The sequence below is a fragment of the Lentzea sp. NBRC 105346 genome, assembly GCF_030269605.1.
Lineage (GTDB): Bacteria > Actinomycetota > Actinomycetes > Mycobacteriales > Pseudonocardiaceae > Lentzea.
In genome coordinates, this window is record NZ_BSTQ01000029.1 from 1 (window position 1) to 57,671 (window position 57,671).

The following is a 57,671-nucleotide window of genomic DNA, read 5'->3' on the forward strand; positions in this document are numbered from 1 at the left end:
TCCCGTCGCATCGCACCTGAGGCAGCCACATCCGAGACCCCAGGTCAAGCGAAAAGCGTGCTTGACCTGGGGTCTCGGATGCGGCAGGGCTTCGCCTGCGATGCGACGGGAGGGGCCCACCACCGGGTGGTTGCGCGCTGCGCGCGCCTTTGGCTGCCGGTCCCGTACGTGGTCGCTTCCTTGGCTGCCGGTTCCGTCGTGGTCCTGGTCCCGTGGCTCGCGCTTCGCGCATCGCGTGAGGCGCGAGTCCCACCTTCCCGGCCGCGAGTCCCACCTTCCCGCACCCCGAGTCCCACCTCGGTGTGCGCGAGTCCTCAGTCCAGCCCCGGCGAGTCCTCAGTCCAGCCCCGGCGAGCCCTCACTTCGCGCCGCGTGTCGCCCACTCCGCCCCGCGTGTTCCCCGTTCGGCACCCCCGAGTTGGCCGTTCAGCCCAGGTCTTCGGGGGTCCGGCGCCCTGCGCGCGGCTACGCCGGGCTGCCGTCCGAGCCGATGCCCAGGTAGTACGCGATCAGCTGGATCAGGTGGTCGGTGTCCACCGGCTTCGTCACGTAGTCGGTGGCACCCGACGCCAGTGATTTCTCCCGGTCGCCCTTCATGGCCTTGGCGGTCACGGCGATCACCGGCAGGTCCGCGTAGTGCTCCATGGCGCGGATCGCCGAGATGGTCGCGTTGCCGTCCAACTCCGGCATCATGATGTCCATCAGCACCAGGCTGACGTCGTCGTACTGCTCCAGCGCGCGGACACCCGTGATGCCGTTGTCTGCGTAGATGGCCGTGAGGCCGTGCAGCTCCAGGATGCTGGTCAGGGCGAACACGTTGCGCAGGTCGTCGTCTACTACCAGGACTTTCTCGCCGTGGAAGCGGATGCCCGTGGTGGTCGGCAGGATCGGCGCGGGGATCACGATGGGTGCGGGTTCCGGCTGTAGCGGGGTGGCTTCGGCTGCTGCGGTGCCCAGGGGCAGGCACAGGGTGAACGTGCTGCCGATGCCCGGTTCGCTGCGGACTCGTAGGGAGCCGTTGAGCAGTTGGGCCAGGTCGCGGCTGATGGACAGGCCGAGACCGGTGCCGCCGTACTTGCGCGACGTGGTGCCGTCGGCCTGCTGGAAGGCCTCGAAGATGACCGCGAGCTTGTCCGCTGGGATGCCGATGCCGGTGTCGTGTACGTCGAAGGCGACGATGGTGGGTTCGTCCATCCTCACGTGCAGGCGGATGCCTCCGTCGTGGGTGAACTTGACCGCGTTGGACAGCAGGTTGCGCAGGATTTGCTGCAGGCGGTGTTCGTCGGTGTGCAGGGTCGCGGGGACGTCGGGCTCGACCCGTACCGAGAACTCCAGGTTCTTCTCGGCCGTCAGGGGGAGGCAGAGGGACTCGACGTAGCGGACCAGTTCTTCGAGGCGTACTGGGTCCTCGTGGACCTGCATCTGGCCCGCTTCGACCTTCGAGAGGTCGAGGATGTCGTTGATCAGCTGGAGCAGGTCGCTGCCCGACGAGTGGATGGTGCGGGCGAACTCGATCTGCTTCGCGTTCAGGTTGCCGTCGAGGTTGTCGGCTAGGAGCTTGGCGAGGATCAGGAGCGAGTTGAGCGGGGTGCGGAGTTCGTGGGACATGTTCGCCATGAACTCGGACTTGTACTTCGACGCCGTCTGCAGCTGGCGCGCTCGGTCCTCCAGCTCCTCCGAGCCGGCTCGCAGTTCCGCCGTCAGGCGCTGCGACTCGACCAGCAGGGAGTCGGTTCGCGAGTTGGCGAGCATGGTGTTGACGTTGACGCCGATGTTCTCCTTCAGCTGGTCCAGCAGGTCCAGGTGGACGTCGGAGAACTCGTTCAACGAGGCCAGTTCGATCACGCCCAGGGTTTCGCCCTGGAACAGGACCGGCAGGATCACCAGGTTGACCGGGGCGAGTTCGCCCAGCGCCGAGGACACGGTCAGGTAGCCCGGCGGGACGTTCGTGACCAGGATGGTCTTCTTTTCCAGGGCCGCCTGGCCCACCAGGGACTCGCCGAGGGCGAACGCCGTCGCTCGGCCGTTGTCCGGGCGGTAGCCATAGGTGGCGGTCAGTTCCAGCGACTCGGTGCCCTCGTCGTCTTCCTGGATCTGGAAGAACGCGCCGTGGTGCGCGCTGACCAGGGGCGTCAGCTCGCTCATGATCAACGAGGCGAGCGCGCGCAGGTCGCGGTGGCCCTGCATCAGGCCCGAGAGGCGCGCGAGGTTGGTCTTCAGCCAGTACTGCTCGCGGTTGGCCTTCGTCGTCTCCTTGAGGTTCGCGATCATCTGGTTGATGTTGTCTTTGAGCTCGGCGACCTCACCCGAGGCGTCGACCGTGATCTGCCTCGTCAGGTCACCGGCGGTCACCGCCGTGGCGACGGCGGCGATGGCGCGAACCTGGGTGGTCAGGTTGCCCGCCAGCTCGTTGACGTTCTCGGTCAGGCGCTTCCACGTGCCGGACACGCCCTCGACCTCGGCCTGACCGCCGAGCTTGCCCTCGGTGCCGACCTCGCGGGCGACGCGGGTGACCTCGTCGGCGAACGACGACAGCTGGTCGACCATCGTGTTGATGGTCGTCTTCATCTCCAGGATCTCGCCGCGCGCGTCGACGTCGATCTTCTTCGACAGGTCGCCCTTCGCGACGGCCGTGGTGACGAGGGCGATGTTGCGGACCTGGTTGGTCAGATTGCCCGCCATGAAGTTGACGTTGTCCGTCAGGTCCTTCCAGGTACCCGCCACGTTCGGCACGCGCGCCTGGCCGCCGAGGATGCCCTCGGTGCCGACCTCGCGCGCGACGCGGGTGACCTCGTCGCCGAACGCGCGGAGCGTGTCGACCATGCCGTTGAGGGTCTCGGCGAGTGCCGCGACCTCGCCCTTCGCCTCGACGGTGATCTTCTTGGACAGGTCGCCGTTCGCGACCGCCGTCGCGACCGCCGCGATGCCGCGGACCTGGGTCGACAGGTTGTCGGCCATCAGGTTCACGTTGTCCGTGAGGTCCTTCCACGTACCCGCGACGCCGGGGACGCGGGCCTGGCCGCCCAGGCGGCCGTCGGTGCCGACCTCGCGGGCGACACGGGTGACCTCGTCGGCGAACGACGACAGCTGGTCGACCATCGCGTTCAGGGTCGACTTCAGCTCCAGGATCTCGCCGCGCGCGTCGACCGTGATCTTCTGCGTCAGGTCGCCCTTCGCCACCGCGGTCGCGACCTGGGCGATGTTGCGCACCTGGGTGGTCAGGTTGTTCGCCATGAAGTTGACGTTGTCCGTGAGGTCGCGCCACGTGCCCGCCACGCCCGGCACCTGCGCCTGGCCGCCCAGGCGGCCGTCGGTGCCGACCTCGCGGGCGACGCGGGTGACCTCGTCCGCGAACGCCGAGAGCTGGTCGACCATCGTGTTCAGGGTCGTCTTCATCTCGAGGATCTCGCCGCGTGCGTCGACGGTGATCTTCTGGGTCAGGTCGCCCTGGGCGACCGCCGTCGTCACCTGCGCGATGTTGCGGACCTGGCTGGTCAGGTTGCCGGCCATGAAGTTGACGTTGTCCGTCAGGTCGCGCCACGTGCCGGCGACGCCGGGAACCTGGGCCTGACCTCCCAGTTTGCCCTCGGTGCCGACCTCGCGGGCGACGCGGGTGACCTCAGAGGCGAAGGCGGAGAGCTGGTCGACCATCGTGTTGAGGGTCGACTTCATCTCGAGGATCTCGCCGCGTGCGTCGACGGTGATCTTCTGGGTCAGGTCGCCGTTCGCGACGGCGGTGGTGACCTGTGCGATGTTGCGGACCTGGGTGGTGAGGTTGTCCGCCATGAAGTTGACGTTGTCCGTCAGGTCGCGCCAGGTGCCCGCGACGCCCGGCACGGACGCCTGACCACCCAGTTTGCCGTCCGTGCCGACCTCGCGGGCGACGCGGGTGACCTCGGAGGCGAACGCCGAGAGCTGGTCGACCATCGTGTTCAGCGTGTCCTTCAGCTCCAACATCTCGCCGGACACCGTCACGGTGATCTTCTGCGAGAGGTCGCCGTTGGCCACCGCGGTCGCGACGGTCGCGATGTTGCGGACCTGGGTGGTCAGGTTGTTCGCCATCGAGTTCACCGAGTCGGTGAGGTCGCGCCACGTGCCCGACACGCCGGGGACCTGGGCCTGACCTCCCAGTTTGCCCTCGGTGCCGACCTCGCGGGCGACGCGGGTGACCTCGGAGGCGAACGCCGAGAGCTGGTCGACCAGGCCGTTCACCGTGGCGCCGAGGTCCGCGAACTCACCGCGCAACGTCGGCGCGGTCATCCGCTGGGACAGGTCGCCCTCGGCGACCGCGGCGAGCACGCGGCTCAGCTCGGTCGTCGGGCGAACGAGGTCCTCGACGAGCCCGTTGACGGAGTCCGCCACGAGCTCCCAGCCGCCGGCACCGCCCGCGGGCACCACCCGCTCGGTGAGCCGGCCCTCCTGCCCGATGGCCTGCCGCACGCGGACCAGTTCGCCCGCGAGCCATTGGTTGCGATCGGCGATCTCGTTGAACACGTCCGCCAGCGCCGCGGGCAGGCCCGCGCCGGGCACCACGAGACGTCGCCGGAAGTTGCCGTCCCGCAGGTCTCTCATCGCGGAAAGGACCCGCTCCAGTGTCGCGTCCGTGTCGTCGTGGCCCGTCGTCACTCCAGCCTCCGGTCCTCGGTGGTCCTCGACAAGCCTGCCACGTTAGGTTGAGATGCGGCACGCACCATCCACTTGACCCGCGGGAGGCCGGCGCATGAGTCACGCGCTCGGCATCGACCTGGACGGCTGGCAGCGCCTCGTAGACGGCCTGCGCGAAGCCGTTCTCGTCGTCGATCCTGTTGGGACGATCCGCGTCCGCAACTCCGCGGCGGCCAAGAAGTTCCCCCGGCTGGGTCCCGGCGAACACTTCGAGGGCTCCGAAACCGCGCGCCACCACGACATCGGCGAGGGCTGGAGCGCCTGGTACTTCACCGACACGTCACTCGAACAGGCGCATCTGCGGCTCGCGTCGTCCACCGACCGCAAGGCGACGCTGCGCACGATCGTTGAGCTCGCAAACGAGTTGCTGGGCGAGCACTGCGTCGCGATCGTGCCGTGTTCGCGCGACCGCCTGGAGTGGTGGCGCGGCGGTCCGAAGGAAGTGACCGTCACCCGGACGCCACGCCGCGCGGCGTCGATCTCGGGCGTGCTCGTCGGCTCCGCGTCGCACACGCGGATCACTGAGTTGGGTGAAGGTGGCTGGGGCATGCCGGACGGCTGGAAGCCCGGCGCCGCACTCGCCGTGCCCCTCGGCGTCGGCGGCGCGTTGGTCGTCGTGCGGCGCGGTGACTTCACGCCCGCGGACACCGAGCGTGTCCGCCTGTTCGGCAGGCACGCGGCGGTCGCCCTGGAGTCCGCCTCGCGGCTGAGCGAGCAGAGCCGCATGATCGACGTGCTGCGCTCGGCTCTGCTGCCCACCCCGCTGCCCGAACTGCGCGGCGTGGGGCTCGGCAGCGTGTACCTGCCCGCGCACCTCAAGGCGGAGGTCGGCGGCGACTTCTACGACGTGCACCCGCGCACCGACGGCTCCGCCACCTTCGCGCTGGGCGACGTCTGCGGCCACGGCCTCGAAGCGGCGGTCCACAGTGGACGTGTGCGGCAGTCCCTGCAGGCGCTGTCACTCGTCGAGACGAACCCGGTGCGGCTGCTGCATCTGTTGAACACCTCGTTGCGCGCCACCGGTTCCAAGCTCTTCACCACACTTGTGGTGGGCGAGCTCGTACCGCTCGGCGCGGGCGGGCTGCGGCTGACCCTGGCCTCCGGCGGGCACCCGGTGCCGCTGGTGCTGCGCACCGACGGCACGGTCGACGAGGTGCCGACGTCCGGCGCGATCGTCGGCATCCTGCCCGACGTGCGGTTCCACCCGGAGAGCGTCACCCTGGTGCCGGGGGAGACCCTGATCCTCTACAGCGACGGGTTCACCGAGGCTCGGGCGCACCACGACCGGCGGGAGCTCTTCGGTGAGGAGCGGCTGCGCCGGGTGCTGCGTGACTGCGGGCCGGGTCTGCAGGCCGACGTGATGGCGCGGCGGTTCCGGGAGGCCGTGCTGGAGTGGCTCGGCGCGGGGGACCACGACGACCTGGCGTTGCTGGTGGTGCAGGCGACCTAGCCGGCTTTCCGGGCGCGCCATTCCGGTGCGAGCACCGACCACACTTCGAGTACAGCGACGGGTTCACCGAGGCGCGGGCGCACCACGACCGGCGCGAGCCGCGGTTCCGGGAGGCCGTGCTGGAGTGGCTGGGCGCGGGGGACCACGACGACCTGGCGTTGCTGGTGGTGCAGGCGACCTAGCCGGCCTGCCGGGCACGCCATTCCGGTGCGAGCACCGACCACACTTCGAGGTCCCAGCGCTTGCCCCGGTGGAGCATGGCTTCGCGGAGCACACCTTCCCTGGTCATGCCCAACCGGCGGGCCACCTCGATGCTCGCCTGGTTGGCCGTCTTGGCCTGCCACTCCACCCGGTGCACGCCCCGGATCTCCACGGCCCAGTCGATGATCGTGCGGGCGGCCGTGGTGGCCAGGCCCTTCCCGGTGCCCGCCGGCTCCAGCCAGCAACCCACCTCTACGACACCGTGCTTGAGGTCCATGCGGCGAAACAACACGCCACCCACGAGGGTGTCACCGATCCAGATGCCGTAGATCGCGCCGGTGTCGGTCGCCGCCTTGTCCGCGTAGGCGCGGAGCAGTGCCCGGCTGGAGTCCAGATCGGTCGCTTGGTCGGGCAGGCTGATGTACTGCCCGATGAACTCGCGGCCGCGATCGAGGTGGGCCAGGAACTCCTCGGCGTGCCACGGTTCCAGCGGGCACAAGCGCGCGCCATCGGGGCCGAGCGGGATCGAGAACATCACGGGTCTCCAAGATCGACGGCATGCCTACCGGCACGTTAGTCGGCCTGCTGCTGACGTTCCGCACGCTGCTGGACGAGTTCCTCGACGGCACTGGGCAGAGTCGTCTCGAAGTCGATCAGCTTCGCCCACGTCGGCGTCATCACGATGCGGACCATGCCGTCGTAGAGCGAGCGGACCTCGGCCTCCCACTCGACCCGTTGCTCAGCCGTCATCTCGTAGGAGCCGTTCATCTCGAGGTACTCCTCGGGAATGCCGTCGACCTCGTCGAGTTCGACGGTGCCCCGGACGAGCAGGATCTTGGGCGGGTGCACCTCGGTGTCGATCGTGATGGCGACGGCCGGGTTCCGGCGCAGCGACGCCAGCTTCGGGGCGTTCTTCGACGTGCACATCACCGCCTCCTTGCCGTTCCAGGAGAAGGCGATCGGGATGTTGCGCGGCGTGCCGTCCTTGGCCACGTAGGCCAGGCGGCACAGGTCACGGGCCAGCATCTCCTGGCTCAGCGGGCGGTTGAGGATCTCGGTGACCTGCTCGTTCGTCATGATGGCCTCCTCAGGGCGATGGTCGCTGCTGCCCCTGGGACGGAGTCGTCAGGCCGTTCTCGACATCCTTGCCGGACCGATTTCAGAACCAGTGCAAACAGTGCGGGGTGCGTTCGGCACGGAAGAGGGCGTCCGCGAGGGTGGCCGCGCCCGGACGGTGAGCCCGGACGTGCCCGGCCCGCACGAGCGTGCTCGGGGCGGTGCCGCCGAGGTAGACCGAGCCCAGGTCGCGGATGTCCAGGGACAGGTCGGGCTCGCGGTCCGTGGGAACGCAGTCGGCCTTACCGTCCCGGACGGACAGCAGATACCGGCCGTGCTCGCCGAGGAACGGGTCGTCGACGTCGAGGACGAGCTCGCCGTCGCTGAACCAGCCGCGCGGTCAGCGCTCGCGGGACGTCCAGCAGCCGCACCCACAGCCAGTCGGTGTCGTCCTCCACCTGGGCGGCGCGGAAGTCCGCGAACTGCCAGCGCAACGGGTGGCCGGGCGGAACGTGCTTGAAGACCACCTGACCGACCAGGTCGTGTTCGAGCACGAACCGGGCCAGGGCGGTGAAGACGGCGTCGTCGGTGGCGATGGTCTCGTCGACCGTCAGGGTGCCGTCGGCGAGTGAGTAACTGGCGTACCCGTCCGGGACGCCGTCGCCGTCGCGGTGGAGGGCGACGTAGCGCGGCGCCGGAGCGACCGGGGGACGCCCCGCGCCCGACTTCCACCAGCGGTGCGGCCGGGACAGCGCACCGGGCTGCGCGCGGCGGTACCGGTCGTAGACCTCTTCCAGGATCCCGCCGCACTCGGCGCGCCACAGGACCTCGATGGTGGCCGTCCCTTGTGGACGACTGAAGGCGGCCCGGTGGCGTGGCACCCGCAACCGCTGGGTGTAGGTCGCCGGCCCGTAGCCGAACCGGCCGTAGATCGGCGCCTCGCTGGCCAGCAGCACGGCGAGGAACTCGCCACGGGCCCGCATCTCGGCGAGCTGATGCCGCATCATCGCGGTGAGCACGCCCTGACGCCGATGCGAGGGCAGGACGCCGACGACGCTCACCCCGGCGGCGGGGACGATGACGTCACCGGGCAAGGTCAGCTCGAAGGAGTACGCGCCGGTCGTGCCGACCGGCCGTCCGTCCACTTCGGCGAGCAGGCCGCGGTCCAGTTCGAGCGCCGACCACCAGACGCCTTCGCTGTCCGCGGGGGCTTCCGGGAAGAGTCCGAACGCGACGTGGAGGGTGTCGACGAAGACGCCGAGGTCCGCGCTGGCCGTGGGACGGATGTTCATTTGCCCAGTTCAGCACGCTGATCAAGCGAATTAACGGACGTTGTGCGGCCGGAACTGGATGCTGATCCGCGGCCCCACCGGCTTGGCTGTCTTCGGGATCGCGTGCTCCCACGTCCGCTGGCACGACCCGCCCATGACGATCAGGTCGCCGTGCCCCACCGCGTACTTGATCGACTCGCCGCCGCCGTTGGGGCGCAACAACAACGGCCGCGCCGCGCCGACGCTGAGGATGGCGACCATGGTGTCCTCATGGGCGCCCCGGCCGATGCGGTCACCGTGCCAGGCGACGCTGTCGCGGCCGTCGCGGTAGTAGCAGAGGCCCGCCGTGACGAACGGGTCCGCCCGGTAGTGGGCGTTCAACGCATCGCGCGCCTCGGCGAGCACGGGATCCGGCAATGCCGCGTCCGAGCCGTAGAAGCACAGCAGCCGGGGCACGTCGACGACCTTGTCGTACATGGTGCGCCGGTCGGCTCGCCACGGAACGCCCGAGACGAGCCGGTCGAACAGGGCGTCGGCGCCCTGCAGCCAGCCGGGCAGCACGTCGACCCACGCTCCGTGCGTCAGTTCGGTGCGCCTGAGCCCGTCGAGCGAGCCCAGGCGCGGTGCCGACGCCGTGTCGAACAGGGAAGCCTGCATGTCCGGCAGTCTACTCGAACATCTGTTCTATGCGGGGTTGGCGGCGTGGGTGAGCGTCTCCCAGGCGACGAACAGGCCGTCCGTGCCCTGCGGCCGGTGCGACTCGGTGTACTGCTGGGTGTTCGCCATGGTGATCCCGAGCCGCGTGTTCAGCGCGTTGTAGCCGACCTCGGTCGTCGGCCCGAGCGAGCGGGACTTCACCCCGCCGCAGAGCCACGACGGCATCGGCGTGCCGTTCTCGTACTTGGTGTGGAGACCGAGCGCGAAGCGCATGCGGTCCTTGATCTCGCCCCAGATGTCCTGGCCCTGGTGCCGTGCGGTCTCGGCGAAGTGGGCGGCCGCGTCGATTCCGTAACCGGTGTGCGCGAAGTCGCGGCACGTCTCCTGCGCCAGACCGTCCACAAAGGTCGACTGACCGTGCCAGTACTTGATGATCTCCTCACGGGTGTCGTAGCCGCTGCCGGGCGGCGCCTTGGGCAGCGAGCCGTCGCTGGTGAGGTAGATGTAGGCCTGGATGCGGGTGCGGAACTTCGCGACCGCCTTGTCGTACAGGGTCCGGTCCTCCAGGAACACCGAGATGCCCAGCAGCGCCTCCATCATGCTGAGCTCCCAGTTGCCGTTGGCACGGGTGTTGCCGTTCTGGATCTCCGGCACGTAGACGTTGCGCAGCATGGTGGCGAAGCGGGATGCGTTGGGCCAGCTCGAGTACGTGTACTTGATGATCTCGGCGGCCCGCGGCCAGCTGGAGCCCGCCCACGCCGTCTGGAGTGGAGCGTTGGAGTTCGTGTGGTCCTGGATGGTCGCGGACCAGGCGTCCATGATCTGGATGGCCTTCTGCGCGTACCGAGAATCCCTTGTCACATACCAGATCAACGAGAGGGTGTACGCCGCGAGCGCGTCCTGGCGTTCGTCGGTGCACCCGTAGTTCGGGTCGGAGTAGGGACCGCACTCGACGATCGCGCGCGGCTTCGGGGTGCGGGACAGCGACGCGTACGCGGAAGCGCGCATGGCGTCGTAGGCGGACTTCCAGGGCTGCGCGCCGGCGTTCACCTTGGTGCGGATGAAGTCCAGCTGGGGACGGGAGACGAGTACTCCGGGATGGACGAACGTCGTGGGGGCGGCTGTGGCGGTGGGAACGGCGGTGGGAACGACGAGTGTCGCGAGCAGGGAGATCGCGACCATCAACACCTTCATGCTTCATCTCCTGTGCAGGGCGGAGGTAACAGGAGTGTGAGAGGTCCAGACCATCACGTCAACGATTCCGGCACAGCATTCACGAGCGTGAACTTCAAGCGGGACAGCGAGTTCCCGCTTTGGGAGCGTTTCCGCTGATCAGATAGGTCTCCACGAGCTTGTCCACGCACGGCGACCTGAGATACGCGGTGTGCCCCTCGCCCTCCGACGTGAGCAGTACACCGCTGCCCAACGTGGCCGCGAGCTCGACCGCACCCTGGTACGGCGTCGCCGGGTCGTGGACGGTGCCGATGACGAGGATCGGTGGGGCCGCCGGAGCCGTCGGGGTCGCCGGCGGGTGCTTCGGGGCATCCCAGTACCTGCAGCCGTACAGGGCGCCGGCCTGGTAGACGCCGAACAACGGGTAGTCCTTCGCCCACCGGGCGGCGGTCGAGGTGATCTGCTCCTCGGTGGGCACGGTCGCGCCGTCGGTGCAGTTGATGACGAAACCGGCGTCGATCATGTTGGGGTAGGTGCCGTCGCGCCGCCGGCCGGTTCCCGCGTCGGAGAGATCGAAGAACGTGGTGCCGTCGCCCTTGAGACCCAGCCGCAGCGCGTCCTCCAGCGGTTGCCAGCGGGCGTTGTCGTAGAGGGCCGACAGGACGCCGTGCAGCACGGTTCCGCCCGAAGTGCGGCGCCGGTCGGCCGGATTCTCGTGCGTGAGCGGCGTGGCCTGCGCCTGCGTCACGAGCTTGGCGACCAACGCGCGCAGATCGCCCAGCTCTCGGCACGACGGCCGGGTCGCGCAGTCCCGCGCGAACTCGTCGAAGGCGTCCTCGAACCCGCGCAGCTGCCGCTCGGCGGTGCCGAGGTCGTCGACGAGCGGGAAGGACGGCCCGTCCAGCACGAGCGCGCGCACCGAAGCCGGGAACAGGTGTGCGTAGGTCGCGCCGAGCTTGGCGCCATAGGAGAAACCGGCGTACGTGAGCCGTGCGTCGCCGGTCGCGCGGCGGATCAGGTCCAGGTCGCGAGCCGTGGCCTCGGTGTTGAAGAACTGCGCGGAGGCGCCCAGCTTCGCCGCGCAGGAGGTCGCCATCCGGCGGGCCTCGTCCGGTACCGGGGCGATCGTGTCGATCATGCGGTCGAGGTCGGCGCCCTCGTTGCACTTGATCGGCGCGGACTCGCCGACGCCACGGGGATCGAACCCGATGACGTCGAACCGCTTCAGCAGGCTCTCGGTGGCCATCGACACGAACCGCGCGGCGAAGTCCACTCCGGAGGCCCCTGGTCCGCCGGGGTTGAGCACCAGCGACCCGATCCGGTCGGTCTGTTCCCGGTGGTGCAGGCGGATGAGCTTGAGGGAGATCTTCTGCCCGTCGGCGTGCTCGTGGTCGAGCGGCACCTCGAGCGTGCCGCATCCGACGTCCAGTCTCCGGGCGATCTCGGGCCGGGTGCCGTCCGGTCCGAACGGGATCAGGTCGGCGCAGTCCGTCCAGGCGACCGCCTGCGGCTCCGCGGCGTTCGGCGCACACCCGAGGAGCACGAACACCGCGAGTCCGAGCGCGACGGCGCGCATCGGGAAAGCATGACAGGAATGCCTCGAGGCCGCCCCGGCGGACAGGTGCCGGAACGGCCTCGAGTAGGGGAAGACGGTGCCCTAGGAGCCGATCACTCCTTGCAGGTCTTGCCGGTGTTGATGCAGTTGACCACTCGGTTCATGATCGACTGCGACATGACGTTCGCGAAGTCGTCGTGGTCGGAGAAGGGGTTGTGCTCCTCCTCCGGGAACGAGTCCACCGCGTACAGGCCGGCCTTCTGCACATCCTGCGGGATGTTGTAGGTCAGGGTGATCCGCAGCTGAGGTACCGCCTTGAAGCCCTTCTTGCACTTGCCGTTGGCATCCGGGTAGATGATGTGCTCCCGGTGCTTCGCGGAGTCGATGTTCTTGCCGTCCCAGCAGCTCGGGAAGTCGTGGATGCGCTTGACCTTCGAGCCCTTGGGGCAGATCGGGTACTTGTTGATCAGGACCTTGTCCTCGAACCCGCTGCAGGTCCACGAGTCCTTGGCGTTCTTCGGGCCGTTCTGGCCGACCTTCGCGTCGCCGTAGAGGATGCGGAGGAACTTCGGCATCGCGACGACCTTGCCGACGGGCGAACCGCGGAAGGTGAGCTCGGCCTTCTCCGGACGCTGGATCTCGCCCTCGTTGCCCTCGAGCTCGTTGTCCGCGCCCTGCTCGGCCTTGTTGTCCTTGTTCGCCTTGTCCTCGGTGCCCTCGGCCTGCGCCTTGTCGCTGTTCTCGTCGCCGTTGTCGACGCCCGCGTCCTGGCCCTTCTTCAGCTTGCACTGGGCCAGCGGGTTGAGGTCCGGCGGCTGCACGTTCTGGCGGTTGATCGCGACCATCATCCGGTTGAGGGCGGCGGCGCGCTTGTCACGCAGCGGTCCGAGCACCTCGTCCGGGTTGTTCTTGCCCTTGCCCTGGTCCAGAGCCTGGTTCGCCTCGTCGATCTGCTTGTCGAGGTTCTCCAGCTCCTTGTCGATCTCCGCCTTCGCCTTGTCCGGCACCTCGTCGGCCTCGAGCTTGCCGTTGACGTCCGGACAGTCGACGCGTGCAGCCGCCTTGTCGGCCTGGTCCTTCTGCTGCTGCTGTTCGCGCTGCTGCTTCTTCTTGTCGTTCTGCTGCTTTTCCTGCTGCTTGTCGGCGTCCTTCTGGTCGCGCTCGGCCGCTTCCTTCGGGTCCTCGATGCGGACGACCGGCCAGAAGTAGGCCGACTTGTCGCCGTTCTTGCAGGTGGTGCCCGCCTTCTGCAGCGACTTGTTGTTCGAGTCGGCGTTCGTGGAGAGGTTGCCGACGTAGTCGTGCAGGTGCTGCGCGCCGTTCTTCACACCGGGCTGCGCGATGAAGTTGTCCGGGTTGAAGTGGCCGTTCTCGTTGACGCCGCAGTCGACAGTGAACGTCCCCTTGGTGGCGTTCTGCTGTGCTTGTGGTTTCTTGACGTTCGGCTTCACCTTCGTGATGTCGACGAAGAACTTCTTGTCCGGCGCGTCGGCCAGCGCGGTTCCCTGGTCGGAACCGGCTGCGACCACGACTGCGGTGCCCGCGACGAGCGCCAGGGCGGCGGCGGCCGCGGTGAGCCAGATCGTTGATTTCTTCCGGTGAAACGCCATACTTCCACCTCGCGGTAGTCCGATAAAACGGCATGCTGATACGACGGCGGTAGAGCCGTGTTTTTCGGTTCTAGCTAAGGAATTCTTTTAGTAGGCCCGGGATTTGCGCCGGGTTTTCTTGGCACGGGAGATGAACCGCATGCTTGCCAGTGCGACGATGAGCACGACCACCGCGCCGATGAAGACCGTGTTGTTGTCACCGAAAGCGCCGCCCTGCCCGGAGGTCCGGGTGAACTTGCTGTCCGGTGGCACGCTCGGGATCGTCCCGTCCTCCGCCGGCGGCTGGTCCGCGTTGGTGCCGGTGGGTTCGGCGGCGGGGGCCTGCGGTGACGGCAGTCCGTTGAAGTCGACGCGGCCGGTCGCCTCGACGGCCTTCATCTGGTCCAGCAGCGTCGCCATCGTCTGGTTCGACAGGATCCGGATGAGCTCGTTCTTCGAACCGGCCCGCATCTGCGCGGCGAGCGCGTAGACCTTGCCCTCCGCCGGGCGCAGCCGGTTGACCAGCGTCACCTCGAACTCGTCGCCGCTGGCCCCGTCGATCTCACCGAGGAAGCCCTGCTGTTCCTGCGTGGGGTCCTTGGGGAGTTCCACGCCGAGCAGCAGCCCGGCCCGGTCGACGACCTTGCCGAGCAGCGTGTGCCCTTCGACGAGCTTCTTGGAGACGTCGGCGATCTTCGGGTTCTGCGACTTCTGCTGAGCCTTCTGCCCCGCGGGCAGCTGCCAGAGCGTGGCCTGCTTGACCTTGAACAGGAAGTCCCGGTCGGCCGGCCCGAGCTGACCCCACTGCGTCTCGACGATCTCGTTGCCGCTGCCGCCGCTGCCGGGCGGGGGAGTGGAGACGGCCGTCGTGGGCGGGGGCTGCTCACCGCTGCTGGGTGGTGCGGGTTGTCCCGCGGCGCTCCCGACGCTCAGGAGAACCGACGTCAGGCAGCCCAGCACGACGACGGTGAGTCGTCGGACCGTGGGCGCTGTGTCTGTAGGGAGTCGCACGCCGGGGGATACGGAGAGATCGGCAAAGGTGCCTCAGTTCGAGACTCCGCCGTTATCTAACTGTTATGTTCCGCACCGCAACCACAGCGGTACCCACGGTTCATGACGCCCTTCCGCGTGGGAATGCTGGGGGCCGCGGGAGTGCTCGTCACCTACGCCGTCGCACAAATGGTCGTCGCCGCCCGCGACGTGCTGGTCCTGATGGGTCTGGGGTTCTTCCTCGCCGCCGGTCTCGAGCCGTTCGTGTCCCGGCTCGCGCGCCGGATGCCGCGGACGCTCGCGGTGTTCCTGGCAATGGTGTTCGTCGTGGGGCCACTGGTCGGTTTTCTTCTGCTGGCAATGCGTCCGCTGATCGACCAGGCGACCCAGTTCGCCGCGCGGGCGCCGGAGTACGTCGAACGCAGTGACCTGCTCGAGCGCTTCCAGGTCAAGGAACGGATCGAGAGCGCGTTCCGTTCGACGACCCTCCTCACCGGTCTCTTCGGCGCGGGCCGCATCGTCCTCGGTGTGCTGGGCGGCGTCCTGGTCGTGCTCGTGCTGACCGCCTACTTCCTGGCGGACCTGCCGCGGATCCGGCGGTGGCTCTACCGCCTCGCGCCGCGCTCCCGTCGCGACGAGACGCAACGCGTCGGCGACGAGATCTTCGCGAAGATCAGCGCGTACGTGCTCGGCAACGTCCTGGTGTCGCTGATCGCCGGCCTGGCGACGTTCGCGTGGCTGACGATCTTCAACGTGCCGTACGCGCTGTTGCTGAGCCTCGCGGTGGCGCTGCTCGACCTCGTTCCCGCGATCGGCGCCTGGATCTCCGGCATCGCGGTCACGCTCGTCGCGCTGACGGTGTCGCTGCCCATCGCCATCGCGACGGCGGTGTTCTTCGTGGTCTACCAGGCGGTGGAGAACTACTTCATCGCGCCGAAGGTGATGGGCAGGGTGCTGGACATACCCGGTGTGGTCACGGTCGTCGCCGTGCTGATCGGGGGAGCGCTGCTCGGGGTGGTGGGGGCGATCGTGTCGATTCCCGTGGCCGCGTCGTTGCTGTTCGTGTTCCGCGAGTTCGTCGTCCCCCGCCTCGATCGGGCGGGAAAGCCGCCCACCTAAAGTGGTGAGCATGAGCAAGCGTTTTGTGGCGTTGGGGGATTCGTTCACCGAGGGAGTCGGCGACGACGATCCGACCAGGCCCAACGGGGTCCGCGGGTGGGCGGACCGGGTGGCTGAGGTCCTCGCCGAGAAGGAGCCCGACTTCCTGTACGCCAACCTCGCGGTCCGCGGCCGGCTGCTCGGCCACGTGCTGCGGTCGCAGCTGAAGCCCGCACTGGACATGAAGCCGGACCTCGTCTCCATGTATGCGGGCGGCAACGACCTGATGCGCCCGCGTGTGGACATCGACGAGCTGATGCGCGGCTACCGCTCCGCGGTCGCCCGGTTCACCGCGGCCGGCGCGCGGGTCGTGCTGTTCACCGGCGTCGACGGCGTGGACGACCCGGTGTTCCGCAAGATGCGCGGCCGCGTCGCCATCTACAACGAGCACGTGCGCGCGATCGCCGCCGACCACGACGCCGTCCTGGTGGACATGTGGTCAATGCGCCAGCTGCGCGACCGTCGCATGTGGTCGGACGACCGGCTGCACCTGAACGCGTTGGGGCACAACGAGGTCGCCATCGCCGTACTGGACGGGCTCGGGGTCGGGCACTCGCTGGCCGCCACCCGCCTGGCTCCCGCGTTGGTCCCGGACCCGCGAGTGCGGCGGCAACAGGACCTGAGGTGGGCGCGCGAACATGTGGTGCCGTGGGTGGTCCGGCGGCTGCGTGGACAGTCCTCGGGCGACACGGTCCGGCCGAAGCAGCCGGAGCTGCGCCCCTTTATCTAGGCCCAAACGTTCCCGGTACGACCGCTCACCGACCGTGGGCGGTTGTTCACAACCAAAAACTCTTCAGCCCTTGATGGGAGTGGTCCAGACCAGTTAGCGTGCGCCACACGACGTCCTGACGTTCCCCCTGCGCGTGAGGAGCACGATGAAAAGGCTTCGTTGGCAACTGATCGGCGTGGCGACCGCGGTCGCCGCGGTGGTCGCAGGTCTCGTGGTGGCGGCCCCGGCCAGCGGTGCCACCGGCGTGACCGCGACGTTCACCAAGGGCTCCGACTGGGGCACCGGCTACGAGGGCAAGTACACGATCAACAACGGCGGATCGAGCGCGATCACGTCGTGGACGGTCGTGTTCACGCTGCCCTCCGGCCACCGGATCGGGTCGCTCTGGGACGGTAGCTACACCACCAGCGGCCAGACCGTGACGGTCAAGAACACCTGGAACGGCTCGATCGGCGTGGGTGGCTCGGCGAGCTTCGGCTTCAACGTCACCTATTCCGGCGCGTACTCGGCCCCGTCGGGGTGCACGGTCAACGGCGCGTCGTGTGACGGGTCCGGCAACCCGCCGACCACCACGTCCACGACGACGACCACGACCACCACCACGACGGGCACCCCGCCGCCCGGTGGCGGCAAGGCGGCCCCGTACCTGTACATGGGCTGGGGCAACCCGCAGAACCCGGCGACGGTCATGCAGCAGACCGGCATCAAGAAGTTCACGATGGCGTTCATGCTGTCCGGCGGCGGCTGCAGCCCCGCGTGGGACGGCAGCCGGGCGTTGAAGGGCGGTGCCGACGAGTCGGCGATCAACTCCATCCGCGGCGCGGGTGGTGACGTCGAGATCTCGTTCGGCGGCTGGAGCGGCAACAAGCTCGGCCCGAACTGCTCGTCGCCCGAGGCGCTCGCCGGCGCGTACCAGACGGTGATCAACGCCTACGGTCTCAAGTTCCTCGACGTCGACATCGAGAACACCGACGAGTTCGAGAGCGAGGTCGTGCAGGACCGGATCCTGGGCGCGTTGAAGATCGTCAAGGCCAACAACCCCGGCCTGAAGACGATCCTGACGTTCGGCACCACGACCACCGGCCCGTCCTACTGGGGCAACCGCCTCATCGAGCGGTCGCAGGCGCTGGGCGCAGGCGTCGACACCTACACGATCATACCGTTCGACTTCGGCAGCGCGAACATCGAGAACGACACGAAGAACGCGGCGACCGGGCTGAAGAACAAGCTCAAGTCGACGTTCGGCTGGTCGGACTCGGTGGCGTTCTCCCACGTCGGCATCTCGGGCATGAACGGTCTGTCGGACCAGCGCGAGACCACGACCACCACGGCGTGGCAGAACATCGTCAACTGGTCCAAGACCAACGGTCTCGGCCGGCTCGCGTTCTGGTCGGTGAACCGCGACCGCGGCGGCTGCGACGGCCAGGTGGCGTCCAACTGCTCGGGCATCGCGCAGGCGGACCTGGCGTTCACGAAGATCTCAGCCGGTTTCTGACCGGTCACGCGCCGTCAGCGCCACTTAATTCGGTGGCGCTGGCGGCGTACTCTTCGTTCATGCGCAAGCGACATTGATCCTCACCTGAGGCCGCAAGGGTTGCCCGGCTGGCCACCGGGTGGGCGTGGTGCGCGAACCTCGTGCCGATCTACGCCCTGTACGCGCTGCTCTTCGCGGACCACGGTCTGTCGGACGGGCAGATCTCCGCGCTGTTCGCGATCTGGTCGACCGTCGCCGTCCTCACCGAGGTCCCGACCGGTGCCATCGCGGACCGCTTCTCCCGCCGCGGCACGCTGGCGTCCGCCGGTGTCTTCCAGGCGGCTGGATATGCCTGCTGGATCCTGTTCCCGTCGTTCACCGGGTTCGCTCTCGGTTTCGTGCTGTGGGGTCTCGGCGGGTCGCTCTCCTCGGGCTCGCTCGAAGCCCTGCTGTACGACGAACTTCTCGCGCTCGGCGAGGAGGATTCCTATAGCCGGCTGAACTCCCGGATCACCGCCGTCGAGCTGGTCGCCCAGGTGCCGACCGCGGTCGTCGCGACGGTGTTGTTCTCGCTCGGCGGTTACTCGCTGGCGGGCTGGATCTCGGTGGCGTCGTGTCTGGCGTCGGCGGCTCTGGCGTGGTGCCTGCCGGAGGCGCCTCGGTTCGCGGACGAGTCCGAAGAGGACGGTTACTTCGCGACGCTGCGGTCCGGTGTTCGGCAGGTGCGTTCGTCTCCGTCGATCCGTTGGGCTGTGCTGTGCGTGGCGCTGGTGTTCTCGTTGGACGCCTTCGAGGAGTACTTCACGCTGATGGCGCACGACTGGTCGGTGCCTACCGTGTGGGTGCCGGTCGCGACGCTCGGCGTGCCGTTGGCCGGTGCTTTCGGTGCGTATCTGGCCGGTCGTCTCGATCCGCGGCCTTGGCTGCTGGTCGTCTCGGCCGGGTTGCTGATCGTGGCGGCTCTGGTCGCACGACCGCACGCGTTGGTGATCGTGGCCGGGTTTTACGGGCTGTACCACTTCGTGCTGGTGCACGTCGAAGCCGAGCTGCAGCACCGGATCGGTGACAGCTCCGCTCGTGCGACGGTCACGTCCGTGGCCGGGCTGGGGTCGGAGCTGGCTTCGTATCTGACGTTCGCGGCTTGGGTGATCGACGGACCGTTGGCCGTGGGTGTGCTGGTGTTGCTGGTGGGGGTGGTTCTGTTGCGGCGTTGAGGTTTGTGGGGCGTGGGTCGTGGGTCGTGGGTCGAGTTGATCTTCGTGTTCGAACATGAGGTTAAGAAACGCTCGATGATCGCGCTCTCATTGGACATATCGGACAGCAGGGAGATTGTTGATCTTCGCGAGGGGAAGATTTGTGACGCTAGACGACACAAATCTTCCCCTCGCAAAATGCGAGAGCGCTCCCAACAGCGATCAAGCTCGCCCGCGAACGAAACCCAGGAATACGGCACCACGCACGGAACCGGCAGCAGCGCAAGGCGACCTGGCATGTAGAGGGGCGCGTCTGGTGGGCACCGCGCGATTGGGGCTTGACTTGGGGTGCGAGGCGCTACGCTCGGCGGAGCGGGCGTCTCACCTTCTGCCCGTTTGCGTCCGCCAGCGCCTCGCGAGGGGCCCCAAGTCAAGCCCCAATCGCTGCGCCGAAGGCGCGACGCAACCACCGCAGCGCCCCGCCCGAGACCACAGAACCCCCAAACCACAACGAGATCAGGCCAAGCCCTTGCGCATCTCGTGCGACGGAGGATCCGACGGCACGTGTGCGGGCCGCCGCGAGTCCATCTCCTTCCGGATAACGGGCGCGATCTCACCGAGCATGTCGATCTGCTCCAGCACGGTCTTGAGCGGCAGCCCGGCGTGGTCGACAAGAAACAGTTGACGTTGGTAGGAACCGAAGAACTCCTGAAACGTCAGCGTCTTGTCGATCACCTGCTGCGGGCTGCCGACCGTGAGCGGCGTGCGCCGCATGTACTCCTCGAGCGACGGCCCGTTGCCGTAAACCGGCGCGACGTCGAAGTACGGCCGGAACTCCGCGACCGCGTCCTGCGACCGGGCGCGCATGAAGACGTGCCCGCCCAGCCCGACGGTCGCCTGTTCGGCACGGCCGTGCCCGTGGTGTTCGTAGCGTTCGCGATACAACCCGATCAGCCGAATGAAGTGTTCCTTGGGCCAGAAGATATTGTTGGCGAAGTAACCGTCTCCATAGGAGGCGGCGATCTCGGCGATCTCCGGGCTGCGGATCGAGCCGTGCCAGACGAACGGCGGCACGCCGTCGAGCGGGCGCGGGGTCGAGGTGAAACCGTGCAGGGGAGTGCGGAACTCGCCTTCCCAGTCGACGACCTCGTCGTCCCACAACCGGCGCAGCAGCCGGTAGTTCTCGACGGTCAGCGGGATGGCGTTCTCCAGGCGCTGCCCGAACCACGGGTACACGGGCGCGGTGTTGCCGCGCCCGAGCATCAGATCCACCCGGCCGTCCGCGAGGTGTTGCAGCATCGCGTAGTCCTCGGCGATCTTCACCGGGTCGTTCGTCGTGATCAGCGTCGTGGACGTGGACAGCACCAGCCGTTCGGTGCGGCCCGCCAGGTAGCCGAGCATGGTCGTCGGCGACGACGGGACGAACGGCGGGTTGTGGTGCTCGCCGGTGGCGAAGACGTCGAGCCCGACCGATTCGGCGTGTTCGGCCATGGTCATCAGGGCCTTGATCCGCGCGGCCTCGGTGGGCACGTGGCCGTTGGTCGGGTCCGGGGTCACGTCGCCGACGGTGAAGACGCCGATCTGCATGGGGCGACGTTAGTGCGGAGGACCGATCTCTCCAACGCGCCGGTCTCAGCTGATGTCGACCACGTGGATGCGATCGGTCGCGGTGGCGTCGTTCAGCCTGGGTGGCTCGGCACCGGTGGAGGTCCGCTTTTCCAGGAGCGTCTGGATGATCGCCGGGCCCCACGTGCCCGCGGCTGTCTTCTTGGCCTCCGTCGCGGCGGCCGCGACGACGGTGAACGCGTCGCGCCCGGTGGTCTCCTCGCTGTCCACGGCACCTCCGGCCAGGCACATCATGGTCAGGTCCGCCCACTCGTATCGTTTGCCGAGCGTGCCCGTCGCGGCCTCGACGATCACACCGGGACCGGCCAGGATCGTCCTTTGCGTGATCCCGTCGGTGCAGCCCCTGGTGCGTTTCATCTCGTCGAGGAACGCCACGATCGGGTCGGCGCGGGTGGTGAGGACGGGAATCAGGTTCTGCTCGCAGATGGCCTGCGCCGAGCCGCCTTCGAACGCGTATCCGGTCCCGCCCAGGCGCTTGGTGATCTTGATGTCGACGGCGTCCGAGCCGATGCGCATGTTGTGCAGCAACTCGTGCAGGTCGCTGCTGAAGTACTCGTCCTCCGGATCCCAGACCACCGCGGCCCTGCGGCCCAGGAGCCAATCGTCCATCTTGTTCGCGAACGCCTCGTTCGTCGGTGCGGCCAGGAACATGCCGGGGTTGTTCTCGGTCATCTTCCGGCCGTACATGCTGGCGCCGATCACCGGGATTCCGGCGAGCTGGTCGTGGACCACGTCGCGGACTCGTGGTCTGCTCTGCGAGATGCCGATCACCGCGGCCAGGGCGCCGTCGCCGTCTCTCGGTCGTTCGGCGATTCTGGACGCCACCCATGCGCCGTCGGAGAAGTCGTCACCGCTGTTGGCCAGCACGAGCTTGATCGGCACCAGGCTGGCGTTGTGCGTGGCTTCCTCGTTGTGCTGGCGCTGGGCCTTGATGGCTCCGCGCAGCTGCCAGATCGCGTTGCGCGGCGCGGTGTGCTGTGCCTCGTCCGGACGGGTCAGCGGAGCGAAGAACACGACCTCCCGGTGGTATTGCGGTTTGTTGTCGACACGGATCTCGTCGACGGCCCTGTTGTTCTGGAACACTTCCTGTTCCAGATCGGAAAGGTTCGGCACACCGGCCGCGTCCTCCGCGGGCTGGCGGAAGCTGCAGTCGCTCTCGATGACGCCGACGCGTTCGCCCTTCGCGTTGATCATCGTGTCGGAACAGCCGCTGTTGAAGTACGTCCATCCGCCGAACGCCGTGCTCCCCGCGACGAGCACCACGGTGAGGGCGAGTGGGGTGAACGCGGAGACACGGCTGGGAATTCTCGGTGTGACCACCCGGTGCGTCTTGATGTGCTGGTCGGCGGCCGGGTGTTCGGGAGCGTCGGTGCCGGGCATCCGCAGCACCAGGCGGCGGTGGCGTTCCTCCTGATCCACCAACGCGCGCAGCACGGCAGCGGCGTCCTCGATGTCGTGGACGGCTCCGTCACCCAGGGCGTTCTCGGGCAGCGCGGCGATGACCAGCAGCGGCATGGTCTTCACCTCGGCGGTGAGCTCCGAGTAGAGGTCGACCAGGCTCGCCGCCAGCGGGTCGGTGGCGTCCAGCAGCAGCACCGGCGTCCAGCGGCGCCGCCTGCGGTGGGGCAGGAACCGCCGGCGTCTGGTGAACTGCGCGACGTCGTGTAGCAGCGCGTCGAACAGGACCCGCTGGTGCAGTGCCGCCACGTCCGGCAAACCGCTGTCCGGCAACAGGTACACGGCCTGATCGAGGAAGTCGCCTTCGCGGCCGGTCGCGTCCTTCACGTGGGCGCCGAACCAGCGCAGCCCGCGGCGGTTCAGCCGCCGTCCGAAGAACCAGCGGCTCGGGCCGTGCAACAGCGCGGTGAGGACCAGGCCGAGGATCTTGCCCGGCAGGTCGGCGTTGCTCATCTTCCGCGTCCAGGAGAGCAGCTTCTTCCGCTTCTCCCACCTCGTGTAGAGCAGGTCGTACAACGCTTCGCGGGTGGCGTCGGAGGTGGTCGTGGTGACGTGGCCGGCCGCCGTGACGACGTCCAGCACGATGGAGAACTGCTTTGTCTGCCAATGCTTTCCCGCGCCGCCTGGAATGCTCGACCTGAGCTGCTTGGCGAGCTCGTCCAGCAGGGCGACGTCGGGCGAGGTCTTCGACGCCTTGGCGATCCGCAACGTCACGGCGTCCGTGTGCGCGTTCGGCACCAGCGAATGACCCCGGATGTCGGCCAGTCGTCCGCGGTAACCATCGGCGAACGCGCGGGCCTCAGCTGGGTCCGCGCTGGTCAGGCCGATGATCAGCGGCGGCAGGTGCGGCTTGTGCTCGACGATGTGGTCGAGCAGGGGAAGCACCCACTGCACCCCGTTCACCGGCCTGATCATGACCACCTCCGGATCCAAACGTTCCGGGTTGCTCATCTCCGGTGCGCGACGCGGTGTTACCGCCGTCACTCAGCTCGCGGACCCACCCGCAGCGAGCCGCATCAGGTCGGAATCCAGGTCGATGGAAACCTCCGCGCCGCCCGCGCTGCCGAACTCGTGCTGGTAGCTGTGCCAAGAAGTTTCTCGCACCTCGTGGGCGAACCCGCTTTCCATGAGCAGCAGCAACTCGAGTGCGGCGCGGTCCACGCGCTTGTTCAGCGCCGGGTCCGTCCAGTCCTCTGTGGACGCGAACAGCGACGTCGGCACCGTCGTCGTGCGCAGGTACGCGAACAGCGACCGCATCGCCTCGTCGACGACGAGCGCGTGCCGGGCCGTGCCCGCGGTCGCGGCGAGCACGACGGGCTTCGCGATCAGCAGGTCGTTGTCGAGGACCTGGAAGAACGACGTGAACAGGCCGCTGGCGCCGGCCTTGTAGACCGGGGTGCTCGCGACGATGCCGTCGGCCTCGGCCAGAGCCTCGATCGCGTGCCGCAGCTTCGGTCCGACCAACTGGGACACGAGCGCGGCGGTGACCTCGGTGGCGATCTCGCGCAGGTCGACGACCGTCGTGGTCACCTCGTGGCCGCGCCGGTCCGCCAGGGCGGTGAGGCGCTGGGTGACGCGGTCGGCGAGCAGCCGCGTGGACGACGGGGTGCTGGTGCCCGCCGAGACGACGACGAGCTTGAAGGTGCTCATGCGTTTCCTTTGGCCAGTTTGCGGCAGAGGATCTCCAGCTGCCGCAGTTCTTCGGGGTTCAACGCGGTGGTGACGGCGCGCGCGACGCTGCGGGCGTGCGGGCGGCCGACCTTCTGTTGCGTGTCGCGGCCCTTCTCGGTGAGCGCCAACCGGACCCCGCGGCCGTCGGCGGGGTCGTTGTGCCGCTCGATGAAGCCGCGGTCGACCAGCCGGTCGACCAGTCGCGACAGGGCGGGCTGGCTGAGCAGGACGTGCCGGTTGAGCTCGCTCTGCCGCAGGGGCTCGGGGCACTTGGACAGCGTGTAGAGCACGTCGTACTCGCGCATCGACACGTCCTGCCAGATGTCCTCGGCCGCGAACCCCTTCATCAGCACGGCGTGGGCGGTCATCAGTGCCTCCCACGCCTCGTTCGCGGTCACTTCGCGGTGTCCTGGTAGGGCGACCCGCCCGTCACGTTGTCGCCGCGGTTGGCGTTCGGGCGCGGCTGGCGGGGTGCGGCGTCGCCATACTTCGCCTTGACCAGACCCGCGTGCGTCGGCGGTTCCGGCGTCTCGGGCGCCTGCCGCGCGGCGATCTCCTTGCGCAGCACCGGGACGACCTCCTCGCCGAGCAGGTCGAGCTGGTTCAGCACGGTCTTCAACGGCAGGCCGGCGTGGTCCATCAGGAACAACTGGCGCTGGTAATCGCCGAAGTGCTCGCGGAAGGTCAGCGTCTTGTCGATGACCTCCTGCGGGCTGCCGACGGACAGCGGCGTGGCCTCCATGAAGTCCTCCATGGACGGCCCGTGCCCGTAGACCGGCGCCTCGTTGAAGTACGGGCGGAACTCGTTGATCGCGTCCTGCGACCGCTTGGCGATGAACGCCTGCCCGCCGAGCCCGACGATGGCCTGCTGCTCGGTGCCGTGACCGTAGTGCGCGTAGCGCTGCCGGTAGAACCGGATCAGCCGCATGTAGTGCTCCTTGGGCCAGAAGATGTTGTTGGCGAAGAACCCGTCGCCGTAGTAGGCGGCCTGCTCCGCGATCTCCGGCGTGCGGATCGAGCCGTGCCAGACGAACGGCGGCACGTCGTCCAGCGGCCGCGGCGTGCTGGTGAAGCCCTGCAGCGGCGTGCGGTACTTGCCCTCCCAGTCGACGACGTCCTCGCGCCACAACCGGTGCAGCAGGTTGTAGTTCTCCAGCGCCAGCGGCAGGCTGTCGCGGATCTCCTTGCCGAACCACGGGTACACCGGCGCGGTGTTGCCGCGACCCATCATCAGGTCCATGCGGCCCTTCGCCAGGTGCTGCAGCATCGCGTACTCCTCGGCGATGCGGACCGGGTCGTTCGTCGTGATCAGCGTCGTGGAGGTGCTCACGATCAGCCGCTGGGTCGTCGCCGCGATGAAGGACAGCAACGTCGTGGGCGCGGACGAGAAGAACGGCGGGTTGTGGTGCTCGCCGATCGCGAACACGTCCATCCCGACCTCTTCGGTCTTCTGCGCGATCTTCACGATCGCGTCGATCCGCTCGGCCTCGCTCGGGGTCTGACCCGACACGGGGTCCCTGGTGATGTCGCTCACCGAGAAAACACCGAACTGCACGGCACGCCTCCTTCAACTACATGCGTTTGCATCTAGTCGAACCGAGGCGTGCCGCCGGGTATTCCCGGTGTCAGTCGACGATGTTCTTCAGCCGGTACGGGTGGTACTTGCTGTTCGGCTCGAGGCCGTACGTGCGGGTGCGGTGGTCCGTGCCGAACCCGCCCCGCTGCTCGTACGCCAGGTACTCGGCGTTGGGCTTCGTCCACTTCTCGAAGATCACGACGTGCCGGAAGTCATCGCCCGGCTCGTCGACCGGGTCGATGAACAGGTCGCCCGGCTTCAGGTCGGCGATCTTCACCGGGACCGTCCACGTGTTCGTCGCGAGCGCGACCGTGTTCGGGCCGGGGCCGCCCAGTTTCGCGGACATCGACACGAACCCTGAGCAGTCCTGTCGATATCCGTCCGACCAGTTCTTGGTCATGCTGTACGGCACGCGCCCCCCGTTGTTCGCGGTCAGCCAGCTCGCCGCGCGCTGCAGCATCTCGGCCCGGTTGACCTGCGGCGCGGCCGACGCGGTCGGCCCGATCAGTGCGAATCCCAGCAGTGCGGCGAGTACCGCGGAAATGAACCTCATCAGTTCCCCCTTTTCGATTGGTGCATTTCCACCGAAACGCCGCCCGTCCGGGCAAGTCAACGGTTTAGTCAGAAATTTGCCGGGTAGCTCCAACTTTGGTTGTCACTCAACCGAGTGGGTGGTCCCACGATGCGAGCAGCGAGTGGGGCGCTCGGGGGACGAGCTCATTTGGTGGCGAAGTAATTTGGGTCGATCTTCGGACTTGAGACGGCCGATGGGGTGAAAATCGGGCCACTGGAGGCCTACGGAGGCGGTTCGTCCCACTACGCGGAGCCATCCAGAGCCGCTCTGGGAATGAACTCGTTCGCAAACTGAACCATCACCTCTCATCTGCACGTTTCCCCTTACGACACCGTTTCGCCGCGGGGAGGTCGTATGACAGCAGGCGCACACGACGCCGTCACGTTGGGGTGCTACGCGCTCGGGGTGCTGGACGTCCACGAGAGACGTGGAGTGGAGCAGCACCTCAGCTGGTGCGCGCCCTGCCGCGCGCAGGTGGCCGATTTCGGCCGCGTGCGGTCGGTGCTCGACTCCATACCGCGCGAGGCGCTCATCGAGGAGATCCAGCCGTCCGGCGAGATGCCGTCCGAGCTGGTGCTCCAACGTGCGTTGCGGCAGATCCGCAGCGAAGGCGCCACCAGGGGCATTCCGGCTCAACGAGCCAGCCCGGCCACCGAGGAGGAAGAGGTCGCTCCACCGCCCGGTCAGCACCGGCGCGGGCGTGCGCCCACGTATCTCGCCGCCGCGGCCGTCGTGGCGGCGGTGGCGTTCGGCGCGGGTGCTGTCGTCGTCGGGCTGAACTCCGGCCCGTCGGAGACGACGACCGCGCAGCCGCCGGGGAACGTCGGCACCACCGGCTCGTCACGCGAGCTGGCGAGCACGGACTCCAAGACCGGCGTCAAGATCGACGGCGACGTGACCTACATGGACAACTGGGTCCGGGTCGCGGCCGCGGTCAGCGGGCTGCCCGCCGACCAGAAGTGCCGGCTCATCGTGGTCGGCAAGGACGGCCGGCGCGAGGTTGTGAGCAGCTGGATGACCAAGGCAGGCACCTGGCATGGCGGCGGTTCCGCCGCCGTTCCGCCCGCCGAGGTCGTGGCGGTGTCGGTGGAGTCCGAAGAGGGCAAGGTCTTCGTCACGGCGAAGCTGGTCTGACCTCCGCGCCCGGTGTGACAACTGACGGGTCACACCGCGCGGAGGACGACCCAGAACCCGACCACGACGACCATCGCGGCGGTGCCGATCGGAGCCCACCGCGACAGCAGCCGGCTCGCCCGGTTGTCCAGGACGCGCTCGACCCGTGAACGCACCTTCACCAGGAGCAGGCCGACCGCCGTGAGCGTCGCCGCCATGCCGAGGCCGTAGCCGAACACGAGCAGCACGCCGAACCAGGTCCGGCCCAGTGCCACCGCTCCCAGCAGCACTACCAGCGCCGACGGCGACGGGACCAGGCCGTTCGCGGCGCCCATCCCGATCAGGCTCGATCGGCTGTAACCGTGCCCATGACCGTGTCCGTGGCCATGTCCATGACCGTGCCCATGTCCATGACCGTGCCCATGGCCGTGACCGTGCCCGTGTCCGGCGAGAACGGGTGTGCGGGTCAGCGCGGACCGCAGCAGCAGGACACCGATCACGGTGATGAGCACACCGCTGACCACCCCGAGCCAGCGCAGCACGTTCTCACCGGCCAGCGTGCTCGACGCGCTGATCACCAGACCGAGGATCAGGACACCACCGGTGTGCGTGGCGGTCACCGACGCGCCGACGATGAGGGCGTCGCGCGGCCGGCCCTCGCGGCCCGCCAGATAGGCGGCGATCAGCGTCTTCCCGTGACCGGGCAGGGCGGCGTGCGACGCGCCGAGCACCAGCGACAACAGCACGGCCAGCAGACCCAGCCACGGCGTGAGGTCCTTCGAGCCGACGATGTCGTTCAACGCGACCGCGGCCTGGTTCAGCGACATCGCGCCCGCGCCGGCCTCGGTCCGCAGCGGCGCCGAACCCGCGCCGGGGGCCGCCTGAAGCCGCGCGGAGCGGATGTCGAGCGGCGACGCGAGCAGGTCGTCGGGGTAGCGGCGCAGCTCGTCGCTGACGCTCGAGGTCGGCACGGGGGAGTCCTTCAACGCGACATCCGTGCTCACCGCGGTGATCTCCCGCCAGCCGACCCGGTCGGCGGCGCTCGCGTCCGAGAAGTCGAACGTCACCGGTCCCTTGATGGACACGGGCGCGGTCAGCTCACAGACGAGCCGCGTGGTCGCCAGATCGGCCTGGCCGACGGGATTCGTGCGCGTCGCGGAGCGAACCGTCCACTGCAGCGCGGCACCATCCACAGTGGACCGCAGGTCGCGCACCACCGACGCGCACCATTCGTTCGCGTCGCGTGACTTCAGGTTCTGCTGCAGCGTGGGGATCTCCGCGACGTCCACGACGGAGCGCAGGTCCACGTGGTCGGGATACAGGTGCAGCCCGTGGTAGTGGTTGACGCTGAAGTTGCCCAGCGGATGCGCGGACGCCTTGCCCGTCAACGCGAACAGCGCCAGGACGACCAGCAGTCCGGCGCCGAACGTCCGCAGCGCGACGGTCCTCACCGGCCGCCCCGCAGCTCGGCGAGCTTGCGGCCGGCTGTCAGCGCGTAGAGCGGCGAGAAGTGCGGGTTGAGCTTCAGCGCCTCGACGAGTGCCTGCTCCGCCTCGGCGGCCCGGCCGAGCGCGGCGAGGATCATGCCGCGGTGGTAGGCGAACGTGGCGTTGCGCCAGCCGAGTGCGGACGCCTTGTCCGCGTACGCCAGTGCTTCGGCGTCGCGGCCGTTGCGGTGCAACGCCCACGCCATCGCGTCGGCGACGAACACGCTCTGCCGGCGCGACCACTCGGCCTCGGCGTGCCGCAGGGCCTGCATGCCGTCCCCGCGGTCGGCGGCGACCATCGCGGCGGACAGGTCGTCGGACGCGCCCTCGGACTCCATCAGCCGCTGCTGCTCGGAGAGCACCGCGTACTGCTGGTCAGCCTCGTCCTTGCGGCCGGCGGACTCGAGCAGCTCGGCGTACTCGACGACGTACTGCGGCACCGGTGCCCGTTCGACGAGCTTCTGGTACGAGTCGATCGCGATGACCACGTCACCGCGTGCGGCGGCGACCTTCGCCTTTCCCTGCGTGAGCGCCATGTCGTCCTCCCTGGCCCGCAGGCCCTGGTCGTAGTGGTCGCTCGCTTCGTCGACCCGTCCGTTGTCGAACGCGAGCTCGCCCAGGCGGTACCGGCAGAACGCGACCTCGTCCGGCGTGCTCGCCGCGGCCAGCGCCCTGCGCATGGCGTCCTCGGCGCCCGCGACGTCACCGTGCAGCTCGTAGTGGTACGAGGCGCGGGAGAACGAGGCGGTGTTGGGCTTGAGGTCGAGCATGCGCTGGATCGTTTGCGACGCACCGGCGTCGTCACCGAGCTGCGTCAGCGCGTCCGCGAGCACGCCGTGGGCTTCGGCGTTGCTCGGCAGTGCCTGTAAGGCTTTCTGTCCCCAGTCGCGGGCGGCGGCGAAGTCGTGCCGGGCGTTGGCCAGCTGGCCCAGGCCGATCATGGCCAGACCGTTGGGCTTCAACGACATCGACTTGTCGAGTGCGCCCTGGGCCTTGCTGTAGTAGGTCGCGTCCGCGGTGACGCGGGACAGCTCGACGTACGCCGCGCCCAGCTGGGCCCAGCCCTGGTCGTCGTTCGGCACGCGATGCAGGCGGTCCTGCAGGGTGTGCACGGAACGGTGGATCTGGTTCTCCTGCTTGACGGCCACCGGCCCGACCCCGTTGGGGGAGGAAACGGGCTCGGACCGACGGCCGTCCAGGAAAGCCAGCCCCGCGGCGATGACCAGCATCACCGCGAGGGCCAGCTTCAACCGGTGGGCGCTCACTTGGCGGAGTGCGCCCCGTACTTGCGGATGTGGTCCTGACGCTTGCGCCACAACCAGTACCCGAAGCCGAACAGCGCCACGGCGCCGAGCGCGGTCGGCATCGCGATCTTGCCGATCGTGCCGTCGAAACCGGCGGGCGCGACGTTGGCGGTCTGCGCGCCGCCCGCGTTCACCGCTTCGTTGCGGGGCAGCGCGACGTACGGGAACTTGTTCTCGAACCCGACGTCGTTCTGGTCGACCTTGTCACCCGCGGCGAGCGCGTCGACGAGCTTGCCCGACGCGGCGGCGCCTTCCACGGCCTGCAGCGCGATGTCCACGACGTCGTCGGTGAGCCGGCGGCCGTTCGGGAAGCCCTGCAGGTCGCCGCCGATCACGCCGAGCCGGTTGGGCTGCTGCGTCACCGGGACGGACATGTTGAGCCGCAGCATCTCCGCGGCCTGGAACCGCTTCTGGTCCACGTCGGCGTTGTTCAGCTGCGAGTTGAGGTCCACGTCGAGGACCTTGTCGCCGACCTTCTTCGACACGCCGGTCAGGAAGATCTCCGACAGGTCGTTGCGCGGTCCCGGCGGCGCCGGGATCTTGTAGATGCCCTCGATCAGCTTGGGCAGCTCGGGGTTCACCACGCGGTCGAGCAGGTCCTTGACCTTGGCGTCGTCCTTGGGCTCCAGGCCGTTGAACGCGTCCTTCAGGCCCGCCGGCGCGACGACCTCGTTGACCAGCGGGTTGCCCAGGCGCGAGACCTGCACGAAGTCGCCCTCGGCCTTCGCCTTGCCGGGCTCCAGCTTCAGCGAGCGCCGCTCGGTGGTGCTCCAGATGCCGACGTTCGGGTTGCGGTCGACCTTGCCGTTGAGCGCCAGGATGTCCTTCGGCACCTGCAACGCGATCGTGTTGACGTTGAAGCCGCGCAGCGTGTCCTGGCCGACCTCGCTGAGGTTGCCGCCGTAGAGCAGGTCGAACACGCGCAGGTCGAGGAAGAACGAGTCGTCGGCCGGGCCGACGTACACCTTCGCGCCGCCCTGCAGGTGCGTGATCGCCTGGTCGCGCAGCACCTTGTAGTCGGGCATCGAGGCGGGGCCGGTGTTGGACGGCGCGACCTTGCCGTTGTAGACCAGCTTCGCCTTGTTGTTGTGCATGTCGATGACTTCGAGCTTGTACTTCTGCTTGAACAGCAGGTTCTCGTCGTCCAGCGACGTGACCTGGCCGTCGTTGTAGAGGAACGTCTTGTTCTGCCGCTTGTCCTCGGTCTCGAACGTCCAGCGGAACGTCAGGTCCGGCCGCGCGTCACCGTCGTTGTCGATGTTGATGTCGTAACGCGCGTCGTTGGCCCACGGGTAGAAGTTGGGGCCGCCGTTGGGTTCCTGGAACGGCGAGAAGTTCGCCACGATCGTGACGGTGTCCTGGTGGTCCGGGCTCACGAACGCGTACAGGTCCGTGTTGTCGACCGCGGGGTCGTTCGCGATGAGCGGCGCCTCCCGGTGACTCGACGCCACCGCGTCGTGCGGACCGGTACCGAAGAGCGTCGCGTTCAGCAGGGTGGCGGCCGCCAGCGCGGTCGCCGCTAACTGGCCGCGGCGACCGGCCAGTACGTGCGGTGTTGACATGGGTTTCCTTCCCAGAGGGGGTGTCAGGCGCTGTGCATGAGCAGCGAAGGCGCTTCGTGCTGTTCGGAGGCCCACCGGGACTGGGAGAAGTCCCGGATGCCCTCCACCAGCCGCGCCACGTCCTGTTCCGGCCGCACGACCAGGCGGGCGAACTGACTGCTCATGCCGAGCTTGTTGCCGCATTCGCGGATGAAGACCTGGTGGCGTGACACCAGGAAGTCGCGCAGCTCGCCGCCGTCGATGCCGGGTGCGAGCTTCACCAGCAGGAAGTTCGCCTGTGACGAGAACACCGTCAGATCAGGCAGCCGGGAGAGCTCCATACCCATGCGGTAGCGGTCGCGGGACAACAGCTGAAGGCTTTCGTGGTATTCCTCGGCGTGCTCCTTGAGCATGAAGACAACGGTTTCGGCGAGAGAGTTGAGGTTCCACTTCGGCAAGGTGTTGCGCATCTTCCCGGCCAGTCCGGGATTCGCGACGAGGTAGCCGAAGCGGATGCCGTGCAGGCCGAAGTTCTTGCCGAGGCTCTTGAGCACCACGACGTTCGGCCTGATCGACGCCTCCGCCGCCACGGACGGGTTGCGCTCCACCTCGACGAAGTCGATGAACGACTCGTCGATCACCACGAGGTCGAGGTCGGCGAGGGAGTCCATGAAGCGGACGATCTCCCGGCGCGGCAGGTAGCCGCCGTCGGGATTGTTCGGGTTGCACAGCACCGCGACCCTGGATCCCCTGGTGCGGATGAACTTGATGTAGGCGTCGATGTCCAGCTCGAAGTTGTCGCTCTCCTGCAGCAGGAACATGTCCACCCGCTTGGAGCTCTCCATCGGCTGGTCGGTCCACCGCCCGAACGTGGGGATCGGGATCGCGATGCTCTCGTTGATCCACAGGTGGTCCATCCACGTGATCAGCTCGGTGGACCCGTTGGACATCGCGATCGTGGCCGGGTTGAGCTTGAGGACCTGCGCCAGCTGGTTCGCGATCTTGGTCGCGTCGCTGGGGTAGAACTTGAGCACGGACTCCAGGTTCTTCGCCAGCTCGTTGAACATCTCCGGCGTGGGGAAGTAGGGGTTGCACGGAATGCAGAAGTCCACCAGCGCACGCGTGCCCTCACCCAGGTGCCGGTTCAGCTCGAAAATGGACGGGCTGTGCGCGGCCTGCTGGAAAAGACCCGTCTCCACACCATGCCGCACGCGATCACTCCGTCCAGGTTCTGGTCCGACTCACTCGGGCATACGTGTGGTCATCAAGACCGGTTCACAGCGCGGTTGCGTGAAGGTCTCGGAGTGGTCACGGAGGGCAACCCTGAGGGCGGGTCATCGGGTGAACGGGCCTGACCTGCGGCGACGGGTTCGTGAGCCCCGCCACGGGTACTCGATGCCAGGAATTGTCAGTACCGCCGGATACCCTCGTGATACCGCGCATGCATTTTCAGTCGACCGGGAGTAGGACTGTGACCGCTGAGACCCTCTACGGGGCCGATGACCTGACGCATCTCGAAGGTCTGGAAGCGGTCCGCAAGCGCCCCGGCATGTACATCGGCTCGACCGACAGCCGCGGCATCAACCACCTCTTCACCGAGATCGTCGACAACTCGACGGACGAGGGCATCGCCGGGCACGCGACCAAGGTCGTCGTCACGCTGCACGCCGACGGCAGCGTCCAGGTCGACGACGACGGCCGCGGCATCCCGACCGACGTGCACGCCAAGTCCGGTCTGTCCGGTGTGGAGCTGGTGCTGACGCGGTTGCACGCCGGCGGCAAGTTCGGCGGCTCCGGCTACAAGACCTCCGGCGGCCTGCACGGTGTCGGCGCCTCGGCCGTGAACGCGCTGTCCCACCGCTTCGACGTGACCGTTCGCCGTGGCGGCAAGGTGTACGAGATGTCGTTCGCGCACGGCGTTCCGGGCGAGTTCGACGGTCCGGGCCCGAAGGCGAAGTTCGTGGGCCGGTCCGGCCTGAACGTCACCGGCAAGATGAAGCGCAACGAGCGCACCGGCACATCGATCCGGTACTGGTACGACTCGCGTTACTTCGAGAACGGCGCCGCACTCGACGTCGAGGCCGTCCGCGCGAAGCTGCGCAACACGGCGTTCCTGGTGCCGGGCGTGACGTACGTGCTGCGCACCGCGCTCGAAGACACCATCAACGAAGAGACGTTCCACTACCCGAACGGCCTGTCGGACATGGTGGACTTCCTCGCACCGGCCGGCGACCGCCCGGTGTCCGGCACGCTGCTCATCTCCGGTTCCGGCACGTACCACGAGAACGCCGCCGACGAGAACGGCGTCATGCGGTCCAAAGTGGAGCGTCACGCCGAGATCGAGGTGGCGCTGCGCTGGGGCACCGGCTACGACCGCACCGTCGAGTGCTTCACCAACACCATCCGCAACATGCACGGCGGCACGCACCGCCGGGGCTTCGACCGCGCGGTGCTGAAGGCGATCCAGGACGCCATCGCCAAGACCCGCGGCCTGCTGAAGCCCAAGGAGGATCCCCCGACCCTGGACGACGTGCTCGAGGGCATGACGGCCGTCGTCCACGTCCGCATCCCCGAGCCGCAGTTCACCTCGCAGACCAAGGACGAACTGTCCACCGCGGGCATCACCAAGGTGCTGCAGGGCATCGTCGACAAGCAGATCCGTGCGTGGACCGAGGACCGCAAGACGAAGACCGAGGCGAAGACCGTCCTGCAGAAGGTCGTCGACGCCTCGCGCGTCCGGCTGACGCAGAAGCAGCAGAAGGATGCGGCGCGCCGCAAGACGGCTCTCGAGGGCGCCGCGATGCCGCCCAAGCTGGTCGACTGCCGCACCACAGGTATTTTGCGTAGCGAACTTTTCCTCGTGGAGGGCGACTCCGCATTGGGCTCGGCCAGAATGGCCCGAGTGTCCGAGTATCAGGCGCTGCTTCCGTTGCGCGGCAAGATCTTGAACGTCCAGAAGGCCTCTTTGGCGGACACCTTGCGCAACGCCGAGATCGCGTCGATCGTCCAGGTCCTGGGCGCCGGCACGGGCCGCACGTTCGACCTCAGCGCGATGCGCTACGGCCGCGTAATCCTGATGGCCGACGCGGACGTCGACGGCTCGCACATCCGGACGTTGCTGATCACGTTGTTCGCCAAGTACATGCGCCCGGTGATCGAGGACGGCCGGCTGTACGCGGCCATGCCGCCGTTGCACAAGGTGATGACGAAGGGCCGCAACTCCGAGACGTTCTTCACCTTCACCCAGCGCGAGATGGAGCAGAAGGTCGCGCAGTTGGAGAAGGCGGGCAAGCAGGTCGTCACGCCAGTGCCGCGGTTCAAGGGCCTCGGCGAGATGGACGCCGACGAGCTGTGGGAGACCACGATGAACCCGGCCACGCGCTCGGTCCGCCGGATCACGCTCGACGACGCCGAGGCCGCCGAGGAGGCGCTGGAGCTGCTGATGGGCGAGAAGGTCGAGCCGCGCCGCAACTGGCTCGTCGAGTCCGCCTCCCGTGTCGACCAGTCCGCCATCGACCTGTAAAGAGAGTTACTGAGCAATGGCACGTCGCAAGAGCACGACGACGACCAAGGTCGACCCCGGCGCGTTCGACCGCGCGGGCGCCAACGTCCTGGACAATTCGCTGAAGACCGAGATCGAGGACTCCTACCTGGAGTACGCGTACTCGGTCATCCACTCGCGGGCGCTGCCGGACGCGCGGGACGGCCTCAAGCCGGTGCACCGCCGCATCCTCTTCTCGATGCACGACAACGGGCAGCGGCCGACCAGCCCGTACGTGAAGTCGTCGCGCGTCGTCGGTGACACGATGGGCCGCTTCCACCCGCACGGCGACACGGCGATCTACGACTCGCTGGTCCGGATGGCGCAGGACTTCTCGCTCAACGAGCCGTTGATCGACGGGCATGGAAATTTTGGTAGCCCAGACGATGGACCGGCCGCGAGCCGTTATACAGAAGCACGGATGTCGCACGCGGCCATGCAGCTCACCGGTGAGCTGAACGAGGACACGGTCGACTTCCGCCCGAACTACGACGGCTCGGAGCAGGAACCGACCGTCCTCCCGGCTGCCTTCCCGAACCTGCTGGTCAACGGCACGTCGGGCATCGCGGTCGGCATGGCGACGAACATGATCCCGCACAACCTGGGCGAGGTCGTGGCGGCCGCCCGGTGGCTGATCACGCACCCCGAAGCCGATCTCGACAAGCTGATGGAGTTCGTCCCCGGCCCGGACCTGCCGACGGGCGGCCAGCTGCTGGGCCTGGACGAGGTGCGCAAGGCGTACGAGACGGGCCGCGGCGTGGTCCGCATGCGTGCCCGCGTGGAAATCGGGCCGCTGGAGGGAAGTCGCGGGCGGCAGGCGATCACGATCGTCGAGTTGCCGTACGGCGTGGGGCCTGAGCGGATCATCGAGAAGATCACCGACGAGGTGAACAAGTCCAAGCGGCTCACCGGAATCGCGGACGTCAAGGACCTCACCGACCGTGAGAACGGGACGCGGCTGGTCATCGAGTGCAAGGTCGGCGTGAACCCTCAGGCGTTGCTGGCGGACCTGTACCGGCTGACGCCGATGGAGCAGTCGTTCGGCATCAACAACCTGGTGCTCGTCGAGGGCCAGCCGCAGACGCTGGGGCTCAAGCAGCTCCTCGAGGTCTTCCTCAAGCATCGCTACGAGGTTGTCACGCGCAGGACCCGGTTCCGGCGCAAGAAGCGTGAGGACCGGCTGCACCTGGTCGAGGGTCTGCTCAAGGCACTGATCGACATCGACAAGGTCATCAAGCTCATCCGCAACAGCGACAACGCGGCGGCCGCCAAGGACGGCCTGATGAAGCAGTTCAAGCTGTCGGAGATCCAGGCGACCTACATCCTCGACACGCCGCTGCGCCGCCTCACCAAGTACGACAAGCTCGAGCTCGAGGCCGAGCAGGACAAGCTGCGGCAGGAGATCGCCGAGCTGACCGCGATCCTGGACGACGAGAAGGTGCTCAAGAAGCTGGTGTCGACCGAGCTGGCGAACGTCGCCAAGGAGCTCGGTGGTGAACGCCGGACGAGCTTGATCGACGGTGACCTCAAGGAGGTGCTGGCGGCGTCCAAGCCCGCCGGGCCGCTGGAGGTCGCGGACGATCCGTGCCAGGTGATTCTGAGTGCGACCGGGCTGGTGGCGCGGACGGCGGCCGAGTCGGAGGAGTCCACCGAGGGCAAGCGGCGGGCCGGGCGGGTGAAGCACGACGCGGTGTCCGCGGTGGTGCACACGACGGCGCGTGGGCAGGTGCTGCTGGTCACGAACCTCGGCCGGGCGTTCAAGACCGACGTGCTGCCGTTGCCGGTGCTGCCCGAGCAGAGTGGCACGGTGTCGCTGAGCGGGGGCATGGCGGCGGCCGAGCTGGTGCCGTTGGACAAGGGGGAGAAGGTCGTCGGCATCGCGCCGCTGACCGACACCGAGTCGCCTGGACTGGCGCTGGGTACGCGGCAGGGCGTGGTGAAGATCTGTGCCCCCGAGTGGCCCGTGCGGTCCGACGAGTTCGAGGTCATCACGCTGAAGGAAGGCGACGAGGTCGTCGGCGCCACCTGGTTGAAGGACGGGTCCGAGACCCTGGCGTTCGTGTCGAGTGACTCCTCGCTGCTGCGGTACGACGCGAAACTGGTGCGGCCGCAGGGACTCAAGGGCGGCGGCATGGCCGGCATCAACGTGTCGGCCGACGCGTCGGTGGTGTTCTTCGGCGCGGTGCGCACCGATGACGACGAGCACGGCGAGCCGATGGTCGTCACGTCGTCGGGGCAGAGCGTGAAGGTCACGCCGTTCGCCGAGTACCCGGCGAAGGGGCGTGCCACCGGCGGTGTGCGGTCGCAGCGGTTCCTGAAGGGCGAGTCGCACCTGGTGCTGGCGTGGATCGGTCCGCGCCCGGCCGGCAGTTCGGACAACGGGTCGCCGGTCGAGCTGCCCGCGGTGGACATGCGACGCGACGGCTCCGGCCACGCGCACCCCGGCCCGGACGTCGTGGGTCACCTGATCGAACGTGACTGACGCGGGGTGGGTCCCCTTGCCGCGCAAGGGGACCCACCGCGGTGTCAGCCTACGAACTCCCAGGTGACGCCGACGACGCCGAGGTCGAGGTTCGCGAGCGACCTGAACGCGGGCACGCTGAGGTCGACGTGGCTCCGGTCGCACGAGGGACACATGTCCCGGACCGGGACCGTGACCGACTTGCCCTTGTAGGTGACCCGGACCGACTTGCGGCAGACCGGGTCGTTGTTGGGGTTGGAGCTGGTGAACCACGCCTTGGGCACGGCGGCCAGGTTCTGGGAACTCGCGTCGATCCGGGTTCCACACGCGCCGTAGCCCTTGTCGTTGTACCAGGTCATCTTTCCGCCGATGGCGGAAGCGGAACCGGATCCCACGAAGAGAAGTGCCAGCAGGGCCGTCAGGACAGCGCCTTGTCGCATTTGGTCATCCCTCGGTCAATCGGCGGCGATCGGGGGCTGTCCAAACGATGTCGGATTTGGTCCTGGGCTAACCCTTAGTTACAGAAGGGCGACATGGCCAGTTGAGACTGGGACAATGTCACCTCCCGTCGACGCCTGCCACTTCGACGCGTGCTTCGGCGACGATACGGGCGGCCTCGTCGCGGGCGATGTCGCGGAGCTCGGCGAGCGCGCGCAGGGCTTCGGCGCGGCGCAGCGACATGGCCAGCCGGAAGTCCTCCTTGGCCTCTTCGCGCTTCGACGCGGCGGCCTCGTCCAGTTCTCGTTGGCGCGCCTCGGCTTCCGCGACGATCATCAGGGCCTTGATGTTCGCGTCGCGGATGACCTCGCGGCGTTCGTCCTCCGCCAGCTGCACCATGCGGGCCAGGCGCTCCGGGAGGCCCTTCGGGTCGATGGGGGTCAGGCAGATGCGGTGAAGTCCCTCCTGCAGCACGGAGTTCTCCTCCTGCAACGCCTTCAGCCGGTTCGCGAGCACCTCCGCCCTGGTCTCCGCCGCGTCCCGATCGGCCATGGCCAGGCGCAGGTCGGTCTCGAGCTCGGCGACGTAGTCGTCGACCTCGCCGCGGTCGTACCCGCGCCATCGCAGCCCGAACCACGTTCGCAGCGGCACGAGCTCTGTCCTGCTCTCGACGGTCACCGGTCTGCCTCCTTGCCCTCCCACTAGTCGTCGTCTTGGTGGGGAGTACGTACCGGTGATGGGAACGGTTCGGGTCAGGTTGTCGGGGTGATCAGCACGCCGACGTGGGAAACCGCTTCCAGGCGGGTCAGGTTGTCAGGGTGGTCAGCACGCCGGGGGTCAGCTCGCCGGCCGCGGCGGACACGAGGCCGGTGACGTCGCATGGGGTGTCGGTGAGTGTCGCGATGAGCGCGAGGTCGCGGGCCTCCTGCAGGCGCTGGCCGGAGGATCGGTGGCGGGCCAGGGCGCGCTCCGCGTGGGAAACCGCTTCCACCGTCCGTGAGCTCAGGGCGTGGGCGCGGGCGAGGTAGTACTGGGCCCGGCCGGAGTACCGGTGCCAGCCGTACTCGTCGCACAACGCCAGCGCGCGCGACGCGGCGTCCATGGCCGCGCCGGCATCCGTGCGGACGACGTGTGCCGCGGCGAGGCAGATCAGGGTTTCCATGGTGTACCAGCGGTTCGCTCGCGGCAGCACTGCCTCGAGGTCGGCGAGCGCACGGTCCGGGGCATGGTCGAGCAGGTGGGCGTTGGCGCGGGAGACCATGGCGCTGCACCAGATGTCGAGGTGGTGGCACCGGTCGGCGAACGCGATCGCGGCGTCGCACAGCTCCAGCGGTTCCGCGGTCATCCCGGCGGCCAGCTGGATGCGGGCCAGGTTGACCCGCCCGATGTGCACGAACGTGTCGAGGCCGGCGGACCGGCTCGCCTCGATCGCGAGAGCACATTCCTCCTGCGCCGCAACGAGATCGCCGAGCTCGGTGAACGCTTCGACGCGGGCGCCGCGCGCCACGACGGCCTGGGTGGTGGAGCCGATGGCCTCGGCGGCGCCGACCGCTTCGGTGGCCACCTCGATCGCCGCTCGGAACCGGCCGCGGAGGGTCTCGAAGAACGACAGGTTCGCCAGATAGGACACGCGCATGCCCTCGTCTGCGCCGGAGAGGCTCGCGGACTCGGCGGCGGCGAAGCTCTCCGCGATCTGGTCGGCGGGCGCGTCGAAGACGAACGACACGGCGAAGTTCACTCGGGCGTTGGCCGCGGCGTCCGCCGCGCCGAGCTGTTCGAACATCGTGGTGGCGCGCCCGTAGTGTGCGCGGGCCTGGTCCATGTCCGACGCGGCCGCGTAGGCGATGCCGAGGCTGCGGTGTGCCGCGGACTGCAGCCGCTGGTCGCCGATTCTGCGGGCCGCGGTGAGACCGAGCTCGCCCGTGTCGACCCAGTCCGACACGGTGTGGTCGATCCAGAAGAACCCGCGCAGCGCGTCGACGAGGTGCCCGCACAACGCGTCGTGGCCGTGGTCGAACGTCCAGTGGACCGCGCCGACGAGGTTGCGGCGCTCGGCCCGCAGCCAGGACAGCGCCGCGGGACGGTCGGGGAAAGCCTTGGCGGCCACGGAGAATGGCCGTGGTTCGCGGAAGAACGTCGGCATCAGACTGGTGACGGCGGCGTCCGTCGCGGACACGTACCACCGCACCAGCCGGCCGGCGGCCTCGTCACGGCCGGGCTCGGGGAGCTCGGCGGCGCAGAGCTTGACGAGGTCGTGCAACCGGTACCGGCCGGACAGGTACTGCTCGACGAGGTGCGCCTCCTCCAGTCGTGCGAGCGGGCCGCGCACGTCGGCGGAGTCGGCGAGTGCGGCGACCGCGTCGAACGAGATGTCGTCGCCGGGTGCGGTGCCGAGCAGTCGCAGCACCCGCTGGGAGTCCTCGGGCAGCACTCGGTAGGAGAGGTCGAACGTCGTGCGCACGCTGGCGGCCGGGTCGACGTCGAGCACACCGAGGCGGTCGGTTCGCAGCGTTTCGACGAGCTCCGCGATCCGCATGCGCGGATGTGTGATCAGGGTGGCGGCGGCGATGCGCAGCGCGAGCGGCAGGTTGCCGCACAGGTTCGCCAGTTCCGCGGCGGGTTCGCCGTCGAGCCGCTCGGGGCCGAGCACGTTCTCCAGCAGCGCCAGGGACTCCGGTGTGGACATCACGTCCAGCGAGATCGGCCGCGCGTCGTGCACCGCGACCAGCGAGCTCAGCGTGTTGCGGCTGGTGATCACCACGAGGCAGCCGGGCGTGCCGGGCAGCAGCGGAATCACCTGCTCGGCGTCACGGGCGTTGTCCAGCAGCACCAACATCCGCTTGTTCGCCAGCATGGAGCGCAGCAGCGAGGTGCGTGCCTGCAGCGAGGTCGGGATGCGGTCACCGGACACCCCGAGTTCCTGCAGCAACGACACAAGCGCCTGGTCTGGCAGGACGGGCTCGCCGCGGTCGAACCCGCGGAGGTCGACGTACAGCTGTCCGTCCGGAAAGGACGATCGTTTGCGGTGCGCCCAGTGGAGGGCGAGCGCGGTCTTGCCGACTCCGCCCGCGCCGCCGATCGACGACAGCACGACGTTGGTGGCCGCGTCGGCCAGCGCCTGGTCCAGCGCCTCGAGCTGTTCGGCGCGGCCGGTGAACGTCGGGATGGACCTGGGCAGGCCCGCGGGCACCGTGACCGGGAAGGTGTTGTCGCGCACCGCTTCGAAGACCTGCTCCAGTCGTTCCGACGGGGTCACCGAGTAGTCGCCGGACAGCCGCGCGCGGGCCTGCTCGAAGACCTCCATGGCCTCGGCCTGCTGCCCGGTGCGGTGCAACGCGGTCATCAGCTGCTCGACGAGCCGCTCGCGGGTGGGGTTCATCGCGGCGAGCCGGCGCAGCTCGGGCACGAGTTCGGCGTGGCGGCCGAGGGCCAGTTCGAGATCGACGCACTCCTCGACGGTCGCCAGCCGGCTCTCGTCCAGCTCGGCCGCGAAATCGCCGATCAGCTCGCCCGGCACCCCGTCCAGCGCGGGGCCGCGCCACAACGCGAGCGCGTCGCGGAACGCGGCGACCGCGTCGCGCGGCCGGCCGTCGGTGACCGCGGTCCGGGCGTCCTGCCGCAGGTCGTGGTAGCGCAGTACGTCGATGTCGCATTCGGTGAGGTCGAGCTGGTAGCCGTCGTCGCTCGTCGTGATCGCCCACTCGCCGAGCACCTGGCGCAGTTCGAAGATCCGCTTGGGGATCTGCTGCCGGTAGGTCGTGGGCGGTGTGTCGCCCCATAACGCGTAGGCCAGCTGGTCCATGGAGACGACTTCGCCCGACAGGGCGAGGGTGCACAGCAGTGCTTTTTGCGACGCGCTGCCGATCCGGACCAGGTCGCCATCCACTATGGTTTCGAACTGGCCCAGCATCTTGATCTCGATCAGCACCACGCCGAGTATTCCGGTGCGGTCGTTGAGCCACAATCGGTCGGTGGCGAACCGACAGAATTGCCCTTGCGGCAGCGCACTGGCGTACGACGAATGTTGCGGTGCCCTGCACTCCGGCCGGCGCACGGCGGCGACCGCCGAGCAGCTGATGAGATCGCGCTACAGCGCGTTCGCCGTCGGCGACGAGACGTACCTCCTGCGCACCTGGCACCCGGACAAGCGGCCTCGGGACGTGGGGCTGGACCCGGCGCAGCGGTGGACCCGGCTGGAGATCCTGGCCACGTCGGGCGGCGGGCTCTTGCAGAACGAGGGCACCGTGGAGTTCCGTGCCCATGCGACGGACGGTGTGGTGCACGAGCGCAGCCGGTTCGTCCGGGTCGACGGCCAGTGGGTCTATCTGGAAGGGACGCACGAGTGACGGTGCTGACGGTGGCGGCGCGGTTCAACGGACCGCCCACGACGGGCAACGGCGGCTATGTCGCCGGTCTGCTCGCGGGGTTCGTTGACACCAAAGATGCGGTTTCGGTCCGCCTGCGCGTGCCTCCGCCACTGGAGACCCCGCTGGAGGTGCGAGTCGACGGCGCCGACGCGGAGCTGCGCCACGGCGACGTCGTCGTAGCGGCGGCCACCCCGGCGGAGCTCGACATCGTTCTGCCGGACGTGCCGAGCGTCGAGCAGGCGCGGGCGGCGGCCGCCGCCATGCCGCCGCGCACCCGGCACCCGTTCCCCACGTGCTTCGGCTGCGGCCCGGACCGTCCGCCCGGCGAGGCCATCCACGCACTGCTCGGCCCGGTCGATGACACGGTGTGGGCGGGCGTGTGGCGGCCCGGTCCGCTGCTGCCGCACGCGGACGGCCAGGTGCGTCCCGAGGTCGTGTGGTCCGCGCTCGACTGTCCCTCCGCGCAACCCATTGCTCCGGACGGGGGACCCGCTCACGTTCTGGGAACGTTCACCGCCCGGTTGGACCACCCTGTCGTGCTGGACGCCGATCACGTGCTGCTCGCGTGGTCACTCGGTCGTGAAGGTCGAAAGGCCTGGTCAGCGTCTGCAATAGTGGCACCCGACGGCCAGGTGTGCGGCGTGGCGAAGGCTGTCTGGATCTCGATCGGATGATGCCAAAAAACACGATCGAGTGATGCCTGGGTAGCATGCCAGGCCGTTACTCGACTGATCCGAAAGGGCGAGTGGACGGGATGGCCTGGAGGTGATCGGGCGCTTGAGGGGCCGACGTGCCGCCCACGGCAGCCAAGCAGTGCAAGAGCCGTCGCAGTCGACGTCGCAGTCGATGCCGCTACCTGCGGAGACCGCGCCGGAGCCGCCACCCGTGCGGGCCACCTACTCCGCGAACTTCGTGGGTGCCACGCTCGTGATCGGTGCTCCCGAGGGACCGTCGCAGGCGGCGAGCCAGCTCGCCAGACAGCTGCCCGCCGACCGCGGCCGGACAGTCGTCGTCGTCGACTTCCCGTCGGCGGACCAGAACGCGTTCTGGCCGTCGGTGGCCACCGCGCTCGGCGGTCGTGGACCGGTCCGGCTCGCGGTGTCGTACGCGGGCAGCATGCGGCCGACCGCGCCGGGTCAGTGGCTCGCCGACCAGCTGCAGACCGAGGTCGTCGCGCCGGACGGCGTGCTCACGACCGTGCCCGGCGCCTCGTTCGTCGTCGGCACGGCCGGCTACGGCACCTGGCTGAAGTTCGCGCCCGGCGCCTCGCCGATGCCCTACGGCAGGCGGTTCCCGGTGCCGCAGTGGGAGGCGATGGACCCGAACTCGCCGTGGCCCACCGGTGAGGTCGGCATCTCCGAGCCGATCCCAGCGGGCCTGTGGCTGCGCGCGCAGCAACCGGCGTTCGACCCCGGCGCCCCGGACGCCCGCCCGATCGTCGCGCTGCCGTGCCGCGATCAGGTGCTGACCGTCGTGATCGGCGGACCCGGCCAGGCGCCCATCCCGACCGACGAGGTGTGCCGCCTGCTCACCGCGCTGCCGCAGGCCGCGCGCACGCGGGTGCGGCTCGTGCCCTACGGCACCGACACGTCGGTCGGCCGGCTCGTCGCCGACCAGCTCGGCGAACCGATCTTCATGTACACCGGCCTGCCCGTCGGCAACCTGCGCAACGGCCCCGGCGCCGCGACCGTCGCGGTGGACCCGCGCGGTCAGCAGACGTGGCGGCCGTTCGTCACCGAGGTCCGCTGCACGCCGTACGAGGACGTGCCCGCGGTGTCCGGCTACCGGCCGCCCGTGCAGGGCCTGGCCGAGGTCACGCCCGGTGTGTTCGGGCTCGGCGAGAACGTGGTCCTGGAGGTCGTGCCCTCCGGGCTGTGGGTGCGCGAGGCCGACGAGCCGTACAACGCCGCCGAGGTCCGCTCCCAGCCGGTCGACCCGGAGTGGGCGCGCCTGACCGTCGGCACGCCGGGGCGCTCGACGCCCGGCGCGGTCGCGGTGTCCGGTGCGGCCCTCGTCGAACGGCTCGAGCCCGAGGTGCGCAAGCTGCTGCGGGTCGTGTTCTGCGACTCGCAGGTGAAGGCGCCGGACATGCCGGTGTTCGCGCCGGCCCCGCCGCCAGTGACTCCGCCCCCGCCGCCTCCGGTCGCGCCGCCACCTGCGCCAGCTCCGCCTTCGCACGCGGCTCCGGAGCCTCCGGCGGCCGGTCCGGCGATGGTCGCGTTCCCGACCGCCACGCCCGGCGAGGCGTCCCGGCACGCGGCGATCGCGGAGCTGGCCGCTTCCCGGGAGGCCGAACTCGCCGCTGGTGCCCGGCCGCGCTGGGAGGCTGAGGTTGCCGCTTCGCGGGAGGCTGAACCTGCCGCTTCCGCCGGTGGTGCCCGGTCGGCCCCGCCGCGCCGGGAGGCCGAGGTCGCGGCTTCCGCTGCCGATGTCCGGCCGTCCCCGCCGCGCTGGGACACCGAGGTCGCCGCTTCGCGGGAGGCTGAACCTGCCGCTTCCGCCGGTGGTGCCCGGTCGGCCCCGCCGCGCCGGGAGGCCGAGGTCGCGGCTCCCGCTGCCGATGCCCGGCCGTCCCCGCCGCGCTGGGACACCGAGGTCGCCGCTTCGCGGGAGGCCGAGCCAGCCGCTTCCACTGCCGGCGCCCGGCCGTCCCCGCCGCGCAGGGAGGCCGAGGTCGCCGCTTCCCGCACGGCACGGCCCATCCGTGAGGAAGAAGAGGCCATCGAGTGGCCGGAGTGGCGGTTCCGCCTCGACGGCCCGCTCGCGCCGGTGCCGCCCGCCTCGTGGGAGGTGCCGCCGCAGACGCCGAGCGACCGCGAGACCCTGCCCGCCGACCACCGCAGCTCCGAGGCCGACCGCGACGCGGTCCGCCGGGCGCTGGGGGAGCGGTACGCCCCGCACGCCGCCACGGTGTGCCGCCTGCTCGCGCAGCGCGACGAGGGCCAGGAGGACCCGCAGGCGTTCGAGGCCATGGTCACCGACCTGACCGCGCTCGTCGCGTGCCTCTCGCAGGACGAGGAGATGGTCGTCGAGACGCTGCGCATGGGCCGGCTGGGGCGGCTGCGGCCGTACGTGTCGTGCGTCGTGTCGTCGCTGTCGCGGCTGCCGTCGTTCGCCGGCGTCACCGCGTGCTGGGGCGGCTCCGGTCCCACCGGGCCCCGTCGTTACCGCACCGGCGACATCCTGGTCGACCACGGCCTGCTGGACACGATCGCGAACCCCGTGCAGCGCGTCGGCGGCCAGATCGAGTACGTGGTGTGGTCGGTGAGCGGCCGCCGCGTCGAGGTCACCGACCGGGTCGCGATCTCGACGCAGGAGCGGGTGATCTTCCCACCCGGCACGGCGTTCCGCGTGCTGGCGGTGGTCGAGGCCGAGGACGACCAGCCGATGCAGGTCATGCTGCAGGAGGTCGCCTCCGACCAGGACGCCCGCGTGCTGTCGCAGCTGGAGCGGGCCGCGTCGGCGCTGCGGGCGCTGCCGCGGATCCAGCCGGTGGAGGCGTGACCGCGTACCTGGGCATCAGGTACGCGGAACCGCCCTTCGGCTCGCTGCGGTTCCGCGCGCCCGTGCCGGTGTTGGACGCGGAACCGCGCGGGACGTTCGGGCCGATCTCGCCGCAGTCGGCCCGTTTGCCCGGCGCGCCCGTGTGGCGGCCGGGCGACGAGGACATGCTCACGCTCAACGTGTGGTCCACTGTGGACTCCGGTGGGCCGGTGCTGCTGTTCCTGCACGGCGGCGCCAACACGTTCGGCTCCTCCGCGCAGCCCGAGTACGACGGCGCCTTCCTGGCCTCGCAGGGGATCGTCGTCGTCACGTGCAACTACCGCATCGGCTTCGAGGGCTACGGCTACGTCGAGGGGGCGCCGCTGAACCGGGCGTTCCTCGACGTCGCCGCGGTGCTGCACTGGATCCGGACGCGGATCGCATCGTTCGGCGGCGATCCCGGCAACGTGACGCTGGCGGGCCACTCGTCCGGGGCGCAGGCGGTGGCCTGCCTGTCCTCGTTGGCCGACAAGGCGATCGTGCACAGCATGCCGGGCCGGTTCTTCACGGCCGAGCGGGCGCGCGGGATCGCCCGCGGCATCGACGCCTCCACGCCGGAGTCCGCGGTGCGGTCCGGTGACGAGCTCACCACCGACGTGCTGCGCGAGCCGCTCTACCAGCCGGTCGCGGAGTTCCCGGCGCCCGAGGTGCCGCTGCTGCTGTGCCACACCACCGACGAGGATCCGGTGTTGTTCCAGGAGCCGACTCGCAGGCTCGGCAGCGGGTTCCGCGCGGTCTTCCCCGGTGATCACGGCGCGGACGTGCCGTTCATGTTCACTGACAGCGACGTCAGCCGGGCGTGGGTGAAATTCGCGCGAACCGGCGAGCCGGGTTGGGTAGCGTCCACGGTGTGCGCACTGACCGGCTCGAACTCCGCCCGCTGACGCCCGAGGACGCGGAGGCGTGCAACGCCTACCAGTCCCTGCCCGAGATCACGCCGTACATCTACTGGGAACCGCGCTCGCTCGACGAGACGAAGGCGTGGATCGACCGCGTCGCGTCGAGCACCGGCGCCGACGCCCTGGTGATGATCCGGAGCGACACCGGTGAGCTGGTCGGCGACGTCGGCATCTGGTCCGTCGGTGACCACAACGGCGCCGAGATCGGGTACACGGTCCACCCGAAGCACCAGGGGCAGGGGTTCGCGACCGAGGCCGTGCGCGTGGCGCTGCGGCTGGGCTTCGAGGAGCGCGGCTATCACCGGATCGTCGCCCGGCTCGACGCGCGCAACGACGCGTCCCGGAAGGTGTTGGAGCGTCTGGGTCTGCGGCGCGAGGCGCACTTCGTGAGCAACGAGTTCGTCAAGGGCGAGTGGACCGACGAACTGGTGTACGCGATGCTCGCGGACGAATGGGCTCAGCTCTCCGTCGACAGCCCGAGCGTGCCGTCCTGACGTGGCAGGCAGGCCGCGGTCTGCTTGGTGGTCTTGAGGAACTCGGTCAGGCAGCGCCCGATCTGCGCGTGCCCGGCGGCGTTGGGGTGGAACGACTCCTGCAGCACGTGTGATTGCCGGGTCTTGTCGTGCATGCCGTCCCAGTCGACGGCCAGCCGGTTGAACCACTCGCTGCCGCCGAGGCACGCCTCGTGCGACTCGCCGGCCCGCGACAGGTCGAGGAACCTGGCGTTGGTGCGCTCGGCGGCCGTGCGCAGGCCCAGCGACAGGTCGAACACGGCGTTCTCACGTACCCAGCGCGCGTCCGCGGTCCTGATCGGACAGCCCGACAGGTTCTGCAGCTGGGTCTTGAGGCCGGGGCCGACCGGCGCGGCGTACGACTGGATGACGAGCGTGTAGGACGAGTCGAGGTAGCCCGCGTCGCGCATCGCCTGCTTGACGGTGTTCAACGCGTTCTCGACCTTCGGCACCATCTTCTGCACGCGCTGCTGCCACTCACGGGCCCAGCCGGGGGCGCAGTCCGCCCGGCGCACCCACGCCTCCACGCACTTGTTCAGCACCTCGGCGAAGTGCGGGTCGTCGTTGGCGCCCACCGCCACGACGACCGTTGTCACCCGGTTGTGCCGCGCCAGCTCCTGGAGCCGGGGGATCTGGTCGTTGCGGACCCGGTCCGAGTTCGCGCCCGAGCACGCCAGGTTGACCGTCCGGTTCGTGTCCGCGTTGGTCTTCATGATGCTGGCGTTGCGGGAGCGGTGGCACCAGTTGTTGTTCTCGCCGTTCGTGCCCGCGTCGTAGTCGCCCGCGCCCTCGCCGGACATGGTGCTGTCGCCGAGGCCGACGAGCATCGTCTGCGCCTCGACGCCGGGGCCCGACGGCGGCGGGAACGGGTGGTCGCTCACGATCAGCACGATCGCGAGTACCGGGATGACCAAGATCGTCAGTGCTCTGCGCATTGCCGACCATGGTACGAGGCCGAGGGGCCGGGGGTGGGGGATCGTGGTTGAGTTGATCTCCGTGTTCGAACATGAGGTAAAGAAACGCACGATGGCCACGCTCTCATCGGGTGAATCGGACACCGAGAAGATCGTTGATCTTCGCGAGGGGAAGATTCGTGACGCTGGGCGACACAAATCTTCCCCTCGCAAAACGTGAGAGCGCTCCCAGCGGCGATCAAGCCTGCCCGCGAACGAAACGCCACCACGCACGGAACCGGCAGCCAAGGACAACGCCACCCGCACGGAACCGGCAGCAACCACAAGGCGACCTGGCAGGAAAGGGGCGCGTCTGGTGGGCACCGCGCGATTGGGGCTTGACTTGGGGTGCGAGGCGCTACCCTCGGCGGAGCGGGCGTTTCACCTTCTGCCCGTTTGAGCCCGCCAGCGCCTCGCGAGGGGCCCCAAGTCAAGCCCCAATCGCAATCTGGACCACCGCAGCGCCCCGCCCCCAGGTTGGCGAGAGTAGGCCTCAGGGTCCAGCTATGCGGCCCTCGGTGAGAACGAGCGTGCGGTCCGCGGCCGCGTGCACGTCGTCGTGGTGCGTCGCGACCAGCACCGCGGACCCCGCGTCCGCCACCCGCCGCAGCACCGCGACAACGGCGGGAGCGCTGGCGTGGTCGAGGTGCGCGGTCGGTTCGTCCGCGAGCACCACGCCGGGGCCGGCGATCACGGCACGGGCCAGGGCGGCCCGTTGCTGCTGGCCGAACGACACCTCGGCCGGGTAGCGGTCGGCCAGCTCGTCGATGCCGAGCTCGGCCAGCAATGCCTTCACCAGGTGCACCTCGTGCGCCCGCCCGGACAGCCGCAGCGGCAGCGCGACGTTCTCCGCCAGCGTCAGCTCCCCGGCCAGGCCGAGCGACTGCGGCAGCACGGCACAGCGGTCCCACGAGGGCGGACCGCTCAACGGCGTGCCGTCGATCAGCACGGTCCCGCTGGTCGGCTGGTCGAACCCGCACAACAGCGTGATCAGCGCGCTCTTACCGGAACCGGAGGGGCCCGCCAGCGTGACGAGCTCGCCCGGCGAGATGGTCAGGTCCACGCCGCGCAGCACGTCGACCGGGCCGCTCGAGTGCGTGAACGTCCGGCAGAGGCCCACCGCGGAGAGAGTCATGCCGCCACCATCGGGAAGGTCCTGGCCGCGAGGGCGATCAGCCGTGGGTCGTGCGACGCGACGACCACGGGGACGGGCAGCGAGACCAGGGTCGACAGCACGAGGTCCGCCGACGCCGAGTCGAGCTGGGAGGTCGGTTCGTCCGCGAGTACCACGGACGCGCCGCGCGCCAATGCACAGCCGAATGCCAGGCGTTGCTGCTGGCCGCCGGACAGCGCGGGCACCCGCCACGACGACGTCCCTGGCAGCCCCAAAGACTCCAGCAACTCCTCGACGTCAACGGGACGGCCGGCCGCCTGGGCCGCGGCACGGAGGTTGTCGGCGACGGTCAGGTGGCCGATCAGGTTGTCGGCCGGGTTCTGGAAGACCAGCGCGATGTCCTTGCGCCGCAACGCCCGCCGTCGTGCGGCGGACAGCGAGACCGTGGGCGATCCGGACAGCAGCACCTCGCCGGACGTGGGTTTCTCGACCAGTGACAGCACCCGCAGCAACGTCGACTTGCCCGATCCGGACGGGCCGGCGAGCACGGTCATCCCGGAAGACGGCACGGACACCGACACGCCGGACAGCGCGGTCACCGTCCCGGCCGGCGTGCGGTAGGTGACGTGAACGTCCTGTGCGGTCAGCACATCAGCCACGGATCAGCTCTCCGATCCGCGCGGCGCGGGCGGTGCGCAGGGCGGTCCACGCCGCGACGAACACGACCAGCGCGCTGCCCGCGACGGTCATCCCCAGCAGCGGTATCAGGTTCGGCAGCACCGGTGCCGGGTTCAGCCACGGCGCCGGGTCCAGGCGCGGCACGGCGAACGACGTCGACAGCGCGGATGCGAGGCTGCCCACGACGACGGCGAACGCGGCCAGCGAGCCCAGTTCCATGAGGTGGCTGGACAACAGCATCGCCGGGCGCAACCCCATGCGCGTCGAGAGGGCGCCGGACACGGCGTTCTGGCGGCGCCGCACCTCGATCGCGAGCAGCAGCGCGATCGCCGCGACCACGGCGAGCACCGCGCCGATGGCGGTGACGAAGCCGAACGTCCACTGCACGGTCAGGAACGGCAGGCCGTCCAGCACGGTCGCGCGGTCCTGCGCGTTGGTGTAGTGGATGCCCGCCTCGCGCAACGCATCCGTCAGCTGGGTCAGCGGCAGCGACGACCACAGGTGCCACGACCCGACCTGCTCGGGCGACGTCACCGACGAGCGCGGCACGACGTAACCGGCGCGGGTGCCCAGTTTCGGGAACGACGGCAGGTACTGCGTGGGCTTGAGCCGTGGCAGGCCGACGACGTTCACCTCGACCGACGAGGCGCGCCCGATCCGCAGCGCCTCGGCCACATCACCAGTGCGCGTCAACGAACCGACCATCGACCGGACCTCGTCCGGCGCGCGGTCGCCGAGGTAGGCACCGTCGGTGAACGTGGCCGGGTCGACGACCAGCGTCGAGGCGCTCATGCCGACGAGCGTGGTGTTGCCGCGCAACGACTGCGGCAGCTCGATCGTGCCGGACGCGAGGTCCTGGCTCACCTGGACCGTGCTGTTCGCGCCGACGTGGGCACCGGACTTCTCCAGGAACGCCAGCCGTTGCGCGCCGGCCACGCTGCTGCCGACCGCGATCGTGCCGATCGCCAGCACCCCGACCAGCAGCACGCCGGTCACCGGGCCCGCGGCGGCCGCGAGGCGGCGCAACGCCAGCTGAGCCGCGGGGGTGCGCCACAGGTTGGCGTGATGCGACCAGCCGAGCGACAGCCGCAGCACGCGGGCCGCGACGAGCGCGGTCGTCAGCACGACGAGCAGCGGGAACGCCAGCGCCGCCGCGTCGACCGCGGGCAGCGCCGCGCCCTTCTCGGACGTCCCGAGCCCGTTGCGCGACAGGTTCAGCCACGCCAGCACGGCCAGGCCGGAAGTGACCAGTTCCCACGGCACGAGCGCGGCCCAGCGGCGGCGCAGCACGACGGGCCGGCCCTGGAACGTGCGGTGCGTCTTCCACGTGGTGACCGCGACGACGACGATCAGGCTCGCCAGCACGACGCCGAGCACGGCGAACACCGCCTGCGGCACGGTTCCCGGCGCCAGCGCGGATGAGGGCGCGTACAGCGGGAGCAGCACCCGCGCGGCCAGGAGTCCGAGCACACCGCCGAGAACGAGCGGCAGGCCGAGCTCCAGCACCCCGCGGCCGCCGAGCGCGAGCGGTCCGGCGCCGCGGCACCAGAGCATCCGCAGCTCGCTGTGCCGGCGCTGCACCCATTGCAGCGCAACGGTTCCCACGCCCGCGAGGCCGATCAGCACGCTGATCGCCGCGAGCGGCAGGATCGCCGACCCGACGTTGCGCTGCGCCTCCCGTGCGACCGCGATCGGTTTGGCCAGGTAGTCGCCGCGCGTCATCGGCGCGTTGATCCGGTCGAGCGCGGCCCTGCCGTTGGCCCGCAACACCTCTGCCTCGTCGATGGTGGTGGGCGGCTTGTTCTGCGGGAACCGCAGGGTCATCGTCAGCGAGCCCAGGTAGTCCGCGGGCAGCGAGTTCATGTCGTCGAGCGAGGGCATCCAGATCACCGACGCGCTCTGGCCGTCGCCGCCGAGCACGTTGGGCACCACGGTCTTCGCCTCGGAGCACCACCACTGGTCGACGGGCTGCGCGAGGTCGGCGTAGATCGCGGTGACGGGCGGCAGCGTGCCGCCGAACCCGCGGTCGCCGAGCTTGATCTTGGCGGCGATGGCGACGGTCTGCGGCACCCACAGGCCGTCCTTGCCGCCGCCCTGCAGGACGGTCAGGTGGTCGGTCGCGCCCTGGCGGTAGCCGAACCGGGCCCAGGTCTGCGGTCCGCCGAAGTCCGGCCGGATGACGGGCGTGTAGAAGGCGGACAGCCCGTTCGCCTTGGTGGCGATCTTGCGTGCGCCGTCCAGCGAGAGCCGCTCGCCGTCGAGAACGGGGTGCAGCGTCTGCTCGCAGAGCCGACCCTCCTGGTACGTCATCGCCGCGCTGCCGGCCGCGGACGAGTGCATCACCGCCGCCGCCACGACGAAGCCCAGCAGCAACGTCGTCGCGATGCTCACCACGAGCGTGAGCGGCGACGACAGTGCGGCTCTGGGGGCGGCTCTCCAGGGGATCTGCACCTTCGAACGGTAACCGCGCAGATCCCCGGGACGCAGGGTTTTGCCTATCGCGAAGCCGTCTTCATCAACGCGAACCGCGCGCCGAACGGGTCGGCCAGCCACACCAGCCGTCCCACGCCTTCGTAGTCGGTGGCGGGCATGATCACGGTGCCTTCGCCGGCCTTCGCGACGGCCGCGTCCACGTCGTCGACCTCGAAGTGCGGCAGCCAGTGCGCGGGGGTGCCTTGTTGGAGGTCCGCCGCGCCGCAGTGCGGGGTGTCGCTGCCCTCGGGGGTGAAAAGCGTGTACCGGCCGTCGGATCCGGGCATCTCGGCCGCCGTCCAGCCGAACACCGCCTGGTAGAACGCCTGCGCGGCCTCCCGGTCCGGCGTGTGCACCTCGACCCACGCGAGGGCACCGGGCTCCTGGAGTGCGTCGACGCCCTTGGTGTCCCCGGCCTGCCACACCGCGAACTCCGCGCCGCCGGGGTCGGTGAACTGCGCCATGCGCCCGTTGGTGAACACGTCGAACGGCTCGAGCCGAATCGTGCCGCCGGCCTGCTCGACGGCCTTCGCGGTGGCGTCGGCGTCCGGCGTGGCGAAGTAGACCGTCCACGCCGAGGGCTGCCCGGCGTCGAGCGGTCCGAGCGCGGCAACTGTCCTCCCATCGGCCTGGAAGAAGCCGTAGTTGCCCGCTTCCTCACCCAGCGAAACGAAATTCCACCCGAGCACGCTGGCGTAGAAATCGGCCGATCTATTGATATCCGGGCTGCCCAGATCGATCCAGTTCGGGGCGCCGGGGAGGAAGTCGGGGGAGAACATGCTGTCTCCTTGAGACGGAATAGGGGTCGGGGACCACTCATCCTTCAGCGCCCCAACGAAAATGACCACTCATCCGCTCATCGCATACCAGCGGTCACTCGCCGCCTACGGGCTGTCGAACAATGGTCAACAAGCTTTACGGTTCCGGAGAACCTTCCAATTCACGCCGGAGGCACTACGCGATGACCACCGCCGTTCGCGACGAAGCCCTGGTCACCTCGTTGTGGGAAGCGCACGGAGCGGCGATGTTCGCCTACGCGCTGCGGGTGATCGGCGACCGCGCTCGGGCGGAGCAGGCGGTGCACGACGCGCTCGTGCGCGCGTGGCGGACGTCCGACCGGCTGCCGGAGGGGCGGCTGGCGCAGCGGACGTGGCTGCTGGCGGCGGTCGGTGAGGCGCGGCCTCGGGTGCGGTCGTGCGGCTTTCCGCTGCTGCGCCTGCGGACGCTCACCGCCCGTTGACCCTTGACGCCCGCATTGATGGTCTAGTCCAATCTTGGGTGATCCCTGCCGGCCGCCGAAGGCGTGGAGGAGGAACCCTTGTTCGCTCGAATAGCCGCGGTGGTGTCGCTCGTCCTGGGAGCGGTCCTGGTCAGCTTCGCCAGCCCCGCGCAGGCCGCCGGCGTGACGGCTACGTTCAGCAAGAGCACCTGGAGCAGCGGGTACACCGCCACGGTGACGATCAAGAACGACACCAGCAGCGCGATCTCCAGTTGGAAGGTCGAGTTCGACTACCCGGCCGACACCAGCGTCGGGGCGTACTGGGACGCGTTGCTCACCAAGAACGGTAACCACAACACGTTCGTCAACCGCGAGTACAACGGCTCGGTCGCACCGGGTGCGAGCGTGACCTTCGGGTTCAACGCTGCGGGCACGGCGGACCCGGCCAACTGCACGATCAACGGCGCCGCGTGCACCGGCGGTGGCACCCCACCGACCAGCACGACCACCACGACCACCACGACGACGACCACGACCAGTACTGGTCCGCCACCCGGCGGTTCGCTGCCGCGCAAGGTCCTCGTCGGCTACCTGCACGCGAGCTTCGCGAACGGCTCGGGCTACATCCGGATGGCCGACGTGCCGGACGAGTGGGACGTCATCAACCTGTCGTTCGGCGAGCCGACCTCGGTGACGAGCGGCGACATCCGCTTCCAGCAGTGCCCGGTCGCGGAGTGTCCGAACGTCGAGTCGGAGTCCGCGTTCATCGCGGCGATCCGGGCGAAGCAGCAGCAGGGCAAGAAGGTGCTGATCTCGATCGGCGGCCAGAACGGCCAGGTGCAGCTGACCACGACCGCCGCGCGCGACAAGTTCGTCAGCTCGGTGTCGGCGATCATCGACCGGTACGGCCTCAACGGGCTCGACATCGACTTCGAGGGGCACTCGCTGTCGCTCAACGCCGGTGACACGGACTTCCGCAACCCGACCACGCCGGTGATCGTGAACCTGATCTCCGCGCTCAAGTCGCTGAAAGCCCGCTACGGCGCGAACTTCGTGCTGACGATGGCGCCCGAGACGTTCTTCGTGCAGGTCGGCTACCAGTTCTACGGCGGCGCGGGCGGCGCGGACAACCGCACCGGCGCGTACCTGCCGGTCATCCACGCGATGCGGGACGACCTGACGCTGCTGCACGTGCAGGACTACAACTCGGGCCCGGTGATGGGGCTGGACAACCAGTACCACTTCATGGGCGGCGCGGACTTCCACGTCGCGATGACCGACATGGTGCTCGCCGGGTTCCCCGTCCGGGGCGACTCGACGAAGTTCTTCCCGGCGTTGCGGCAGGAGCAGGTCGCGATCGGACTGCCGGCGTCGATCAACGCGGGCAACGGGTTCACGTCGGTCACCGATGTCCACACGGCACTCAACTGCCTGATGAAGGGCACGTCCTGTGGCAGCTACAAGCCGAAGGGCGTGTACCCGAACCTGCGCGGGCTGATGACGTGGTCGATCAACTGGGACAAGTACAACAACTATGAGTTCTCGAAGCAGCACCGAGCGTTCCTGCCCAGGTAACACGCGTCACATTTGACGGAATAACAGATCCGGGACGGCATTCCAACCCGTGAGGGCTGCATGCCGCTCCCGGTTCTGAACTTCACACGCGACGGCATCGCGCCGTCCGCGAACGCCTGTCCCGCGCCGCCGGCGCTCGTGCGACTGACCGAAGCGGGTCCCGAAGCCTGGCTCGTGACCCGGTACGACGACTGCAAGGCGGTGCTCGGCGACCGCCGGTTCCTCGGCACCGGAACGCCGCCGAGTAACGGCCCCGACCTGCGGCCGCTGTTGTTCCGGCTCGCCGGCTGGCCGGGCGGGCCGGACGGCAACCGCCTGCGGCGCCTCGTCACGCCCGTGTTCACCGCGCGCAACGCCGAGGCTTTGCGCGCGAGCATCACCGGCATCGCGGAGGACCTGCTGGACGCCATGACGGCGGCCGGCGGACCGGCCGACCTCGTGTCCGCTTACACCTTTCCCTTGCCCGCCAAGGTGATTTGCGCGTTGTTCGGCATTGCCGACGACCACATCGCCGACCTCGCCCGCTGGTCGGCCGACCTGGTCAAGCCGCCGTGGCTCGTCTCGCCCGAGGCCGCGGACGCCTCGTTGCGCGCGCTGTCCGACTACTTCCAGTTCGAGCTGCACCGCAAGCGGCTGAAGCCGGCGGACGACCTGCTGTCCACGCTCGGCGCCGCCGACGAGCCCGACGAGCTGCTGACCGGGCTCGCGATCTCGTTGTTCATCGCGGGTCACGAGACCACGACCAGCCAGCTCGGCTACGGGATCCTGGCGTTGCTGGACGCTCCCGAGCAGGCCGCGCTGGTCCGCTCGTCCGACGCCGTCGCCGAGACCGCGGTCGAGGAGATCATGCGGTACTACCCGATCAACTCCGAGGGCGTGCTGCGCACCGCCGCCGAGGACGTCGAGGTCGGGGGAGCGGTGATCCCGTCGGGCAGTCTCGTGATGGTCGGCGGACCCGCGGCCATGTTCGACGCCGAGCTCTTCCCCGACCCGCTCCGGTTCGACGTCACGCGCACCGGCGCACCGCACCTGTCGTTCGGGCACGGCGCGCACTACTGCATCGGCTCGGCGCTCGCCCGCGTGGAGATGCGGATCGCGCTTCCCGCGCTGCTGCGGCGTTTTCCGAATCTGCGCCTGGACATGGACAAGGTGCGCATGCGTCAGGACGCGGTCAGCGGACCCGAGGAGCTGGTCGTCACTTGGTAGCGGTGAGGAACCCGCCCGCCGACCCTTCGGGAACGACGCGGCCCCACCGCTCGGCGAGCGCCCGGCCGTCGTGGTCGTGCGTGCGCCAGCCGTGCCCGGTGAGCCACCGGCCGGTGTCCAGCCCGCCCTTCCACAGCTTCGAGTACTCGCTGACGCCCGGCAGGTCGCGCGCCTTCTTCAAGAGCTCCGAGTCGCCCAGGCCGCGTTCGAACGCGATCTCACTGCCCGGCGCGGACAGCTGGTCCACTTTGGACAGCAGTGTGTCCGTCTCCGCCTCGTCCAGGTAGATCAGGAGTCCTTCCGCGACCCACGCGGTCGGTTTCGTCGCGTCGAACCCAGGGAGGTTCCAGTCGTCCCGCAGGTCCATCGCGACCACCCGGCGGTCGCAGCGCGGGACCTCGTCGCTCAACAAGGCGTCCTTGAACGCGAACACCTCCGGCAGGTCGGCCTCGAAGAGCGTGGTGCCGTCCGGCCAGTCGAGCCGGAACGCGCGCGTGTCCAGACCGGCCGCCAGGAGTACGACCTGACGGCACTCACTCGCCAGCAGGAAGTCGTCGAGGAACCGCGTGCGGATCACCGCATGGTGGTGGAACACCGCGCCGATCGTGGTCATCGGCCCGTCCACCGGGAACGCGTCCGGCGCCGCGTCGACGAACCGCTGCGCCAGCGAGTCGTCGAACAGCCGGTCCGGCCGTCTGCTCTCGAAGGCGCGCACCCGTGCGACGCCTAACGCCGTCTTGCTCACCCCAGTCAACACATCGTCAACGATACATCTCTAGCGATGTATTGTGGAGCGATGGACGGCGGCGAACTCCACCGGTTGGGCAGGCGGCTGATCGAGCTGTCGCGGCAGGCGACGGGCTCCACGGGCGGGCTGACCGCGGGGGAGCTGGCCGTGGTCGAGGCCCTGATCCGCAAGCCCGACAGCACGGTCGGGGAGGTCGTGCGGCACACCGGGTTCGTGCAGAGCCACGTGTCGGCGTCGGTCGCGCGGCTCGTCGAGCGGGACGTCGTCGTGTCGCGGCCGGATCCGAGGGACCACCGGCGAACGCTGTTGAAGATCACCGACCGGGCGGTGGCCGCGATCGGGCGGCGGGCGCGCCAGCGGGTGGACCAGGCCGTTACCGCGGCCCTGCCCAACCCCGCCGACGCGCGCCGGGTGCTGATGCTGCTCGACGAGC

The 57,671-nt window shown here is 69.1% G+C and carries 46 protein-coding genes (1 of these 46 running past the window's edge); 17 read left to right on the forward strand and 29 right to left on the reverse strand.

Features of this window, described 5'->3' with window-relative positions:
- Positions 1-465 precede the first annotated feature (465 nt).
- Positions 466-4,626, reverse strand: coding sequence for a hybrid sensor histidine kinase/response regulator (locus QSK35_RS40540; RefSeq protein WP_502881784.1), 4,161 nt, complete (start codon positions 4,624-4,626; stop codon positions 466-468).
- Positions 4,627-4,720: 94 nt separating this feature from the next.
- On the opposite strand from QSK35_RS40540, the gene QSK35_RS40545 reads away from it, so the two are divergent.
- On the forward strand, positions 4,721-6,115 hold the full coding sequence (locus QSK35_RS40545; RefSeq protein WP_285753444.1) for a PP2C family protein-serine/threonine phosphatase: 1,395 nt from the start codon (positions 4,721-4,723) through the stop codon (positions 6,113-6,115).
- 178 nt (positions 6,116-6,293) lie between these two features.
- On the opposite strand, the gene QSK35_RS40550 is transcribed toward QSK35_RS40545, so the two are convergent.
- The 9 genes from QSK35_RS40550 to QSK35_RS40590 form a co-directional block, all read right to left on the reverse strand.
- Positions 6,294-6,851: a GNAT family N-acetyltransferase gene (locus QSK35_RS40550; RefSeq protein ID WP_285753515.1), complete on the reverse strand. Its 558-nt coding sequence runs from the start codon at positions 6,849-6,851 to the stop codon at positions 6,294-6,296.
- Between the two features lie 38 nt (positions 6,852-6,889).
- Positions 6,890-7,393 (reverse strand): pyridoxamine 5'-phosphate oxidase family protein, encoded by a 504-nt coding sequence (locus QSK35_RS40555; protein WP_285753445.1) that lies wholly within the window; start codon positions 7,391-7,393, stop codon positions 6,890-6,892.
- An 82-nt stretch (positions 7,394-7,475) separates the two neighbouring features.
- Positions 7,476-7,697 (reverse strand): sterol carrier protein domain-containing protein, encoded by a 222-nt coding sequence (locus QSK35_RS40560; protein ID WP_285753516.1) that lies wholly within the window; start codon positions 7,695-7,697, stop codon positions 7,476-7,478.
- Positions 7,675-8,664 (reverse strand): GNAT family N-acetyltransferase, encoded by a 990-nt coding sequence (locus QSK35_RS40565; RefSeq protein ID WP_285753446.1) that lies wholly within the window; start codon positions 8,662-8,664, stop codon positions 7,675-7,677. The genes QSK35_RS40560 and QSK35_RS40565 overlap by 23 nt, the downstream gene beginning before the upstream one ends.
- A gap of 30 nt (positions 8,665-8,694) precedes the next feature.
- Positions 8,695-9,300 carry an alpha-ketoglutarate-dependent dioxygenase AlkB gene (locus QSK35_RS40570; RefSeq protein ID WP_285753447.1) on the reverse strand — a complete coding sequence of 202 codons (606 nt, stop codon included), beginning with the start codon at positions 9,298-9,300 and terminating at the stop codon, positions 8,695-8,697.
- Between the two features lie 27 nt (positions 9,301-9,327).
- Positions 9,328-10,482, reverse strand: coding sequence for an alginate lyase family protein (locus QSK35_RS40575; RefSeq protein ID WP_502881785.1), 1,155 nt, complete (start codon positions 10,480-10,482; stop codon positions 9,328-9,330).
- Between the two features lie 106 nt (positions 10,483-10,588).
- Complete coding sequence (locus QSK35_RS40580) at positions 10,589-12,049, reverse strand: alpha/beta hydrolase (RefSeq protein ID WP_285753449.1); 1,461 nt, start codon at positions 12,047-12,049, stop codon at positions 10,589-10,591.
- A 92-nt stretch (positions 12,050-12,141) separates the two neighbouring features.
- Positions 12,142-13,638: a DUF1996 domain-containing protein gene (locus QSK35_RS40585; protein WP_285753450.1), complete on the reverse strand. Its 1,497-nt coding sequence runs from the start codon at positions 13,636-13,638 to the stop codon at positions 12,142-12,144.
- An 87-nt stretch (positions 13,639-13,725) separates the two neighbouring features.
- Complete coding sequence (locus QSK35_RS40590) at positions 13,726-14,577, reverse strand: DUF4142 domain-containing protein (RefSeq protein ID WP_285753451.1); 852 nt, start codon at positions 14,575-14,577, stop codon at positions 13,726-13,728.
- Between the two features lie 153 nt (positions 14,578-14,730).
- Between QSK35_RS40590 and QSK35_RS40595 the strand changes: the two genes are divergently transcribed.
- From QSK35_RS40595 to QSK35_RS40610, 4 genes are all read left to right on the forward strand, one after another.
- On the forward strand, positions 14,731-15,726 hold the full coding sequence (locus QSK35_RS40595) for an AI-2E family transporter (protein WP_285753452.1): 996 nt from the start codon (positions 14,731-14,733) through the stop codon (positions 15,724-15,726).
- A gap of 10 nt (positions 15,727-15,736) precedes the next feature.
- Positions 15,737-16,495, forward strand: a complete 759-nt coding sequence (locus QSK35_RS40600; protein WP_285753454.1) for an SGNH/GDSL hydrolase family protein — start codon at positions 15,737-15,739, stop codon at positions 16,493-16,495.
- Positions 16,496-16,640: 145 nt separating this feature from the next.
- A complete protein-coding gene (locus tag QSK35_RS40605; protein WP_285753455.1) occupies positions 16,641-17,990 on the forward strand; it encodes a cellulose binding domain-containing protein in 1,350 nt (449 codons plus the stop codon).
- A 140-nt stretch (positions 17,991-18,130) separates the two neighbouring features.
- A complete protein-coding gene (locus tag QSK35_RS40610) occupies positions 18,131-19,183 on the forward strand; it encodes an MFS transporter (RefSeq protein ID WP_285753456.1) in 1,053 nt (350 codons plus the stop codon).
- Positions 19,184-19,678: 495 nt separating this feature from the next.
- On the opposite strand, the gene QSK35_RS40615 is transcribed toward QSK35_RS40610, so the two are convergent.
- The 6 genes from QSK35_RS40615 to QSK35_RS40640 all read right to left on the reverse strand — a co-directional run bounded on the left by QSK35_RS40615 (position 19,679) and on the right by QSK35_RS40640 (position 26,046).
- Complete coding sequence (locus QSK35_RS40615; protein ID WP_285753457.1) at positions 19,679-20,749, reverse strand: CE1758 family FMN-dependent luciferase-like monooxygenase; 1,071 nt, start codon at positions 20,747-20,749, stop codon at positions 19,679-19,681.
- A gap of 45 nt (positions 20,750-20,794) precedes the next feature.
- Entirely contained in the window at positions 20,795-23,161 is a 2,367-nt protein-coding gene (locus tag QSK35_RS40620) for a type 1 periplasmic-binding domain-containing protein (RefSeq protein ID WP_285753458.1), read from the reverse strand.
- A gap of 69 nt (positions 23,162-23,230) precedes the next feature.
- Entirely contained in the window at positions 23,231-23,896 is a 666-nt protein-coding gene (locus QSK35_RS40625) for a CE1759 family FMN reductase (RefSeq protein WP_285753459.1), read from the reverse strand.
- Positions 23,893-24,315, reverse strand: a complete 423-nt coding sequence (locus QSK35_RS40630) for a MarR family winged helix-turn-helix transcriptional regulator (protein ID WP_285753460.1) — start codon at positions 24,313-24,315, stop codon at positions 23,893-23,895. Before QSK35_RS40630 ends, QSK35_RS40625 begins: the two co-directional genes overlap by 4 nt.
- Positions 24,312-25,472, reverse strand: a complete 1,161-nt coding sequence (locus QSK35_RS40635; protein WP_285753461.1) for an LLM class flavin-dependent oxidoreductase — start codon at positions 25,470-25,472, stop codon at positions 24,312-24,314. The genes QSK35_RS40630 and QSK35_RS40635 overlap by 4 nt, the downstream gene beginning before the upstream one ends.
- Before the next feature lie 70 nt (positions 25,473-25,542).
- Positions 25,543-26,046, reverse strand: coding sequence for an NlpC/P60 family protein (locus QSK35_RS40640; RefSeq protein ID WP_285753462.1), 504 nt, complete (start codon positions 26,044-26,046; stop codon positions 25,543-25,545).
- Positions 26,047-26,421: 375 nt separating this feature from the next.
- On the opposite strand from QSK35_RS40640, the gene QSK35_RS40645 reads away from it, so the two are divergent.
- Entirely contained in the window at positions 26,422-27,201 is a 780-nt protein-coding gene (locus tag QSK35_RS40645) for an anti-sigma factor family protein (protein WP_285753464.1), read from the forward strand.
- Between the two features lie 29 nt (positions 27,202-27,230).
- Here QSK35_RS40645 and QSK35_RS40650 read toward each other — a convergent pair whose 3' ends face one another.
- From QSK35_RS40650 to QSK35_RS40665, 4 genes are read right to left on the reverse strand one after another with little or no spacing between them, the layout of a single operon-like run.
- The gene (locus QSK35_RS40650; RefSeq protein WP_285753465.1) at positions 27,231-28,631 is read right to left on the reverse strand and encodes a nickel/cobalt transporter; all 1,401 of its coding nucleotides are present in this window, start codon (positions 28,629-28,631) and stop codon (positions 27,231-27,233) included.
- Positions 28,628-29,932 (reverse strand): tetratricopeptide repeat protein, encoded by a 1,305-nt coding sequence (locus tag QSK35_RS40655; protein ID WP_285753466.1) that lies wholly within the window; start codon positions 29,930-29,932, stop codon positions 28,628-28,630. Before QSK35_RS40655 ends, QSK35_RS40650 begins: the two co-directional genes overlap by 4 nt.
- Positions 29,929-31,533: a DUF4331 domain-containing protein gene (locus QSK35_RS40660; RefSeq protein ID WP_285753467.1), complete on the reverse strand. Its 1,605-nt coding sequence runs from the start codon at positions 31,531-31,533 to the stop codon at positions 29,929-29,931. Before QSK35_RS40660 ends, QSK35_RS40655 begins: the two co-directional genes overlap by 4 nt.
- 23 nt (positions 31,534-31,556) lie before the next feature.
- The gene (locus QSK35_RS40665) at positions 31,557-32,723 is read right to left on the reverse strand and encodes a pyridoxal phosphate-dependent aminotransferase (RefSeq protein ID WP_285753469.1); all 1,167 of its coding nucleotides are present in this window, start codon (positions 32,721-32,723) and stop codon (positions 31,557-31,559) included.
- Between the two features lie 260 nt (positions 32,724-32,983).
- On the opposite strand from QSK35_RS40665, the gene QSK35_RS40670 reads away from it, so the two are divergent.
- Together QSK35_RS40670 and QSK35_RS40675 are read left to right on the forward strand one after the other, a co-directional pair.
- Positions 32,984-35,035, forward strand: coding sequence for a DNA gyrase/topoisomerase IV subunit B (locus QSK35_RS40670; RefSeq protein ID WP_285753471.1), 2,052 nt, complete (start codon positions 32,984-32,986; stop codon positions 35,033-35,035).
- Between the two features lie 16 nt (positions 35,036-35,051).
- Positions 35,052-37,535: a DNA gyrase/topoisomerase IV subunit A gene (locus QSK35_RS40675; protein WP_285753472.1), complete on the forward strand. Its 2,484-nt coding sequence runs from the start codon at positions 35,052-35,054 to the stop codon at positions 37,533-37,535.
- Positions 37,536-37,579: 44 nt separating this feature from the next.
- On the opposite strand, the gene QSK35_RS40680 is transcribed toward QSK35_RS40675, so the two are convergent.
- The 3 genes from QSK35_RS40680 to QSK35_RS40690 all read right to left on the reverse strand — a co-directional run bounded on the left by QSK35_RS40680 (position 37,580) and on the right by QSK35_RS40690 (position 41,880).
- A complete protein-coding gene (locus QSK35_RS40680) occupies positions 37,580-37,954 on the reverse strand; it encodes a cysteine/serine endopeptidase inhibitor (protein WP_285753473.1) in 375 nt (124 codons plus the stop codon).
- Between the two features lie 118 nt (positions 37,955-38,072).
- Complete coding sequence (locus QSK35_RS40685; protein WP_285753474.1) at positions 38,073-38,630, reverse strand: DivIVA domain-containing protein; 558 nt, start codon at positions 38,628-38,630, stop codon at positions 38,073-38,075.
- Positions 38,631-38,757: 127 nt separating this feature from the next.
- On the reverse strand, positions 38,758-41,880 hold the full coding sequence (locus QSK35_RS40690) for an AfsR/SARP family transcriptional regulator (protein WP_285753475.1): 3,123 nt from the start codon (positions 41,878-41,880) through the stop codon (positions 38,758-38,760).
- A 43-nt stretch (positions 41,881-41,923) separates the two neighbouring features.
- On the opposite strand from QSK35_RS40690, the gene QSK35_RS40695 reads away from it, so the two are divergent.
- The 5 genes from QSK35_RS40695 (at position 41,924) to QSK35_RS40715 (ending at position 47,255) form a co-directional block, all read left to right on the forward strand.
- On the forward strand, positions 41,924-42,298 hold the full coding sequence (locus QSK35_RS40695; RefSeq protein ID WP_285753476.1) for a YchJ family protein: 375 nt from the start codon (positions 41,924-41,926) through the stop codon (positions 42,296-42,298).
- Positions 42,295-42,993 (forward strand): hypothetical protein, encoded by a 699-nt coding sequence (locus QSK35_RS40700; RefSeq protein WP_285753477.1) that lies wholly within the window; start codon positions 42,295-42,297, stop codon positions 42,991-42,993. Before QSK35_RS40695 ends, QSK35_RS40700 begins: the two co-directional genes overlap by 4 nt.
- 172 nt (positions 42,994-43,165) lie before the next feature.
- Positions 43,166-45,823, forward strand: coding sequence for a hypothetical protein (locus QSK35_RS40705; protein WP_285753478.1), 2,658 nt, complete (start codon positions 43,166-43,168; stop codon positions 45,821-45,823).
- Positions 45,820-46,746 (forward strand): carboxylesterase family protein, encoded by a 927-nt coding sequence (locus tag QSK35_RS40710; RefSeq protein WP_285753479.1) that lies wholly within the window; start codon positions 45,820-45,822, stop codon positions 46,744-46,746. The genes QSK35_RS40705 and QSK35_RS40710 overlap by 4 nt, the downstream gene beginning before the upstream one ends.
- Positions 46,713-47,255: a GNAT family N-acetyltransferase gene (locus QSK35_RS40715; RefSeq protein WP_285753480.1), complete on the forward strand. Its 543-nt coding sequence runs from the start codon at positions 46,713-46,715 to the stop codon at positions 47,253-47,255. The genes QSK35_RS40710 and QSK35_RS40715 overlap by 34 nt, the downstream gene beginning before the upstream one ends.
- On the opposite strand, the gene QSK35_RS40720 is transcribed toward QSK35_RS40715, so the two are convergent.
- The 5 genes from QSK35_RS40720 to QSK35_RS40740 form a co-directional block, all read right to left on the reverse strand.
- Positions 47,219-48,208, reverse strand: a complete 990-nt coding sequence (locus QSK35_RS40720; protein ID WP_285753481.1) for a GDSL-type esterase/lipase family protein — start codon at positions 48,206-48,208, stop codon at positions 47,219-47,221. The two genes, QSK35_RS40715 and QSK35_RS40720, sit on opposite strands and share 37 nt — an antisense overlap.
- Positions 48,209-48,719: 511 nt before the next feature.
- Positions 48,720-49,361 (reverse strand): ABC transporter ATP-binding protein, encoded by a 642-nt coding sequence (locus QSK35_RS40725; RefSeq protein ID WP_285753482.1) that lies wholly within the window; start codon positions 49,359-49,361, stop codon positions 48,720-48,722.
- Positions 49,358-49,999 carry an ATP-binding cassette domain-containing protein gene (locus QSK35_RS40730; RefSeq protein ID WP_285753483.1) on the reverse strand — a complete coding sequence of 214 codons (642 nt, stop codon included), beginning with the start codon at positions 49,997-49,999 and terminating at the stop codon, positions 49,358-49,360. The genes QSK35_RS40725 and QSK35_RS40730 overlap by 4 nt, the downstream gene beginning before the upstream one ends.
- Positions 49,992-52,469: an ABC transporter permease gene (locus tag QSK35_RS40735; RefSeq protein ID WP_285753484.1), complete on the reverse strand. Its 2,478-nt coding sequence runs from the start codon at positions 52,467-52,469 to the stop codon at positions 49,992-49,994. The genes QSK35_RS40730 and QSK35_RS40735 overlap by 8 nt, the downstream gene beginning before the upstream one ends.
- A gap of 44 nt (positions 52,470-52,513) precedes the next feature.
- The gene (locus tag QSK35_RS40740) at positions 52,514-53,269 is read right to left on the reverse strand and encodes a VOC family protein (protein WP_285753486.1); all 756 of its coding nucleotides are present in this window, start codon (positions 53,267-53,269) and stop codon (positions 52,514-52,516) included.
- Between the two features lie 182 nt (positions 53,270-53,451).
- Between QSK35_RS40740 and QSK35_RS40745 the strand changes: the two genes are divergently transcribed.
- The 3 genes from QSK35_RS40745 to QSK35_RS40755 all read left to right on the forward strand — a co-directional run bounded on the left by QSK35_RS40745 (position 53,452) and on the right by QSK35_RS40755 (position 56,490).
- Positions 53,452-53,730, forward strand: coding sequence for a sigma factor (locus QSK35_RS40745; protein ID WP_285753487.1), 279 nt, complete (start codon positions 53,452-53,454; stop codon positions 53,728-53,730).
- Positions 53,731-53,808: 78 nt separating this feature from the next.
- On the forward strand, positions 53,809-55,284 hold the full coding sequence (locus QSK35_RS40750) for a chitinase (RefSeq protein WP_285753489.1): 1,476 nt from the start codon (positions 53,809-53,811) through the stop codon (positions 55,282-55,284).
- A 60-nt stretch (positions 55,285-55,344) separates the two neighbouring features.
- Positions 55,345-56,490, forward strand: a complete 1,146-nt coding sequence (locus QSK35_RS40755) for a cytochrome P450 (protein WP_285753491.1) — start codon at positions 55,345-55,347, stop codon at positions 56,488-56,490.
- On the opposite strand, the gene QSK35_RS40760 is transcribed toward QSK35_RS40755, so the two are convergent.
- Positions 56,480-57,247 (reverse strand): SAM-dependent methyltransferase, encoded by a 768-nt coding sequence (locus QSK35_RS40760; protein WP_285753493.1) that lies wholly within the window; start codon positions 57,245-57,247, stop codon positions 56,480-56,482. The two genes, QSK35_RS40755 and QSK35_RS40760, sit on opposite strands and share 11 nt — an antisense overlap.
- 39 nt (positions 57,248-57,286) lie before the next feature.
- On the opposite strand from QSK35_RS40760, the gene QSK35_RS40765 reads away from it, so the two are divergent.
- Positions 57,287-57,671, forward strand: the 5' portion of a protein-coding gene (locus QSK35_RS40765; RefSeq protein ID WP_285753495.1) for a MarR family winged helix-turn-helix transcriptional regulator. It continues 20 nt past the right edge of the window; only the first 385 of its 405 coding nucleotides appear in the window; it begins with the start codon at positions 57,287-57,289; the stop codon falls past the right edge of the window.

Bases quoted from the DNA above. Each gene is read 5' to 3' on its own strand.
- QSK35_RS40545 (WP_285753444.1), top strand. From the start codon at position 4,721: ATGAGTCACGCGCTCGGCATCGACCTGGACGGCTGGCAGCGCCTCGTA.
- QSK35_RS40550 (WP_285753515.1), bottom strand. From the start codon at position 6,851: ATGTTCTCGATCCCGCTCGGCCCCGATGGCGCGCGCTTGTGCCCGCTG.
- QSK35_RS40555 (WP_285753445.1), bottom strand. From the start codon at position 7,393: ATGACGAACGAGCAGGTCACCGAGATCCTCAACCGCCCGCTGAGCCAG.
- QSK35_RS40565 (WP_285753446.1), bottom strand. From the start codon at position 8,664: ATGAACATCCGTCCCACGGCCAGCGCGGACCTCGGCGTCTTCGTCGAC.
- QSK35_RS40570 (WP_285753447.1), bottom strand. From the start codon at position 9,300: ATGCAGGCTTCCCTGTTCGACACGGCGTCGGCACCGCGCCTGGGCTCG.
- QSK35_RS40575 (WP_502881785.1), bottom strand. From the start codon at position 10,482: ATGGTCGCGATCTCCCTGCTCGCGACACTCGTCGTTCCCACCGCCGTT.
- QSK35_RS40580 (WP_285753449.1), bottom strand. From the start codon at position 12,049: ATGCGCGCCGTCGCGCTCGGACTCGCGGTGTTCGTGCTCCTCGGGTGT.
- QSK35_RS40585 (WP_285753450.1), bottom strand. From the start codon at position 13,638: ATGGCGTTTCACCGGAAGAAATCAACGATCTGGCTCACCGCGGCCGCC.
- QSK35_RS40595 (WP_285753452.1), top strand. From the start codon at position 14,731: ATGACGCCCTTCCGCGTGGGAATGCTGGGGGCCGCGGGAGTGCTCGTC.
- QSK35_RS40600 (WP_285753454.1), top strand. From the start codon at position 15,737: ATGAGCAAGCGTTTTGTGGCGTTGGGGGATTCGTTCACCGAGGGAGTC.
- QSK35_RS40605 (WP_285753455.1), top strand. From the start codon at position 16,641: ATGAAAAGGCTTCGTTGGCAACTGATCGGCGTGGCGACCGCGGTCGCC.
- QSK35_RS40615 (WP_285753457.1), bottom strand. From the start codon at position 20,749: ATGCAGATCGGCGTCTTCACCGTCGGCGACGTGACCCCGGACCCGACC.
- QSK35_RS40620 (WP_285753458.1), bottom strand. From the start codon at position 23,161: ATGATCAGGCCGGTGAACGGGGTGCAGTGGGTGCTTCCCCTGCTCGAC.
- QSK35_RS40625 (WP_285753459.1), bottom strand. From the start codon at position 23,896: ATGAGCACCTTCAAGCTCGTCGTCGTCTCGGCGGGCACCAGCACCCCG.
- QSK35_RS40640 (WP_285753462.1), bottom strand. From the start codon at position 26,046: ATGAGGTTCATTTCCGCGGTACTCGCCGCACTGCTGGGATTCGCACTG.
- QSK35_RS40645 (WP_285753464.1), top strand. From the start codon at position 26,422: ATGACAGCAGGCGCACACGACGCCGTCACGTTGGGGTGCTACGCGCTC.
- QSK35_RS40660 (WP_285753467.1), bottom strand. From the start codon at position 31,533: ATGTCAACACCGCACGTACTGGCCGGTCGCCGCGGCCAGTTAGCGGCG.
- QSK35_RS40675 (WP_285753472.1), top strand. From the start codon at position 35,052: ATGGCACGTCGCAAGAGCACGACGACGACCAAGGTCGACCCCGGCGCG.
- QSK35_RS40680 (WP_285753473.1), bottom strand. From the start codon at position 37,954: ATGCGACAAGGCGCTGTCCTGACGGCCCTGCTGGCACTTCTCTTCGTG.
- QSK35_RS40705 (WP_285753478.1), top strand. From the start codon at position 43,166: ATGCCGCTACCTGCGGAGACCGCGCCGGAGCCGCCACCCGTGCGGGCC.
- QSK35_RS40720 (WP_285753481.1), bottom strand. From the start codon at position 48,208: ATGCGCAGAGCACTGACGATCTTGGTCATCCCGGTACTCGCGATCGTG.
- QSK35_RS40725 (WP_285753482.1), bottom strand. From the start codon at position 49,361: ATGACTCTCTCCGCGGTGGGCCTCTGCCGGACGTTCACGCACTCGAGC.
- QSK35_RS40740 (WP_285753486.1), bottom strand. From the start codon at position 53,269: ATGTTCTCCCCCGACTTCCTCCCCGGCGCCCCGAACTGGATCGATCTG.
- QSK35_RS40745 (WP_285753487.1), top strand. From the start codon at position 53,452: ATGACCACCGCCGTTCGCGACGAAGCCCTGGTCACCTCGTTGTGGGAA.
- QSK35_RS40755 (WP_285753491.1), top strand. From the start codon at position 55,345: ATGCCGCTCCCGGTTCTGAACTTCACACGCGACGGCATCGCGCCGTCC.